Genomic DNA, 56,256 nt, shown 5'->3' on the forward strand with positions numbered 1-56,256 from the left:
CTGGCCGTCGACGACGTCGCGGGCCTGGTCGGCGAGGCCGTGACGCTTCTCGGCGGCAGCGCGCTTGCAGTCCTGCTCCTCTCCAACCTCATCCTGCTGATGGTGGGGCTGGTGCTCGATATCGGCGCGGCGATCCTGCTGCTCGGGCCCATCCTGCTGCCGGCCGCCACGACTGCCGGGATCGATCCGATCCTCTTCGGCGTCATCCTTGTCGTCAATCTGATGATCCACGGCCTGACGCCGCCGCTCGGCATGCTGGTCTATGTGGTAAGCGGCGTCACCCGCGTCCCCGCGGCGGCGTTGTTTCGCGCCGTGCTTCCCTATCTTCTCGCCCTTCTGGTCTCGCTCGGGCTGCTCTGCACCTGGGCTCTTCTCATCTGACCCGCCGATCACAGGAGATCGACATGACCCTTCTCACCCGCCGTTTGCTTCTTGCCGGTGCCACGGCCGCCGGCACAACCCTTGCCGCCCCCGGCCTCATCCGTCCCGCGGCCGCCCGTGTCACGACGCTCACCGTCGCCTCGCTGCTGGGCGACGACAAGCCCGAAACCAAGGTCTGGCTGAAGATTCGTGATCTGGTCGAGGCAAAGCTTCCGGGCGAGTTCCGGTTCAACATCGTCAAGAACGGTGCGCTTGGCGGCGAGAAGCAGGTGGCTGAAGGCGCGCGGCTCGGGTCCATCCAGGCGGGGCTCTCCACCGTCTCCTCGCTGTCCGGCTGGGTGCCGGAGCTGCAGATCCTCGATCTGCCCTTCCTGTTCCGCGATGCAGACCATGTCCGCCGGACGGTGGAGGGCGATATCGGCGCCGATCTGGCGGCGAAGCTCGCAGCACAGAATTTCGCCGTCGGCGGTTTCATCAACTACGGCGCGCGCCACCTGCTCGCTAAGGAGCCGACCACCCGGCCGGAGCAACTGAAGGGCAAGACGATCCGCGTCATCCAGAGCCCGCTCCACACCAAGCTCTGGAGCGCCTTCGGCTGCACGCCGGTCGGCATCCCGATCACCGAGACCTACAATGCCCTGTCGACCGGCGTCGCTGATGCCATGGACCTGACGAAATCCGCCTATGCCGGCTTCAAGCTCTACGAGGTCGTGCCCTATCTCACCGAGACCGGCCATATCTGGGCCTCCGGCGTGATCTTCTACGCCCAGAGCTTCTGGTCAGGATTGAGCGACGCGCAGAAGATGGTTTTCACCGAGGCCACGCGCGAGGGAGCAGCAGCCTTCAACGCCCTGATCGTCGCCGATGAAGCGCGCTCGGTCGAGGAGGCGAAGGCCCACGGCGGCGCGGTGCTCAAGCCTGAAAATCTTGCCGCATGGCAGCAGGGTGCGCAGGGCGTCTGGCAGGATTTCGCCGGCATCGTCGGTGGTCCCGAGAAGATCAAGGCGGTACAGGCCGCCTGAATGCTTTTGCCTCCCATGTGCCCGGCCTCCAGACGCTCACGGCCAGCGACCTGCGCCAATGCCGGCCGGCTTACAGCGCTTTACGGACGAGCGGTCGAAACCGCCGCGTAAGCGCCGACAAAAATATTGCCCGCTTATGGAGAAACCTTTGAATCAGCGATGCGTTGAGTGCCGGTTTTCCTCTGTATGGTTTGGCGGTCAGTTTCTTTTCAAGGAATGGTTATGAGCACTGTGGCGGCGCAAGTTGCTCCGGTCCCGGCGGAGCGCCGTTCGCGCTCCGTCCGAGCCTTGAGCGCGGTCAATTTTTTCCTGGCGGATGTGCGGGATGGGCTCGGGCCCTTTCTCGGCATCTTCCTGATCGGCCAGGGCTGGAGCCCGGCCACCATCGGCGTGGTCATGACGGTCGGCGGTATTGCCGGCATGCTGGCGACCACGCCGCTCGGAGCGCTGGCCGATGCCTCGCGCGCCAAGCGCTTCATGGTCGCCTTCTGCGCCGCGCTCGTCATCATCGCGTCGCTGGCCATTCTCTTCGTGCCGACCGTCCCCTTCGTCACCGCCTCGCAAATCGCCACCGGCATTGCCGGAGCCGCCATCGGTCCGGCCATTGCCGGCCTGACGCTCGGTCTTGTCGGCCAGAAGGGGCTTGCCGGACAGCTTGGCCGCAACGAGGCCTGGAACCATGGCGGCAATGTCTTCGCCGCTGCCGGTGCCGGCTTCTTCGGTTATGAATTCGGCCTGACCGCCGTCTTCGCACTGATGACCGCCATGGCAGCCGGCTCCATCCTCGCCGTGCTGATGATCAAGCCGGAGGATATCGACCATGATGCCGCCCGTGGCATCGAGAAGCGCGAGGGCGGCGAGAGCGATCCGCCCTCGGGGTTCAGCGTGTTGTGGCGGTCGACGCCGCTGCTGATCCTCGCGGCCACGCTGATGCTCTTCCACTTCGGCAATGGCGCCATGCTGCCGCTGCTCGGCCAGCAGGTGGCGACACAGGCGGAAAGCGGCGGGAATGCCGAGGGTCAGGCAGCAAGCAGCCAGCCGGGGAACGGCGAAAATGGGGGCGGCCAGGCGGCAGGCAACCAGGCCGCCGGTGCGCCCGGCACCGCTTCCTCGGGCGCGACTGCTGTGCCGCCCGGCCAGGCGACGTCCGGTCGGCCGGCAGCGGAACCCGTTTCCCAGCCAACCAGCCTCCAGAACCTCCTCTCCGACCCCGTCTCCTACACAGCGGCCACCGTCATCATCGCGCAGCTGACCATGATCCCGGTCGCGCTCCTGGCAGCTGGTTTTGCCGGGCGGCGGGGCTATTTCCTGCTTCTGGTCGCGGCCCTCGTCGCCCTGCCGGTGCGCGGGCTGATCGCCGGCCTCTGGCCGAGCCCCTATGCGCTGATCCCGGTGCAGATGCTGGACGGTGTGGGGGCCGGTCTGCTCGGCGTGGCGGTGCCAGGCCTCGTCGCCCGCATGCTGCGCGGCAGCGGCCATATCAATGCCGGGCTTGGCGCTGTCATGACGGTGCAGGGCATCGGCGCCTCGCTCAGCCCCGCCATCGCCGGCATGATCGTCGCGCGCTACGGCTTCTCCGCCGCCTATCTCGTGCTCGCCGGTTTTGCGGTCTGCGGCCTCGTCATCTGGCTCGTCTCCAGCCCCAAGGTCGCCGCCGCCTGCTCCGGCGATTGAGCACTCGCTTACCGAAGCCCGGCCTGATTTTTTGTCAGACCGGGCTTGCGGAGGGCCCGGTCGACGGGCGGCGCGTTCTCGGGCATAGAGCGGCTTTGCCGCCTCCCGCTTTTTCCAAGGCCAGTCTATGTTGTTTAGCGCACATCTTGCGACATGGGTGCTCAGCGCCCTCACCGTTCTCGGCGTCATCTTCCGTCCCTTCCGCTGGCCGGAATGGATCTTCGCCGTCGCCGGCGCGGCGCTCCTGGTCCTGATCGGTCTGCTGCCGCTGGCCGAGGCGATGACCGGCGTGCTCTCCGGCCTCGACGTCTATCTCTTCCTGGCCGGCATGATGCTGCTCGCCGAGACGGCACGGCGCGAGGGGCTGTTCGATTATCTCGCCGCCCATGCGGCCCGCGCGGCGCGGGGATCGCCGCAGCGTCTCTTCGCCCTCGTCTATCTGATGGGCACGCTGGTCACGATCTTCCTGTCGAACGATGCGACAGCCGTGGTTCTGACCCCGGCGGTCATCGCCGTGGCGCGCGCCGCCAAGGTCTCGACGCCGATCCCCTATCTGCTGGTCTGCGCCTTCGTCGCCAATGCCGCCTCCTTCGTGCTGCCGATCTCGAACCCGGCCAATCTGGTGGTCTTCGGCGAGGATCTGCCGGCGCTTGGGCCCTGGCTTGCCCGCTTCGCGCTGCCATCGGTCGCCGCCATTCTCGGCACCTACCTGCTGCTGCGCTGGACGCAGCGCGCAGAGCTCAGCGGCACGGCGGACAGCGCGGTGCCGATCCCGGCGCTTTCCAGGGGCGGGCGGATTGCCGCGGTCGGTCTCGCCGCGGGCGCGGTGGTGCTGCTCACCGCCTCCTTCCTCGGCCTCGAACTCGGCCTGCCAACGCTCGCGGCCGGCCTGCTCACAGCTCTCGCCGTGACGATCGGCGAAGGCTCGAACCCGCTGCCGCTCGTCAAGGAGGTCTCCTGGGCGACGCTGGCGCTGGTCGCCGGCCTTTTTGTCATCGTTCGGGCGCTGGAGCTGAGCGGGCTCAGCGAACTCCTGGTCGCTGTGCTCCAGCCGCCGCTGAGCGCCCATCCCGAGCTCGGCGCCCTTGCCGCCGGCGCCGCGCTCGCCTTCGGCACCAATCTCACCAATAATCTGCCGCTGGGCCTCATGGCCGGCGCCTTCACGACCGCCGCCGCCCTGCCGGACAAGGTGGTGGATGCGATCCTCGTCGGGATCGATATCGGGCCGAACCTCTCGGTCACCGGCTCGCTCGCCACCATTCTCTGGCTGACGGCGCTGAGACGCGAGGGGCTCTCCTTCGGCGCCTGGGCCTTCCTGAAGCTCGGCTTCATCATCATGCCACCGACGCTGCTGCTAGCGCTCGCGGCCGTGCTGTTGCAGCCGTGGACCTGATCCCTTTCGGTCAGCGGCGGGTTGCGGCTGCCTGCTCCTGGCCGATGCCACGCCGCGCGAGATAGAACTCGATCGCCGCGCGGGTGAGGAAGGAGGCAAGGCCGACCAGGATCGCCACGATGCGGATGCGCGTCTCGTCATGGTCGACTTCCGCCTGGCGGGCCTCGAGCAGCGCCTTCTCCGCCTCGGTGATCGTCCCGATCACGACGCGGATCTGGTCCATGGTCGCCTTTTCCATATTCTCGATCTCGCGCCTTCGCGCCGCCTCGCTGCCGGCGCTGTCGTGAAGCGCGATGGAGTCCTTCAACTCCGTCAGCTTCTCGTCGATCAGCCCGTTCAACTGACGCACGCGCGCCAGCTGGTCCTCATTGTCGGAAAGGTGCGAGCGCAGACCAGCGCGCATCGCCGTCAGCCGCTCCAGTGCCTTGTCATATGGGTCCAGATAGCGGCGTTCGCCGCTGATCAGATAGCCGCGCTGCCCGGTCTCGGCATCGACGAGGCCGATCAGGACATCCTTGGTCGTGTCGATCGCCACATAGGTATGGACGACAAGATCCTGATGGTCGCTGAGGAGGATATGGGTCCAGCTCGTAGCGACGACGCCGGCGGCGATGACGATGCCGACCGGGATCGACCGCAGGAGCACCGCTTCCGTCAAATAAATTCGGCAGAGACCGCGCCAGTCCACCATCTTCCGTCTCCGCCGCTGCTTTGGGCAGGAGAAAACTGTGTCGCCAACGAAGAAGAACAAGATGCCGAACCACGTAGTCCAGCGCGAATATCAGTGAACGCTGAGGCGAGAGCGTTTCCAAAAGTCGAACAATGCGTGCTGCAAGCCCGGTCTATCGGTTGACGCCGCTCTGCCCCATCTTCACGCCATCGAGCCTGACAAGGCGGAAAGGACAAGACCATGCTGAACCAGATCAAGGGCCTGCATCACGTCACCTCCATGGCGGCGAATGCGCGGGTCAACAACCAGTTCTTCACCGACATTCTCGGCCTGCGCCGCGTCAAGAAGACGGTCAATTTCGACTCGCCGGATGTCTATCACCTCTACTATGGCGATGAGGTCGGCACGCCCGGCTCCGTCATGACCTACTTCCCGTTCCCGCACATCGCGCGCGGCCGTTTCGGCACCGGCGAGGTCGGCACCACCGTCTTCTCCGTGCCGAAGAGCTCTCTGCCCTTCTGGGCCGCTCGGCTGCAGGAAAAGGGCGTGCAGGGCATCGAACCCGGCACCAGCTTCGGTGCGCCGCGGCTGTCTTTCAAGGGGCCGGACGGCGAGAGCTTCGCACTGTTGGAGGTCGAGAACGATGCGCGGCCTGGCTGGAGCGGCAACGGCATCAGCGAGGACCACGCCATTCGCGGCTTCCACTCCGTCTCGCTGCGGCTGAAGGATTCCGGCGCCACGGCCGAGCTCCTGCGCTTCATGGGTTACGAGCAGCAGGACAAGGCGGGTGCCGTGTCGCGCCTCATCGTGCCGGGCGATGCCGCGACGGTCATTGATCTCGAAACCCTGCCGGGTGTCGACCACGGCCGCCAGGGTGCGGGTTCGGTCCACCATGTCGCCTTCGCGGTCGATAACCGCGAGACGCAGCTGGCCGTGCGCAAGGCGCTGATGGACACGGGCTATCACGTCACCCCGGTCATCGACCGCGATTACTTCTGGGCGATCTATTTCCGCACGCCGGGCGGCGTGCTGTTCGAGATCGCCACCAACGAGCCGGGCTTCGAACGCGACGAGCCGCGCGCCGAACTCGGCCAGGGGCTGAAGCTGCCGCAGCAGCACAAGCATCTGCGTCCGATCCTCGAGCAGCATCTCGAAAAGATCGACTGAACCGGGAAGCGCCGCATCCGGAAAAGCCGGGTGCGGCTCGACACATTCGAAGACGCGCGCCGGCGGGGCCGGCAGCGCGGGAGACCGACGATGAGCACGCACACCTATCATCATCTCTTCAAGCAGGGCGCGCCCGGCGCGCCGCTGATCGTGACGCTGCATGGCACGGGTGGCAATGAGAGCCAATTCCACGGCTTCGCAGCCGAACTCCTGCCGCAGGCGAGCATCCTCTCGCCGCGCGGCGATGTGTCCGAACATGGCGCAGCCCGTTTCTTTCGCCGCACCGGCGAGGGCGTCTACGACATGGCGGATCTCGCCCGTGCCACAACGGCGCTTGCCGCCTTCATCCGCGAGATGGCGGCGAAGGCCGGGGCCGGCGAGGTCTATGGCTTTGGATTCTCCAACGGCGCCAATATCCTTGCCAACATGCTGATCGAGGAACCGGATCTCTTCGCCCGCGCTGGCCTGCTGCATCCGCTGATCCCCTTCCGGCCGAAACCGCAGCCGGGTCTCGCCGGGCGCCGCGTGCTGATCACCGCCGGCCGGCGCGATCCGATCTGCCCGCCGCCGCTCTCCGAGGCGCTGGCGACCTATATGACAGGGCAGGGGGCCGAGACCGAGCTGCTCTGGCACGAAGGCGGGCACGAGATCCGCCAGCCGGAAGTGGACGCATTGGCGCGCTTGCTCGGCTGATTGCTGGCCGGGGCCGGGTCCATTGCGGATCCCGGCCTTGTTGATAGTGCGCGAGGCCGAGCGGGGTGCTTAATACCCTTTCGGTGCGCCGGAGGCGGCGCGGCTGTCCATGGCGCCGTAATAGCGCTGGCCGCCGCCGGCCTCGATTTCGGCAAGGCTCCGTCCGCCGACCAAAATGCCGGCCGCCTGGCCCCAGATCGGCCAGCCCTTGTCCGGGCCGATTTCATGGCCCATGTCGCGCAGGATCTTCAGCGTATCGGCCGAGAGCGCATAGGGTTCGATCGCCACCGTGTCCGGCAGCCATTGATGGTGGAGGCGCGGCGCGTCGATCGCCTCCTGCAGCGTCATGCCGTGATCGACCACGTTCAGGATCGCCTCCAGCGTGATGGTGATGATGCGCGCGCCGCCGGGGCTGCCGATCACCATGAAAGGCTTCCCATCGCGCAGCACCACGGTCGGGCTCATCGAGGAAAGCGGCGTCTTGCCGGGCGCGATCGCGTTCGCCTCGCCCTGCACCAGGCCATAGAGGTTCGGCGAACCCGGCTTGGCGGTGAAGTCGTCCATTTCATTGTTGAGCAGGATGCCGGTGCCGGGCGCCACGACGCCGGCGCCGAAGGAGCCGTTCAGCGTATAGGTGACCGAGACGGCATTGCCGGCCTGATCCATGATCGAATAATGGGTCGTCTCCTTGCTCTCGCCCGCGCCCTTCGGCGTGAGCTTCTCGGACACACCGGCCTTGGTAAGGTCGATCTTCTTGCGGATCTCGGCGGCATAGGCCTTGTCGGTCAGCCGCTCGACCGGGTTCTTGACGAAGTCCGGATCGCCGAGCGCGGAGTTCCGGTCGACATAGGCATAGCGCATGGCCTCGATCATGCGATGGGCTGTCGCGGCCGATCCATAGCCGAGCTCGGCTAGCGGATAGTCCTCCAGAATGTTGAGGATCTCGCAGAGGATCACCCCACCCGAACTCGGCGGCGGGGAGGAGATGATCTCATAGCCGCGATAGGTGCAGGTGACCGGTTTCAATTCGCGGACCTTGTAGGCCTCGAAATCGCTCTTCGCCAGAATTCCGCCCTTGTCGCTGCTGGCCTTGACGATCAGATCGGCGGTCTCGCCCTTGTAGAAAGCGGCCGGGCCCTCGCGCGAGATGGCCGCGAGGCTTTTGGCGAGGTCCGGCTGCGTCAGCCGATCGCCGATCCTCGGCACCTTGCCGTCCTTCAGGAAGATCGCGGCGGCGGCTGGGTCCTTGGCGAGCTTCTGAGATTCTTCGCCAAGCGAGGCAATGTCGCCGGCATCGAGCACGAAGCCCTTTTCGGCAAGCGCGACTGCCGGTGCCATCAGAGCTTCGCGGCTCATCGTGCCGTATTTCGTCCGAGCCTCCTCGAAACCCATGACCGAGCCCGGCACGCCGACGGCCAAATAGCCGTCGGTGCTGGCACCCTCGACGACCTCGCCCTTGGCATCGAGATACATGGTCTTGGTCGAGGCGGCCGGCGCGCGCTCGCGGAAATCGAGGAAGGTGGCGCGTCCATCGGCGAGGCGGATGGTCATAAAGCCGCCGCCGCCAATATTGCCGGCCGTCGGATAGACCACCGCCAGCGCATAGCCGACCGCCACCGCCGCATCCACCGCATTGCCGCCGGCTTTCAGGATCTCGACGCCAATGTCGGAGGCGAGATGCTGAGCGGTGACCACCATGCCGTGCTCTGCCCCGACGGGTTCCGGTGAGGCGGCCTGCGCCACCGGTATCATCAGCAAGGAAAGCCCGAAGGTCAGCGTCAGGCAGCGCAGAGGGACGCGCGGCGCGCGATGTGGGCTCGGCAAAGGTTGGGACATGGCTTCTCTCCTCCAGCACAGGTCTGCACGGCAAGATAGCGCAGCAACGCGGGGAGGATAGAGACTAGGCGTCGATGCGAATGAGCGCATAGGGTTGAAGATCGAGCGATGCGTCGTTGAGATCCTGCACGCCGAGCTCTCCATGAGCAGCCGCCTCGATCGACGTGCTGTCGAGCTGTCGGAGCCCAGCGTTTTGTGGCAGCTCGAGCGCGGCGACATCGATGTGCTTCACCTCCGGCGTCAGGTTGACGAGGAGGATCGTCACGCCGTCCTTGCGCGTTACCCGCAAGGAGAGGAGCGCGGAGGGGTCGGAGGAAAACAGCTCCTCGAAGGGCTGGCCTGCCAGTTCGGCGAGCCAGGCAAGCGGCGTTGCGAGCGGCCGCAACGTCCCCGCCGGCGCCGGCTCACCTTCACCCGCGATCAGGCCGAAGGGACCGGCGACGGCGGACAGGGTCAGCATCTCCAGCCCGGCGGCCACGGTGCGAAGGGCCATGCCCAGCGCGAAGGCGGCGCCGAAGAGACCGGAATGGCGCGGATCGCGGTTCGCCATCGGGATGCGGCTGCCACTAGGATTGTCCATCGTCCGGCTGCCATAAGGGTTCTGGCGCATGGGGATGGTGGATGGGCCGATGCGGTAGGGGAGGGTCGGATAGAGACTGCGGACAGACCGGGTGATGAAGGGCAGGGCCTCCAGCGTCTGCATGACGCTGCGGTCGTCGCTCGCATGGACGATCGGGTTGGTGCAGTGGCTGACGAGATCGAGCCGCGCGGCGGGGACCCGCTTGCGGTTGAGCTCGGTGAAATAGGAGAGCATGCCGCCGGCCAGGCGGAGCGTCGGAAAAGCCGTGCGGGCCGCGTCATAGACCTCTTCGAGCGGCGGACAGGCCGGCCAGGTGCTGCCGGGCGGCGTCGACTGGCGATCGACCGCCGGCGAGACCATCACCGCATCGAGCCTGAGCCCGGCTGCGGCCACGTCGCGCGCGATCGCCGCCAGCTCCAGCGCCGGTTCGTCCCGGCAGGGCAGGGCGATCTCGAGCGTGGTATCGCCGGCATGGACTGCGGCAATCCCGGCGAAGGCGGCGAGCGCATGGGCATCGTGTCCGGCCAGCGGATCATAGTGGAAGAGGAGCGACTGGGCGGCGGGCAGGCGGCGGCTGCGAAGAGCTTCAGCGCTCGCTTCGGCCGTGTCCGGCGTGACGATCAGCCCCAGCCGCGGCAAGGTTCCGCGTGCCTCGCCAGGTTCGAGCCTCAGGCTCCGGGCCTCAGCCAGGCGTGGCTCCGAATCGCCGGCGCGGCTGTCCGTGATGGTCAGCGTGATCAGCTGTTCCAGCACCTCGCCGGCGGCGATCGTGAAGGGCCAGGGCAAGGCAAGCGGGCGGACATAGGTCTTGTAGGAAGCATCCGACCAGTTGCGCTGGTCCTCCATCTCGAAGATATCGCCGTCCATGCGGCATTCGGCGGCAATGCCCGGGGCGACCGCGTGCGTGATGGCGCGCATGTCCTTGAAGGGCTGCCAGGGTGCGATCAGATCCGGCAAGACGGTGTCGACCTTGAGCCCGTCCGTATGCTCGACGGTCACGGGCGCACCGGCGAGCCCGATGATCGGATGCAGGATGCAGAAGCCGCAGCGGTTGGTCTCGAAACCCGTCTCGGTCTCCGCCCGGCCGGCAAAGCGCATCTGTCCCTCACGGCCCGAGATCTCTGCCGTTATCGTGAGACGCGTGCCTTGAGGGCCGTGGCATTCGGCCTTGTAGCTGACGTCGAAGCCGTCTGGCCCTTCCTCGATCTGAAGGTCGGCGAGCGCCGGGTCATAGGTACCCCAGTCGCGGTCGCGCACCAGGAAGGCGATGGAACGGAGAACTTCGATGCCGTCATAGCGGATGGCGCGCAGGGCGCCGGCGGCAAACTCGGCCGTCAGCCGCCCGGCCCGAAGCTGGCGAACCGGGGCCTCCTGCGCCTCGGTTCCGGTCAGCAGAAAGGCCTCGGTCCTCATGCGAGCAGCGGCCCGATCGAGACCGTCTGGCCGGACGCGGCGCTCGCATAGGCGGCTTCCACCAGCGCGAAAGTCTTCAGATTATCGGTGCCGGAGGTCGATGTCTCTTCGCCGGCGGCCAGCCGGTCCGCCCAGTGCTGCTGGATGGCGAAGACGCTTTCCTGGATATTGTGCCAGGGCCGCTCGGCCCAGGGAAGAAGGGCCGGCGACACATCGCGCCGCGTCGTGCCGCGCGGGTCCGTCACGATCAGCTGGTAGCCCTGCGTCAGCCGCAGCGATCCTTCCGTGCCGTCGATCTCGATCAGGGTTTCGGGGAAGCTCTCCACCTCCGCCCTGGTGGCATAGCTGACATCGACGATCGAGGTCGCGCTACTTTCATGGTCGAGCAGGATGGTCGCCACGTCTTCGCCCTTGATCGCCGGATTGACGCGCCGGGTGCGCGCGGAAAGGGCGGTGACATCGCCCAGGATAAAGCGGGCGATATCCAGCGTGTGGATGCCGAGATCCTCGATGATGAAGCGCGCGCCCTCTGCCAGATAAGGCTGGCCGGAGAAGACATCGAAGCCGGAGCGGAAGGAGAAGCGGCCCCAGAAGGGCGTGCCGATCCGGCCCTCGTCGAGCACCTGGCGCACCGCCTGGATCGGCGTCTGCCAACGGAAATTTTCGTGGATCATCAACGGCACGCCCGCCGCGCCGCAGGCCGCCACCATGGCTTTCGCATCGGCGAGCGTCGGCGCGAAGGGTTTCTGGCAGATGACCGGGACGCGATGCGCGGCGGCCAGTTCTGTCAGTGCGCGGTGACTGGTGACGGTTGTCGCGATGTCGACGAAGTCGAAGCCGCCGTCCGCCAGCATGGCGCTCGCATCCTGGTAGCGCCGGGCAATGCCGAACTGATCGCCGACGATGCGCAGCCGTTCGGGATCGCGGTCGCAGATCGCAACGATCTCGGCACCCTTCACATCGCGCCAGGCATGCATCTGGTTGACCGCGAAGAAGCCGCAGCCGATCAGCGCGCCTTTCAGTTCCGCCATAACTTATCCCTTCCTGGCAAGCTGCATGAGCGCCACCTGCTGCTGCAGGCGGCGCTGGGCCTGGTCGACGACCACGGCCACGATGATGACGATACCCTTGATGACCATCTGCCAGAAGGAGGAAACCCCCATCATCACCAGGCCATCGGAGAGGATGCCGATGACGAAGGCGCCGATGATCGTGCCGCCGATCGTGCCCCGCCCGCCTGACATGGAGGTGCCGCCGAGCACGGCCGCGGCGATGGCATTCAGCTCGAAGGAGTTGCCGGTGGCGGGATGCGAGGCCATCAGCTCGGAGGAGATGACGATGCCGACGATCGCCGCGCAGAATCCGGAGAACATGTAGACGAACATCTTCACCCGGTTGACGCGAATGCCGGACATGCGCGCCGCGCGCTCATTGCCGCCGACGGCGAAGATCTGTCGGCCGAGCGGCACGTAGCGGGCGAAATAGGCGGCGGCCAGCGCCACGACGATCAGGATCCAGATCGACACCGGCAGGCCGAGGATGCGGCCCGAGCCCAGAAAGCCGAAGCCGGTGGTGGCAAGCTCCGGCTTGCCGATCAGGTTCGGAAAGGTCTGGCCGTCGGAGGAGAGCAGCGCGAAGCCGCGCGCCACATAGAGCGTGCCGAGCGTGGCGATAAAGGGCGCGACATTCAGCCGAGTAATGAGCAACCCATTGACGGCGCCGATCAGGATGCCGATCGCCAGCGTGATCAGGCAGACCTCGACCACGTTGAAATAGATCGTATAGCCGATCTGCAGGTCGATGCCGTTCAGGATCAGCCCGCCGGCCACCATGCCGCAGAGACCGACGATGGAGCCGACCGAAAGATCGATGCCGCCGGTGATGATGACGAAGGTCATGCCCATGGCGAGAAACGCATTGAGCGCCACATGCTTGGACATGAGGATGATATTGGCCGCCGACAGGAAGTTCGGCGCGAAGGCCGAGAAGAAGGCGATGACGGCGAAGAGCGCGATGAAGGTGCGCAGCTTCATCAGCGTCAGGAGAAGGGAGCCGCTGTCGGCGCCGGCTGCCGGTGTGGTGGTCGTGGCCGTCGTCATGGCGTCCTGCCCTCGCTCGACTGTGTGGATTTGTGGCCAACCGAGGCAGCCTTGACGATCGCGTCTTCGCTCGCGTCCGCCCGGTCGAGAATGGTGGTGATGCGGCCATTGCTCATCACGGCGATCCGGTCGGAGAGCGCCATGACCTCCTCGAGATCGGAGGTAGAGAAGAGAATGGCGAGGCCCTCGCCGGCGAGGCGCCGCATGGTGCGGAACACGTCGGCCTTGGCGCCGACATCGATGCCGCGGCTCGGCTCGTCCATCAGCAGCACCTTCGGCTTGGTCATCAGCGCTTTGCCGATCACCACCTTCTGCTGGTTGCCGCCGGACATGGAGGTGATGTCGAAATCCGGGTTCGGCGCCTTGATGGCAAGATCGCGAATCGCGTGACCGATCGCCGCCTTCTCCCGCTCGCCGGTGATGTGGAAGCCAAAACGAACGAAACGGTCGAGGCTGGCCAGAGTGAGATTGGCGGCGATCGACAGCACCTGAACCAGCCCCTCGCGCTGGCGATCCTCGGGGATCAGCGCCAAGCCCCGCTTGATCCGCGAAGGCGTATCGCGCTCCACGACCTCGCTGCCCTCGATGAAGATGCGGCCAGTCGAATGGGCATGCTGGCCCATGACGCATTCGAAGAATTCGCTGCGGCCGGCCCCCATCAGCCCGTAAATGCCGAGCACTTCGCCAGCCCGCACCGAGATCGACAGGTGATCGACGGCCAGGCCGCCAGTGCGCCGCGCGAGCGAAATGTCCTCGGCGCGGAAAGCCTCCCCGCCCACCGCATGATCAAGAGACTTGGCGAAATCCTTGGCGTCCGAACCGATCATCGAGCGGACGATCCAGCGCGTGTCGATGTCCTTCACCAGCGCCTGGCCGGTGATCTGCCCGTCACGCAGCACGGTAATGGTGTCGCCGATCCGCATCAGCTCTTCGAGGCGGTGCGAGATGTAGACGATCGCCACCCCTTGCGCCTTGAGCTCGCCGATCACCTTAAAGAGAATATCGACCTCGGCGGCCGACAGGGCAGAGGTCGGCTCGTCGAGGATCAGAATCCGGGTATCGAGCGAGATGGCCTTGGCAATTTCGACCAGCTGCTGCTGGCCGATCGGCAGGTCCTCCACCATGGTCTCGGCATGAATGCCGGCATCGAGCCGGTTCAAGAACTGGTTGGCCTTCTCGATCTGCGCCTTGTGGTCGATGCCGGCGAGCCCCCGGATGATCTCCCGCGTGGCGAAGATGTTTTCCGCGACGGACAGATTGCCGAACAGGTTCAGCTCCTGGAACACCATCCCGATGCCATGTTTCTGCGCATCCGCCGGCGAATGGAACTCGACCTCTTCGCCGTCCAGCAGAATGCGGCCGAGCGAGGGCCGTTCCACACCGGCGATCATCCGCATCAGCGTCGACTTGCCGGCGCCATTCTCGCCGACCAGCACGTTCACCGCGCCGCGTCGCAGCGCCAGATTGGCATGCTTGACCGCAACGATGCCGGAATAGACCTTCGTCACGTCTTCAAGGCGGAGGATGATGTCGTCTCCAGCGCCGGGCGCCGGGGATATTGCGCTTTCCATCTCAGCCGCCGATCGTCATCGTGACAGGGGTCAGCAGCGGTAGCTGGCCGGAGGTCGGCAGCGGGTAAGCGCCGACAGCCTCAATCCGCTTGCCTTCCAGCCCCTCGCGCGGCAGGGCCTGGAGCAGGGTCTCATTGGCATAGGCGTTGAACGCCTTGCCGAATTCGGCCCACTGGATCTGGTTCTTGAACTGGTTGAAATTGACGAAGTCGAGACTATCGCGGATCGCCGTGCCCTTGATGACCGGGCCGATCTGGATGCGCACATCCGCCTTGCCGTCGCCATCGACATCCGTGTCGAGATAAGCGGCGCGGGATTTCGTCTCGGCCTTGACGACGGTGCCTGAAACCTTGGCGGCGAAGGTCCAGGGAGCGTTGCCCTCTTTTTCCTTGTGGCCGTATCTCGCTGCGGCGGCATCGAGATTGCTGCCGACGAGGCTCGCGACCTCGGCAAAGGGGCCGGCGCGATTGGTGAGGTACGGCACGACTTTTGGCCCCCAGAGCTCGGATGCCTGGCGATCGGGGTTGAAGCCGCCGCTCTTCTCTTCCGCGGCTTCCTCCGCCGTCGGCGTCTTGATAATCTTGCAGCCGGTGAGCGCGAGGCCAAGCGCCAGCAGCAGCGATGCGGCGGGAAAACGCGGCATTCCGTCAACTCCGAGGGAGGGGAAAAGGGAGACGGAGCCCCAGGCTCCGTCCCACCGTTCAAGCGAAAGATCAGTCCTTGAGCGCGAAGGTCTCGAGCTTGTCGGCATTGTCGGCCGTGATCAGCACGCAATCCATCAGCTGCTTTTCTTCCGCCGGGCCCTTGCCCGTCTTGATATAGGCATCGGCCTGTTCGACGGCGCGCTGGGCCTGGGCATAGGCCGGCTGCATGACGGTCGCCTTGATGCCGCCCGCCTTGATCGAGTCGCGCACATCGTTGGAGCCGTCGAAGCCGACGACGATGACGTCCTTGCGGCCGGCGGCCTGCAGCGCGGCGATCGCGCCCATGGCCATCGTGTCGTTGCCGGCGATCACGCCCTGAATGTCAGGATTGGCCTGAAGGATGGTCTCCATCTTCGAATACCCTTCGGTCTGGCTCCAATTGGCCGACTGCTGGGCGACCATTTTCAGGTCCGGATATTCGTCGATGATGTCGTGATAGCCCTTGGAGCGGATGCCGGCATTGAGGTCGGCTTCACGGCCAAGCAGCTCGACATAATTGCCCTTCTCGCCCATCAGCCGCACGAACTCTTCGGCGCCGAGCTGGGCGCCCTGGTAATTGTTCGAGACGATCTGCGAGACGGCGATGCCGGTGGCGTTGATTTCGCGGTCGATCAGGAAGGACGGGATCTTGGCATCCTTGGCCTTCTGCACGGCGGCGATCGAGGCTTCCGACCCGGCATTGTCGAGAATGATCGCCTTGGCGCCGCGGCCGATGGCGGTGTCGATCAGCTGCGACTGCTTGTTGGCGTCGTCGTCATGGACGAGCACCAGCGTCTCGTAGCCGAGCTCCTTCGCCTTCGCTTCCGCGCCGACGGCTTCGGCCTTGAAGAAGGGGTTGTCGTGGCTCGGCGTGATGATGGCGATCAGGTCCGCCGCATAGGACGGCATCGCCGTTCCAAGCGCCAGCGCGCCGGCGAGCGCCGCAAGCGTCAGTCTACGTGTCAGTTTCATGGTGTCCTCCCTTTGGATGGTTGTATCGGCCCCGCCTCCCTGCGGGGCCGCGTGGGTATCAGCGCATCAGGTGATGCGCCGGATGCTCTCGGCGATTTCCTCCGGCTCGAAGACGCGCTTCCAGTCGTCGCGCATCAGCGCGGGGATGCCGAATTCGATCGCCTTGTTGCAGGCATCGGAGAAGACGCCGTCGACCTCCTTGAAGATCACGGCGCCCAGCACGTTCATATGGCCGAGCAGAAAGTCGCGCGCCGCCTGTTCCGGCACGCCGCGCTTGACGCATTCGTCCAGTGCCTGGCTCATGACGACGAGCAGCGAGGCGCAGACCGTCTCGGACAGGCCGGGCTCGAGGATCGCCATCTGCTCGACGGTGACGCGATGCGAGCGCATGACCGGCGCCCAGATCGTCTTTGCCACCTCTTCACCCAGCGCATAATGCTCTTCCGGACCCTGCATCAGTGCCGAAACGATGTGCTGCTTGGCGGCGATCCCGCCGAAATGGTCCTTCTTCGCCGCCATGTCGGTCTCGTCGTTGAAGATTGGCGGATGGCAGGGATGGGTGACGAAATAGGTAATGTCGGCGCGCTCTGGCAGGTGGCCGGCAAAGGGTGCGGCGGCATCGAGGATGACGACGACGGTGCCCGGCGCCAGCTTGCTGACGATCCCGGAGGCCACCTTACCGATCGCTGTGTCCGGCACGGCCAGAACCACGACCTCGGCGCCATCAAGCGCCTGATCGACAGGCAGGCAGTCGAGCCCGAGCTCGGCCTTGAGCTTGGCCTGGCCGGCGTCGCTGACTTCGACATGGCGCACGTCGAACCGCGAGCCTTTCAGATTGCGGGCCAGTCGGGTGCCCATTTTGCCCCCGGCGCCGAAGAGTGCGATCGCAGTCATAAGTCCTCACCTGCTGTTCGTATGGCGTCACTATAGCCAACTGGTATGATGAGTCAATGAGGTAACGAGTTGTTTCCGTCAGATCCGTTATGGCAATATAACGTAAGTCGACAATTACCCTTGCGCTCGCCAACAACGAGCCGGATCAGCGGCTTAGCCTAGTCACGCCGCCCATCTCGGATCTGGGCGAAGTAGCCGTCCGTCCCGACCTGGCCGCCCTTGAGGGAAATTTGCAATCCATTGGTCGGTCCGTGAGACCCATGCGCGGTGCAGAGCGGAGAGCCCGGGGTCTGGGGCAGGGGGAGGAGCGTTGTCAGAGCCTCGACCTTCAAGGCGGTCAGGGCATGGCTCGACGTATCGCCGCCGGCAATTACCGCGCGGGTCAGTCCCGCCTGCTCCACAAGCTCAAGAAGAATTAGACCGAGGGCCTGGCCGATCTTGTGGCGGCTTCCAGGCACGCGGTCGATCGCGGTCCCCTGATCGGCACCCGGTCCAAGCGCCGTATGCAGGATGACACTGCGCCCCTGCTCAAGTGCGGCCATCCCGGCCTGAACGGCTGCCTGCCGGGCTGCGTCACCGCTCTCGCCGATCAGCGCCAGCGGATCGACCGGCACGGTCTCGAACCCGTCTGGTCCCGCCTGTCGGATCTGGCGCTCGGTGGTGGGCGACACGCTGCCGGAGACGACGGCGATCCGTTCGGCTGGTCCGGGCTCGGTAAAGCCCCGCGGCCCCGGCGTAATGCCTTCCGCCTGCCAGCGGGAAAGAAGCGCATATTCGACGCCGGAGGAGCCGGCCATGAAGCGCAAACCATGATGATTGAGCCGCGCCAGTTGGGTGCCGGCTGCGCGCTGGCTGTCCAGGCTGTCGACATCAAACAGCAGCATGCCGTCGAAATCGTCGGACAAGGCATCGATACGGCTATCGGCATCGCCAGAGGCCAGTGTAGCGAGATCGGCAAGGCGAACCGGTAATGCGGTCTGTTTTGCCAGATGCAGGCGCAGATCCGCCTCGCCCATCGGCGTCACCGGGTGTCGGCTCATCACCGGGTGTCGGTCGATCCGATAGGTCTCGCCCTGGTAGGCGGCAAAGAGCGTGCCGAAGGCCGTGTACCGCTTCAATTGCGGCGCACCGACGAGGAGCGGGACCAGGCGCTGATCGAAGATCCGCGCGCCGATCTCGACCGCCCGGCCGATATTGCCGGTCTCGGGGCTCGAATCGAAGGTGGAGCAGACCTTGTAGTGGCAGACGGCAGCCTTTAGGTTCTTCAGGAAGGAGAAGACCTCCGGCAGATGCGCGTCCATCCATTCCGGCGTCTCGCTGCGGCTGGTGCCGGCAAGGCCGATCGCGCGGCAGTTCGAAAAGCGCGACAGCAGCGCCGCGTCGGGTACGCGCAGGAACAGGACGGTGTCGACGCCATGGACGGACAGCGATTCCATGACGTCGGTCGAGCCGGTGAAGTCGTCGCCATAATAGCTGAGCAGCAGCGGAGTCATCGCCTCAGGCATCCTTGCCCCCGAACTTCTTGAGCGAAGCAGCCAGTTCCGGATGATCCGCTGCATAGGTTTCGAGCGGGATCTCCTTCACCGCCGCCTCCCAGGCCTGGGTGACGGCGCGGACCCCTGCCGCCGGTCCATCGGGATGGCTGACGATGCCGCCTCCGCAGAGATAAAGGAGATCGAGCGTCCGCCCGGTGCGCCGATAGGTTTCCGGCGCCTGCCCGCCCCACTGGCCGGAGCCCGCGACCGGCAGCGGGCAATCGGCTGGCGAGAAGAGCGGGGTCGAGACGGCCTTGAAGGATTCGACGAAGCTCTCGTCCGGCTCCCAATATTTCACGCCAATGCCGTTGATCTGGAACTGGTCGACACCGAGCAGCCGCCAGAATTGCTGCCAGACCTTGAAGTCGAAGCCGATGCCCGGATGACGCGTCAACACGTCCCAGCCATTGCGATGGGCGTGCAGCACCAGGCCGGAGCGCTTGCGCAGGAAGGCCATCCCGCCCATGCCGATCGAATTGATGTTGACGACGGCGCAGTTTCCGCCGGCTTCGAGCACCAGATCATGGTTGCGCATCATCTCGTCTGGATCGGTGTGGGAGATACCGAAGGCATACATGACCTTCTTGCCGGTCTTCTGCTCATGATCGAGGATCAGCGGCATGATGGCCGCCACCCGGTCCTTCAGCGGCGAATAGGCCGGGCTCATCAGCTTCTCGTCGTCCTTGATGAAGTCGACCCCGGACTCGATTAACTCGCCGACCAGCGCGGCTGTCTCGGCCGGGCGAAGCCCGAGTGCCGGCTTGACGATCGTGCCGATGATCGGCCTTCCGGAGACGCCGGTCAGGGCCTTGCTGCCGGCAATGCCGAATTGCGGGCCAGGGTGGGCCGCGCCATATTCCGGCGGCAGCTTCAGGTCGACGACCCTCAGGCCCGTCATGCCGCGAATGGAAAAGATTCCGCCAATGGCGATAGTCATCAGCGCCGAGAGATCGGTGCCGATCGCGTCGAGAGGGAAGGCGATATCGACATCCGCACGGCGGATCGGGCCGGTGCCCTCCGTAGCCTCCGGCCAACTTGGCCGCGCCGCATCGGCCAACGGCCGGATCTCTAGCACCCGGGCCGCGACGCGGGCTTTCAGCTCCTCCGTCTCGCCGGGAACGGGAACGAAAGTGCCGGTCGACTGATCGCTGGCGATCTTCTCCGCCATGGCTCCGACGCTGCCTGGCGTCTCGATCCGGTAGGTGACGGTAATCATGGTCTGCTCCTCAGGCTCGGTCGACCAACTGGTATAATGAGTATAGCATTGGCGCAAGTCCATGTGCCGGCCGAGAAGGCTCTTTGCAGCTGCGTGCCCGCCGTGCCAAATGAGAGGATCGCCACGCCCCATGAGTCCCATGACGAAGATCCAGGAACCGATCGTCCGCCGAAAGCTCTCCGACGAGGTCTTCGCCCGGCTGAAGGACATGATTACCGAGGGGGAGCTTCACCCGGGGGACGAGATGCCGTCCGAGCGGGAGCTTATGGAGCGTTTCCAGGTCGGCCGCCCGGCGATCCGCGAGGCCATGCAGGCGCTGGCCAATATGGGGCTGGTGGCAATCTCCCATGGTGAGCGGGCGCGGGTGCTGGAATTGACCGCGCAGTCGATCTTCCGGCAGGTGGATACCGCCGCCAAGATCATGCTCGCCAAATCTTCGGACTCGCTCGAACATCTGAAAAGTGCCCGCATCTTCTTCGAGCGCGGCATGGCGCGCGAAGCCGCCCTTCGCGCGACGCCGGAGGACATCGAGGCACTGGACGAGATTCTCGATCGTCAGCGGAGTTCGCTCGGATCGGCCGAGCCCTTCATCTCCGCCGATATGGACTTCCATACCCGGATCGCCCGGATTTCCGGCAACCCGATCTATGTGGCGCTGAGCGAGGCCATGCTCGCCTGGCTGCGCGAATACCACACGGATATGCTGATCTGGACAGGGAAGGAGAAATTTACCTTGGCCGAACACGAGGACATCATCTCCTGCCTGGCCAAGCGCGATGCCGAGGCTGCCGACGAAGCGATGCGCAAGCATCTGGAGCGGTCCCGCGCGCTCTATGCGCTACGTTGAGAGACTTTGTTTCCTCACGCGCTTTTTCGGTCTAGACCCTCCGCCTCCAGACAAAACGAGTCGGGCAGCCGGACGTCCTGCCCGCCACCATCGTGCGCGGGCCCGCTGCCGGAGGACCGAGATGATCAACAAAATCGACACTGCCCCCATCGCCGCCTGGCTGACCACCCAGGGCCTGAAGGGCACGGATGAAAGCGAGATCCTCCAAGGCTTCTGCGACCGCTGCGTCGCCGCCGGCCTACCGCTCTCCCGCGCACTCGCGCTGATCGACACGCTGCATCCGGTTTACGAAGGTCGCGCCTTTCAGTGGGACAGCCGCGAGCCGGTCGACAGCGTCTTCGACTACGAACCGACCGTGGAGGGCAATGCCGCGGAGAACTGGAAGCGTTCCGCCTTCCATCATCTGCGCGAGACCAATGGCGACGAGATCCGCCGGCGCATCGGCCTCGGCGAGCCGCTCGATTTCTACATGCTCGACACGCTGCTGGCCGCCGGCCACCGCGACTATGTCGCCATGATCCATCGCTTCGCCCAGGACAGCCATATCGGCGAAATGGATTGCTTCTATTCCAACTGGACGACGCTGGAGGAGGAGGGCTTTACCGAGGCGCATCTGGAAGCCCTGCGCAGCCTGGTCCCGGTTCTGGCGCTGGCCATTAAGGCCGGCTCGCTGAACCGCATCTCCCACACGATCGCCCGCGTCTATCTCGGGGAAGATGCGGCGACCCGCGTCCTGCAGGGGCGCATCTCGCGCGGGCGGGCCGAGCGGATCTCCGCCGTGCTCTGGTTTTCCGACCTGCAAAGCTTCACCCGCATCACCGAGAGCCTGGCGCCGGACGAGATCATTCCCTTCCTCAACGAGTATGCGGACGCAGTCATTTCCGCGATCCACGAGGCGGGCGGCAATGTGCTGAAGCTGATCGGCGACGGGACGCTTGCCATCTTCAAGGCCGAAGACCGCGAAGAGGCCTGCGGCCAGGCGCTGAGGGCCGAGCGGCTGCTGCGGGCCAAGCTCGACGCGCTCAATGCTCGCCGCGCCGCGGAGGGCCGGCCCACCACCATGGTCTATCTCGGCCTGCATATCGGCGATGTCTTCTATGGCAATATCGGCAGCGCCGACCGGCTGGACTTCACCGTCATCGGCCCGGCCGTGAACGAGGTGAGCCGCATCGCCTCGCTCTGCCGTTTCGTCGATCGCCCGGTGCTCATGTCCTCGCCCTTCGTCTCCGCCGCCCCGCCGCCGCGCGATCGCGAACTGGTCTCGGTCGGCCGCTATGCGCTGCGCGGCGTCAAACTGGCGCAGGAACTGTTCACGCTCATGCCGCTGCCCGACGAGGCAGCGACACCCCGACTGGCTGCACCCTCTCTTTGAAAGTCTTGACTTCCGGAATGAAGCGCGATCCTTAAGCCAAAACCTTCGCTCGCAGCAGTGCGACGCGAAGGCAGGCATAAGGAGCATTCGCCATGAAGACCAACCGGCTCGCCGAACATGTGCGCCAGACCGGCACGGTTCCTTTGTCCTGGGCCGGCTCCACCATGGCGATGGATTACCTCAATATCGGCGATGCCCTGAGCGCGGTGATGGTGGCGCTTCTCGCCGGGCGAGACATCGAGCGAGTGCCAAGCAAATCGACCTCGCTGCGGATGGCCTGTGTCGGCACGATCGGGCACGGATTTTCGGGCGGCGAGGTCTGGTTCTGGGGCACCGGCTGCTCGGCTTGGTCCAACCCTTCGGCCCCGGAACCCGAGCGGCTTCCCTTCTCCGTCGCGCATGAGAAAGGCTTCCACGTGACCGCCACGCGTGGGCCCTATTCGGAGGTGCTGCTGACCGGCAAGCCGGAGGGTTCGGTCGGGGTCTATGGCGATCCGGTCTGGCTGTTGCCGCGCTTCTACGCGCCACCGGTCGAAAAGAAGTGGAAGCTCGGCGTCATCGTCCATCTCTCCGAGCTTTCCGACCGTGCCTATGAGGCGCATCTCAAGCCGGAGCTTCTCAGGTACAAGATCCCGGCGCATCTTGCCGACGAGATCCACCTGATCAACACGGTGACCCCGATCAGCATGGCGGGGATGAAGGCGCGCATTGACGAGATTCGCGCCTGCGAGCGCATCGTCTCGACCAGCCTGCATGGTATGGTCTTTGCCGAAAGCTACGGCATTCCCTGCCTGCATTTCCCGCCGAGCGGCGGCGAACAGGGCCTGGCCACCCGCAGCCTGGAGGGCGCCTGCAACATGGATCCGCGCGTCTTCGATCTCTATCGCGGCCTCGGCCAGAAAGCGCTGCCCGTCTATACGCAGCCGCATGGGCTCGAGACGGATTGGCCGGCGCTCATCGCCGCCATCGATGCCAGCTGGACCGAAAAGCCCTTCGACGCCGACGCCCTGCTCGACGCCTTCCCGCTCGATCTCGATCCTCTGAGCGCTCCCGTGGGCAAGACGATCTGGGAGCATCCGCTGCTGGAGGCCTTGGCGCTCCAGCATGACGTGCGGGCGCTGAAGCTCGCCGACAAGGCGCGTCCGGCCGCCTGACGGCCAAGTTCGGATCCTGTTCTCCCCATAGGTACAGGTGGCGTCAGCGGCCCTTGCTGGCCTCGATCAGGGTCAGCACCAGCGCGGAGATCAGGGCCAGAGGCGTGGTTTCGGCCGTGTGCGGCTTCGAGCTCTGCTGGGCGTTGAGGCCGATCTTGCCCACCGGCTTCTCACCGGCATTGACGCCGCTGTTCCCGAGCGTCCACCAGCCGTCCCGCAGCATGCGCTCGATCATGAAGGTCGTGACATCAAGCGAGCGGGAGGGGGAACCCGGCGGAAGGATATCCGAGGCCGTGGGAGTGCGCTCGTTCATCACCGAATAATAGACGGTCTTCAAAATCTCGTCGATCTCGTCGGTGCCCTCTTTGGCATTGGTCACCTTGCCACGCAGCTTGCGCAGGAGATCCAGCGTGACCGGCTCCTTTGCCCCCGCCTTCTCCACTTCCAATGCAAAGGCCTCCGGGTCGGCATTGGCCGCCGACAGCATGTCGCCGAGCGCCGAGCCCGGCGAGGCCTGACGGTTGCGGATCACCTTGGCCGCGCCGCGAATGCCTTCGCGGAAGGCCTCGCGTCTGACGTCGTCCATCTGGACCTGCACCTCGTCGATCGCCGCCGCCAGCTCGAGCAGCAGCGCGGCCACCTCCGGGCTGGTCCCGGTCACCGCGGCCTCTCTGGCTCTCGCCGTCAGCTGCTCCAGCCGCGCCTTGGCCTCGGTCATGATCTCATCACCCGCTCAGGAGAATTTCGCATAAAGGGCCTGCAGCCGCTCGGCATAGCGCTCCGGCGAGAAGAGTTCGGCCCGCGCCCGACCCGCCTGTTCATAATGGGCGAGCATGTCGTCGTCATAGGTTAGGGTACGGATGCCGCTGGCGATCGATTGCACGTCATAGGGATCGACGAGCAGCGCAGCATCGCCCGCCACTTCCGGGTTCGCGCCCTCCGTGCCGGTAATCACCGCCGTGCCGAGCTGCATGGCTTCGAGGATCGGCAAGCCGAAGCCTTCGTAGAGGGAAGGAAAGACCACGGCGCGCGCACAGCGGATCATCGAGGTGAGCAGGCTGAAGGGCAGATAATCGACCCGCATGATCGAGCCGCCCTTCTTCCGGCCGGTGCTGCGCGGCGGTGCCAGCCGGCCAGTATCGCCTTCCGGGACCAGCGCATCGAGCAGCCTCAGCTCGCGATTGTCCTTCCAGACGAGCTGGCCGACGATGATGAGAGGATAGGGCGACTGGCTGGCCAGATAGGCCTCGATCAGTCGGCCAATGTTCTTCTTGGGCTCGATCGCGCCGAAGAACAGGAAGTATTTCTTGGCCTGCAGGCCGAAAAACATCTCGACCTCGTCGCGCACGGCATCCTCGTCGCGGTCGAGGATCTTCCTCGGCAGCCGCACGGCCTGATAGGTGTTGGTGACCCGGCTCTCATCGACATCGAGAAGATTGACGATATCGACCTTGGAGACGTCCGACACGGTGACGATGTGATCGGCCTTCTGGGCGATGCGGCGCGCCACCTTCATGAACTCCCGCTTGTTGTCGAGCGTCGCGTAAGGCAGCCGGAGCGGCACGAGGTCATGGATCGTGTAGAGATTGGCCGCCTTCGGCATCTTGACCGGCATCGGATAAGTCCAATGCGCAATCTGAGCGCGGTTTTCGTAGTCGACATCGAGGAACTGGCCGAAGGTTCGAAGATGCCAGCGGGAGAAGGAGAAGAGGTTGGCGCGGTTGACGATACGGTCATGCTCCGGCAGCGAACCCTGCAGATGCCGCGCGATGACCTTGCCGGTCAGCTTGATCTCGCGCGCCCTCGTCCCCAGCGGCGATGTCGTCAGCTGGCGGATCACCGAGGCCGGCGTCATCTTGTAGCCCGACGGATCGAAAAAGCCCACCTCCGAGAGAAGCTCCGACTTGCCGCCGGTCCGCACGCCATAGAGAAGATCGACGGGATGGCCGAGATCCTTCACCTCTTCGGCGAGGTTGCGGGCATAGGTGGCAATCCCTGTCCCCTTCTCGAGTGCGAGATTGTAGCCATCGATCATGATGCGAGGTTTGGCCATCGAAGACGTCGTTCCTAAAGAGTGTCCGGCGGTCGGCAGATCATGGCGTTCCCGCGTAAGGCATCCGCCGCGCGAAGGGGCAAAGGCGCGTGGCTATCTAAGCGAATGCCGGTGGCGAAGCAACTGCGCGGGGGGCCCCTTCATGGTCCGAGGCGCCCCGGCGGGAAGAGGAGGGCGCCAATTCTTCGCAGGGCTGCTTCCGGACGTTCCTGGAAAAAATCGGCCGGGAACGCCTCGAAATAGCGGGCATCCTCCTCCGTTCCCACGCGACCAACAAGGCTCGAGACCAGCGGCAGGAAGCTGCGGCGCCAGCCGAAGAGCCCCAAAGCCTTCCTGCGCGACACCCGGCTTTCCTCCGACTGGAACGCCGGAGCCAGCGGCCGGTAAAGTGTGCGGATTACGTCTTCGAAGCTGGTCCGCGCGCCGGTCTCCGGCTCGAAATAGAGCGGGTAGAGCAGGTAGGCGCCGGCAAAGACTTGGGTAAGCGTCAGCCGACGGGTGCGGCGCAGATTGTCGTGGCGGTCGTCCGTCAGCCCCCAGCCGGCATAGAAGGGCAGGCCGGTCACCGTCACGGGAATGCCGCGCAGCAATGCCTCGAAACCGCCGAGCGATGTCATGGAATAGACGTGGTCAATGGTTTCGAGTGCCTGGGCGAGGGGGCTGCGGACCCTGAGGATCGTCGCGATGCGCGCGAGCTCGTCCAACCGGGCGCGTGAGGAGCGCACGCCGGCCAGCACGTCAGGGTGCGGTTTGTAGATGATCTCGGCATCCGGGTTGTCGGCTGCAGCCAGGCGCACCAGAGCGTCGTTTGTGATCGGGCGAGCAGCGCCGTAGCGGATCGAGGCGTCGCCATCGACCTGGCCAAGCACGAGAACGCGCCGCCTGGTCTTTGCGGGATAGATCGGCCGACCCGCAAGCTCGCCGCTATTATACTTGCCGATGCCACCACGCCGCAGCATCTCGATCGCCGAGGCTGCACGGTCCATGAGCGCCGGATCGGCCTCGAAATCATAGGTGGAAAGAATGACCTCGAGATCCGAGGGCTGCCGGCTGTCGAAATAGGGCGTGCGGCTGTCGACGATCAGCGAGAGCGGCGGCGTGCGGCCGGCCTGGAGCACAGCCGAACGGATAAAGCCATCCTCGACATGATAGACGGGAATGCGATGCGCTGCGGCGAAGCGTCGCGCGGCCTCCGGCAGGTTCAGGCTCCAGACGAAAAAATCCGGCCCGTCTTCAAGGCTCACGGACCGGAGGACGGTCCGCTCCAGCTCGCTTTCCGAACGATGAAAGGGGACGAAAACGAAACGTCGTTCGGGAAAGTAGCGGCGTAGAAAGTCGCGTTTCCAGGCTTGGAAATGAAAGGCGTAGGTGAGGCGGCGCCCTTCGGCGGCGGTTCTTGCGGGAGACACCATGATGAGGGATCAGTCCGCGCTGACGAAGTTGACTTCCTCGCCCGTCTCGTCGATCCCGTCGACCTCGCCGCTGCTGTCGCGAACATGATCATTGCCCAGCCGGGCGACAGCTTCGTCTATCGTCTCGGCCGGAAAGATCTTGTGCTGGTCGATGACGAAGAAGTCCGTGCAATAGCGCTTCAAAAGGCTTGGCGACGAGGTGTAGATGATGAAGCCTGCCGTCTGCATGCGCTCCGCCACCAGCTCGACGCAGCGCTCGCGAAACTCGCCGCGCCCGCCAAGAATGTTTTCGTCGACGATATAGGTCTCAAAAGGAATGGCGTAGCCGGCGGTGAAAATCAGCCGGGTGCGCGTATCGCGGTCGACCTCGCGCATCGGCTTGTCCATCCACTTGCCGGCCTCGGTAAACTCGTTGACGAAGCGGATGATCGGCACAGGATCGAAGCCGAAGACGCGGCAGAGGAAGGCGAGGTTTTCGCGGGGGGTGAGCGAGCCGTTGAAGACGACGCCGCTCGCCATGGGAAAGGAGACCAGCGAGCCGCGGCGCACGGAGCCGCGATCGGGGCGGACCTTACCGATCGTCAGATTGGCCATCGTCGATTTGCCGCTGCGCGGCGCGCCGAGCACGCCGGTGATGCGGTCGCCGGGGATCTCGGCCGAAGCGCCCTCGAAGACGAGCGTCTTCTTGGCCTTGCGCCCAAGCGTCTTGTGGACATTCTTGAAGGTGACGGTCACGCCTGCAGTTCCTGTCTTGCCGCTGCCTCGCCCTTGGCTCTGGTTTCGATTTCGCGCATCCATCCGAGCCCGTCAACCGGACTGAGGAACACGGTGCCCTCCGGCGCGATCTCGTGAAAGACCGGGAGGTCGGAGACGATGGCCGGAACGCCGAGCGCGGCTGCTTCCAGGAGCGGGATGCCGAGGCCTTCCGCAAAGGATGGAAAGAGGAGCGCCCGGCTGTGCCGCAGCAGGGCCTGCACCTCTTCATCCGACAGACTGCCGAATTCGAGCACATGGCCGCTGACTGCGGAACAGCGCTCGAGAATATCAACGACGTTCTCGTTCTCCCAACCCCGCTTGCCGATGATGCAGAGCCGGGGTGGCTCGCCCTGCTCTGCGAGCACGCGCCAGATATGCAGCAGAAGAAGATGGTTCTTTCGCGGCTCGATCGTGCCGAGCGTGACGAAGAGCGGCCGCGGATCATCCATGACCGCGCGCACCCGCGCGCCGATCTGGGAGGAGGGCGGCGAGCGGAAGGTCAGATGCGGAATGACGACATCGGTGCCGGTGATCGGATAACGCCGCTGCGCGCTATAGGCCGCGACCCGCCTGGCCGTGTCGGCGGAGTTTGTGACGATCCGGGCCGGCGCATCCAAGAGCTGATCGAGATAGGCGGAGAACTGCGGCAGCGTTTCCGGCCGCTGATATTCCGGATAGTCGATCGGAATGAGGTCGTGGATATAGACGAGCCGCCGCATCCGCGCCTGAGGATCGATGCGACGCAAGGCGCCCTTCACCTTGCCGAGCCCGGAATGGGAGGCGACGACATAGGTCGTGTCCGCCACGGCCAGATCGGAAAAATTGTCTAGACGGCGGCCCAACCAGCTGCGCAACGATAGTGCGGTCGCCTGCTTTGCGGCAAGAGCCCGGCCGGTGCCGCCGTTCCAGGCTTGGTCCAGATGAGAGAGCACGCTGCGACCTTCCGCCGCGCGCAGCCGACGAACGCCATGCAAACCGGCATGGATGAAGTGGCAGCGATCGCCGAAGCGATCGACGAGATCCAGCCCGATGGCAAGGTCGATCCGGTCGACGCCAGTGCCGAACGGCTTGTTGATGCTGCGCACCAGGCGAGAGAGATCATAGAGAACCTGCGGCGTTTCGATCGCCAGCGGGGTCATGGACAGTCGATACATAAGAACCTGCAAAGATTGACGTGGCCGTTCGGTGCGACGCCGCCTGCCATGGCGCCGTCCATTCTGTTGCGAGGCACGGCGCTCTGCCTCTACTTTCGCACAGTTCAACCCTATGGTATACGCCCGGCGCTTCTCAAGGGGGCGGACCCGACGGCCGGTCCCCCATTTCCGTCGTCTGGCCGTTAGGGTGTGATTTGTCCAAAGACCTTCTCGATCTCGTCGCCTCCAAGGGCTCCATTCCGCTTTCCTGGGTGACGACCACCGGCAAAGAGCCCTATCTCAATCTCGGCGATGCGCTGTCCGCCGTCATTGTCGGCATGATGTCAGGACTCCCGGTGCATCATGTCGCAGCAAAATCCAACAGCGTCCGCCTGGCCGCCGTGGGGACGATTGGCCATATGTTCGCCGGAGGAGATGTCTCGTTCTGGGGGACTGGGACGTCGCCGCATCTCAATCCGCACCAGTCGGCAGAAAACAAGATACCCTATGCACGACCGGCCAATACCCGCGTCTCGACCTATGCGACCCGCGGCCCCTTCAGCCGCCGCGTGCTGGCGCCCGATGCGACAGGCCCCGCCGTCTACGGGGATCCGCTTTGGCTCCTGCCGCGCTTCCACGAGGCGCCGCGTGAGAAACGTCACGAACTGGGTGTGATCCTGCATCTCTCCGAACTCGCGGACCGCGATTTCGATGCGCATCCGAAGGAAGGCGCGCTGCGCCATCTCGTCTCTGAGTCGGATCGCAACACGGTCAAGCTGATCAATACGGTAACGCCGATTTCCGTCGATGCGCTGCGCGAGCGGCTCGACGACATTCTCTCCTGCAAACGCATCATTTCGACCAGTCTGCACGGCATGGTCTTCGCGGAAAGCTACGGCATTCCCTGCCTCTATTTCTCCCCGCGCGCCTCCGAGGCGGGCCCCGGGACCATCGATCTGACGCTGGAGGAAGGGCTCGATCTGCGGTTCGTCGATCTCTATCGTGGGCTCGGACTTGATGCTCTCGACGTCTGGTATCAGCCGCGCCGGCAGGAAACGGACTGGCAGGCGGTCATCGATGCCGTCGATCGCAGCTGGACGCCCAAGCAATTCGACGACACGCCCTTGATCGAAGCCTTTCCGCTGCCGCTCGCCATGCTGGACAAGGGGCCCACGGGCAGTGCTTTCGACCATCCGTTGATCCGGTCTCTGCCGATGGCGAGAAGCGCGAATACCCGCGTGGCGGGGCCCGAGAAGGAGCGTCCCGGCTGGCTGACGCGCTTGATCCGTCGCAGCACGGGGAACTGAACCATGCCGCTTGATGTCGCGCGACGACTGTTTGCCCGCAGGCCGGCGCCTGCCGATGCCGCGCTTGTCCGTGACGAGGATGGGACGCCGGCGGCCGTGCGCCTCTCCTGGGTCTGGACGACCAAACAGCATCCGGACGCCAATCTCGGCGACGCCCTGAGCGCCGTCGTCGTCTCCGTCATGTCGGGGCTCGCGATCAAACCCGCCTCCTTCGACCAGCCGGTCGAGCGGATGGCCGCCGTCGGAACGATCGGTCACGCACAGCGGAACGGTCGGGTCCATCTCTGGGGTACCGGCTTCGATCTGAGCCGCAACTCCGCCGGCGCCCTGGCCGGCTACAGCGTGCCGGACAAGACCGATCTTGTGGTTCACGCCGTACGGGGACGGCAGACCGCCAAGGGTCTGCGCGCCCTTGGCGTCGAGGTGCCCGACGTGTTCGGGGATCCCGTCTGGTTCCTGCCGCGCATCTTTCCGCTCGAAGGCTTGAAGAAGCGCAAGGAGCTGGGGGTCATCGTTCATATCTCCGAGCTGGAGGAGGCGACGGCCGTCGCCAAGGTCAAGGCCGCGCTGGTGCGCTATGGCATTCCGGCCGAGTTGGCCGACGATATTGCCATCATCAACACCTATACGGATGCGACGGTCGAAGCCTTCGAAAGCAAGGTCCGCGAGATCGCGGAATGCAAGCGCATCCTCTCGACCAGTCTTCATGGTTTGGTCATTGCTGAGACCTACAACATCCCTTGCGCCTGGTTTTCGACCAACCGGGGTGCGTCCGATTTCCTGAAGCTCGACGGCGCCCAACCGATCGATCACCGCATGATCGATTTCTATGGTGGCGTTGGCCGGGATGCGGTGCTCACTTATTTCCAGCCGCTGCATGAGGCGACGCGCTGGGAGGAGGCGATGACCTTCATCGATCGCAATTGGGAGGGGTTGACCTACACGGGTAAGGACTTGTTCGACGCTTTTCCGCTCCGGCGTGCGGTCCGGTTCAAGGACAAGGTCTGGCGCCGCCGACCGGAAATCCTCGCCGCCAACCGCTACTGAGCGAGCGTTTCGGCCATCCTGCCACACCGCGGAAATTCTCCGAGGCTGCGGCATGGAGGTCATTGTTTAACAATTGCTGTTGTTATATCGACAACGACATCAGACTTTCGAGGGCGGGGGCGTCCTGACCGAGAGCCTCGCGCGCAAGGATGCACATGCCGCTTCTTTCAAGACTTGCCCTGCTGTCGCTGACGGCTGCCATTGGCCTCTCCACAACATCCTGTACCGTCATGCCAAGCTCGGGTCCGAGCGCCGGGACGATCGAGCAGGAGTCCAAGGAGGCCTATGCGCCATACACGCTCATCAATGTGACGCCTGATATCATCACCGTGCTCTCGAGTAATGTTGAGAACCAGCTGGCGAACACGCTCGGTAACGGGCGCAAGCGCAGCTCTTCCATCATTGGCGTCGGCGATTACGTGGCCGTCTCGATCTGGGAAGCCTCGCCGGAGGGTCTCTTCAATACCGGCAACGGGCATGGTGCGACCGTCATCCCCGAGCAGCCGGTGTCCGAAACGGGCATGATTACCGTGCCCTATGCTGGGAGCATCCAGGCTGCGGGCCGCACGCCGGAGCAGGTGAAGCAGGCGGTGGAAAAAGCGCTGGCCCGAATGGCTGTGGAACCGCAGGTGCTCGTCAGCGTCGTGAAGAACGTGTCCAACACCGTGACGGTAACGGGCGAAGTGAACCGGAGCGGGCGAATGCCATTGTCGGCCCGCGGCGAGAAACTGCTCGACGTGATCGCCGATGCCGGCGGACCGCGGATCGAATCGCATCAGCTGTCGGTTCAGATCACCCGCGGGCAGCGCACCGAGACGATCCCGATGGAGCGGCTGATCTCCGACCCTTCGGAGAACATCTTCGTCCAGTCCGATGACGTGATCGCACTCATTCGCCAGCCGCGCAGCTTCACCGTCTTCGGCGCAACCACGGCCAATGCCTCCGTGCAATTCGACGAATCGCAGCTCTATCTGAACCAGGCCCTTGCCAAGGTCGGCGGCCTCAATGACGAACGTGCCAACGCCAAGGGTATCTTCATCTACCGCACCGAGTCCTCCGAGTTGGTCCGGCGCCTCACCCATGGTCGGGTCTCGCCTTACGGCGCGACGACGAATGTTATCTACCAGGTCGATCTGAAGGACCCGAGCGGCTTCTTCCTGCTCAAGGGCTTCGCCATGCGCAACCGAGATCTGGTCTATATCGCCAACGCTTCACTGGCAGAGGTCCGCAAGTTCGCCACGCTTGTCTCCTCGACGGCGGCACCGGTCGCTCAGGCTGCTTCGGTCGGCAACTCACTGCAGAACCTGCAGAAGTAATTGGACTGGCGGCGCCTCAAAGGCGCCGCTTTCCTCAGGCATCGCAGGTGATCTGTAGCCCGATAGAGGGCACGTTAGCCGTCTTCCGAATATGCGTGCTTCATGGTATGACGCGTCATATCTGCGTATTTTGTGACCAGGGGATGCCATTGTCGGAGTCGAGCGCGAAGCCCGAGAAGCTGAAGACCCGTGAACGCGAAAGCGCTTTGGTGCTCAGGCTCGACGAAGTCCGTCCGATGACACCGGTGCCAGCGGCGCGCAAGCTGCCGCAAGTGCCGGCCCGCCCGGTCCGCAAAACTCGCGTTACCTACAAATCCGAGAAGATGGCCAACCTGGCCGCCAAGACCAAGGGCGGCTTTTCCGGAACCTGGCTTGCCTTCTTCTTGATGGTGATTGTGCCGACAGCGATCGGCTTCTGCTACTTCGCCTTCTTCGCCACGCCGCAATACGTCTCCGAATTCCGCTTCTCCGTGCGCCCTGCAGAAGGTGCGCCGATTGCTCAGTCCGGTGCGGCGGCGCTCGCCTTGTCGAACAGCTTCATCGTCTCAGATTACATCGAGAGTCGTGATGTGGTCGATGCATTGCAGAACACCGTCGACCTCAGGGCCATGTACACCCGCGATACGATCGATCCCATTTCGCGGCTTGGCGAGGATGTATCCGTTGAAAAGCTCGTCAAATACTGGCGCAAGCGGATCACGACCAGCTTCGACATCACGACGGGCATCAACACCGTTGAAGTCGCTGCTTTCAATCCTGACGATGCCCTAAAGATCGCGTCGGCGCTCAGGCAGCTCTGCGAGAACCTGGTCAATAGCATCTCGGAAAAGGCGCGGCACACGCAGCTTGACTACGCCAGACAGGAACTCGAAGTCGCTGAAAAGCGGATGAAGGATGTCCGCGCCCAGGAGACAGAACTGCGCACGGGCCAGCGGAGCTTGGATGCCCGCAAGGAGGCAGAGGGAAAGATCGAGTTGCAGGGTAAGCTCCGTGCGTCGCTTGCCGAACTTGAATCGCGCTACGCGTCCCTTGGCAGCTACATGGATGCCAAATCTCCGCGCTTGGCCGTGATCAAGTCGCAGATCGACGCAACGCGGGCTCAGATCAGCGACATGCAGAACCGCGTGTCATCGACTCAGGGTGCCGAGGGTGATGATGACGAACTGGCCGATGCAGCTCTCGTCTCGCGCTACGACGAAATCAAGACCGACCTTGATATCGCAACCAAGCTCTATCAGTCGGCTCTCACGAGCTTCGAGGCGGCGCGCATGCTCGCCAACAACAACCACATCTATTTGGCGACCTATGTCCAGCCGAGCCTCGCGCAGATTGCGTCTTATCCGCTTGTGTTCGGCGATACTGTCCTGCTCTTTCTCTCCGCCTGTGGCGTTTGGATCGTCCTGACGCTTGTCTATTACAGCATTCGAGATCATGCCTAAAAGGCAAGCAGGCGAAAGGCGAGGGTGAGATGAGCAATCTCGTCATGACGGGCATTTCGCGGCAAATGCGGATCGTCAGTGCGTTGACGATTCGTGAGGTGCGTCTGCGCAACAGCAAGCATGCGTTCAAGCAACTCTTTGATCTCGGCGAAATGCTGTTTGCGATCGTCATCCATTGGGGCATCTTTGAATTCACGCATCATAAGCTCTTGATCGGCGACAGCCTGCTGTTGTTCATCATGACGGGCCTGTTTCCGGTGCTGTACTTCCGCATCATTTCCATGCGGGCGGCAACGGCGATTGATGCGTCGCGCGCCGTGACTATCATTCCCTACATCGAGGCAATCGACTATGCGATCGCACGGTGCTTCGTCGAGTTCCTAGCCTTCACCATGATCTTCATCATGATGCTCGCAATGATCGGTCTTTTTGGAACTTCGAGATTCATCTTCCCTTACCGCCCCTTCGCATTCATTGAGTTCCTGATCCTCATTTCCCTCTTTGCTTTCGGGATTGGTCTCATCAACGCCTTTCTAATATATCTTGTGCCGATCTGGCGAATTGCCTGGAGCCTGATCGCGCGGGTACAGATCTTTTTCGCAGCCGTCTTCTACATCCCCGAATATATGAACGAGCATATGCGCTATTACCTCTCGTTCAGCCCGATCATGCATTTCGTTGCCCTTTGTCGGTCGGCCTTCTATCCGACCTACCCGATGCATCTGCTCTCGGTGAACTATATCCTCGGCTGGACGGCGGCGGTCATGATGCTGGGGCTGGCGATCGAGCGGGCGCTGCGCAATTACCGCGCCGCGAACTGAAAACGCGCGAGAGTCTTCAATTCGCCGGCTGATCGCACTAGGTTCTGCGCTCCCGCCAGCAGCGCCAGAGGTACGCGATGACATCCCTTCCTTCTTCCCCGATCGATGCTGTCAAACTCGACAAGCTTGCGGAGGTCGCGGTCAAAATCGGGCTGGGGCTGGAGCGCGGGCAGGATCTGGTGATGACGGCGCCGATCGCCGCGGCGCCCTTCGTCCGGCTGATCACCAAACATGCCTATCAATCCGGCGCCGGCCTGGTGACCACCATCTTTTCCGACGAGGAATCGACGCTCGCGCGTTACGCCCATGCGCCCGACGAAAGCTTCGATCGCGCGGCCGACTGGCTCTATGAGGGCATGGCCAAGGCCTATGCCGGCAATGCCGCGCGCCTGGCCGTGGTTGGCGACAATCCGCTGATGCTGGCGGCTCAGGATCCGGCCAAGGTCGCGCGCGCCAACAAGGCCCAATCGCTCGCCTATCGGCCGGCTTTGGAGAAGATCGCCAATTTCGAGATCAACTGGAACCTCGTGCCCTATCCGAGCCTGGCCTGGGCCAAGGTCATGTTCCCGGAGGATGGCGATGATGCGGCGGTCGAAAAGCTCGCCAAGGCCATCTTCGCTGCCTCGCGCGTCGATCGCGACGATCCGGTCGAAGCCTGGAAGGCGCATAATGCCGAGCTGCATCGCCGCTCCGCCTGGCTGAATGGCGAACGTTTCGCCGCGCTCCATTTCACTGGCCCTGGCACGGATCTGACGGTCGGGCTTGCCGACGAGCATGAATGGCATGGCGGCGCCTCGCAGGCGCGCAACGGCATCACCTGCAACCCCAATATCCCGACCGAGGAAGTCTTCACCACGCCGCATGCGCTGAAGGTCGAAGGCCATGTCTGCTCGACCAAACCGCTCTCGCATCAGGGCACGCTGATCGACGACATTCAGGTTCGCTTCGAAGGCGGGCGGATCGTCGAGGCGAAGGCATCGAAGGGCGAGGAGGTGCTGCTCAAGGTGCTGGATACCGACGAAGGCGCGCGGCGGCTCGGCGAAGTGGCGCTGGTCCCGCATTCCTCGCCGATCTCCGCCAGCGGCATTCTTTTCTACAACACCCTCTTCGACGAGAACGCCTCCTGCCACATCGCGCTCGGCCAGTGCTACTCCAAGTGCTTCCTGAACGGCGCGACGCTGTCGGAAGACGAGATCAAGGCGCGCGGCGGCAATGCGAGCCTCATCCACATCGACTGGATGATCGGCTCCGACAAGATCGACATCGACGGCCTGCGCGACGACGGCAGCCGCGTGCCCGTCATGCGCGAGGGCGAGTGGGCCTGAACCGCCGAGTCGGGACGGGCCTGGCGCTTCCGCGATAGGCGGGCGCCAGCGCAGTCTGTTCCTTCGTCGTCTCCGCGACCATTCTCACGCAGGCATGGCGATGTCTCGTTTCATCGCCATGCCCGTTCTTTCTGCTTGAGCCGGACCTTGGGTCATAGCCTAGAAGGGACGTGATAGAGCGGAGGATCGACGCAGACCAGGATCGACAGCGAGACATGGTTGACGGCGGCGCAATGCGCGAAGCGCATGGGCCTGACCGTCCGCGCCCTTCGTGTCTACGAGCAAATCGGCCTCATCCGACCGCTTAGAACCGGCAAGAACTGGCGGCTCTACGGTCCAGCCGAAATCGCGCGCCTCAACGAGGTCCTCACGCTGAAGCGGCTCGGCCTGAGCCTACCGGCAATCGCCAATCTCCTGAGAGGAAAGGTGACGGATTTCGAGCGGATGCTCGCCATGCAGAAGCACGTTCTCGAAGAGCGGCAGGACCGCGTCCAGGCCAGCCTTGCCCTTGTGGCGGCCTTGGCGGCGAAGGTGGCTGCCGGCGACGACCTGACCATCACCGATCTCCTCACTCTTGCAAAGGATGGACACATGACGGATAGCGCTATGGATGCTCATGCCTGGCGGCGATACGAACAGGCAAGGCCGCGCACGGAGCGGGCCATCGATCCCGCCCTCTTTCACGACTATGCCGGCTTCTATCAGCTCGATCCGCTCATCCTGACGGTCTTCGAGAGGGACGGCAGGCTCTTCGCGCGCATCACCGGGCAGCCGGAGATCGAAATCTTCGCCGAGGGTGTCGATCACTTCTTCTACCGAGTCGTGCCGGCGCAGCTGAGTTTCGAGCGCGATGCGGCTAGCGCTGTTTCGGCGCTTATTCTTCATCAGGACGGTTTTGAGCAGACTGCGCCACGGGTCGAAGCGCACGTGGCGGCGGCGATTGAGGCCGCCCTGGAGCAGCGCGTTGCGGCTTCCGTTCCGGTCAAGGACGGCGAGGGCCTGCTGCAGAGGCTGATCGAGGAGCATCAGCAGGGCGAGTTGAATTTCTCACGCATGACGCCGCCTCTCGCCGCCCTTGCGCGCACCCAGCATGCTGTCATTCAGGACGATCTGCAGAAACTCGGGTCGCTCGAAGCGCTCACCTTTCGCGGCGTGACCCCAGGCGGCTGGGACGTCTATGAGGCACGCTTCGAGAATGGACGGCGGGAGTGCGGTTTCGCCCTCGCTTCCAATGGGAAGATCAGCGGGCTTTTCTTCCACGCCGGTCTATAGGGCGCTCTCCGCCATCATCGCACCGCTCAACACGCCAGATCGGCGACCACCGCGTCGAGGATCAGCATGCCGGCTGGGGTGCAGCGCAGGCGGGAATTGCCGAGGCGTTCGATGAAGCCGTGTTCGATCAGCGTTGCCTCGCGGTCCGGGTCGGGCATGCGGCCGGAGAGTGCTTGCCAGCGGGCAAGGTCAATGCCTTCTTTGAGCCGCAGGCCCATCAGAAGCAGTTCGTCGGCCTGTTCCTCGCGGTCCAGAATGTCTCGATCAACCATGCCGTGGCCGTGGCGCTCGACATGGTCGAGCCAGGCTTCCGGCTGGCGTTCGGTCGCGGTGGCGAGCTTGTTATGGCCGACGGTCAGGCGGCCATGGGCGCCGGGGCCGATGCCGGCATAGTCGCCATAGCGCCAGTAGGTGAGGTTATGGCGGCTCTCGGCGCCAGGCGCAGCGTGGTTGGAGACCTCATAGGCCGGCATGCCGATCGCGGCGGTGATGCTCTGCGTCGCCTCGTAGAGAAGCGCCGACTGGTCACCGTCCGGCACGATCAGCTTGCCCGCCTTGTGCAGCCCGTAGAACGGCGTGCCCTCTTCGATGGTCAGCTGATAGAGCGAGAGATGGTCGACCGCATAGGAGACCGCCTGTTTCAGCTCCGCCTCCCATGCTTCCACTGTCTGGTTCGGCCGGGCATAGATCAGGTCGAAGGACATGCGCGGGAAGATTTCGCGCGCGAGCTGAATGGCTTTGAGTGCATCCGCCACATCGTGCAGCCGGCCCAGGAATTTGAGGTCGCGATCGTTCAGCGCCTGGACGCCGAGCGAAACGCGGTTGACACCAGCGGCGCGATAGCCGCGGAAGCGCGTCGCCTCGACGCTGGAGGGATTGGCCTCCATGGTGATCTCGATGCCATCCGGCACATGCCAGAGATTGGCGATGCCGTCGAGAATGGCTTCCACCGTCGCCGGGTTCATCAGCGAGGGCGTGCCACCGCCCATGAAGATGCTGGTGACGCTGCGTGGGCCGGAAAGCTGGCGCATGGCCGCCATTTCGGTCAGGAAAGCCGCGACGAAGCGCGGCTGGTCGATGCCCTGATGGCGCACATGGCTGTTGAAGTCGCAATAGGGGCATTTGGCCGCGCAGAAGGGCCAATGCACATAGACGCCGAAGCCCGGGTCCATGCTATCGGTCAGGTGCAGCAGCCGTGCCGTCGTGTCAGGCCCCAAGGCAGCTCTCCGCGAAGATCTTGAAGGCGCGGGCGCGGTGGGAGAGTGCGGTCGCATCGCCCGGCTTCCAGCCGTGCTTCTCCTCCGCGCTCATCTCGCCAAAAGTCGTCTCATAGCCTTCCGGCTGGAAGATCGGGTCGTAACCGAATCCCTGCGTGCCGCGGGGCGGCCAGACGACGGTGCCTTCGACCTCGCCGCGGAAGAGCTCGACATGGCCGTCCGGCCAGGCAAGGCACAAGACCGACACGAAGCGGGCGCGCCGGGCCTCCGGCGTCGTGGCGCCGGCCTGGGCAAGGGCGTCTTCCACCTTCTGCATCGCCATGGCGAAGTCGCGCGTGCCATCGGCCGTTTCGGCCCAGTTGGCGGTATAGACGCCTGGATCGCCATTCAGCGCATCGACCACCAGGCCGGAATCGTCCGACAGCGCCGGGAGGCCGGCCGCGCGGGCCGAGGCGAGTGCCTTGATCGTGGCATTTTCCTCGAAGGTCGTGCCGGTCTCGTCCGGCTCGATGAAGTTGAGGTCGGCGGCCGATTGGGCGGAGAAGCCGAGCGGTCCGATCAGGTCGCGGATCTCGCGGATCTTGCCGGCATTGTGGCTGGCAACGACCAGGGTCTTGTCTTGCAATCTGCGTGTCATGCGGGGCCTCAGTTCAGATCCCAGAGTTTCGGTTCGCCGCATTCCAGACTGTTGCCAGCCGGATCGCGGAAATAGAAGGAGCGGGCACCCGTCGGCCAGGTGATCTCCGCTTCGATGGTGATGCCGGCCGCTTCGAGCCCTGCCCTGACCGTATCGAGCGCATCGCCCGAAACGGGGAAACAGAGATGGCCGGCGCCCTCGGCACCATGCGGCGGCACGGGCAGCGCATCTCCTGCCGCTGGCTGCCGTGTCTCCTCCGGATTGAAGATCAGCAGGACACCGGGGCCGCAGCGGTAGAAGACGTGGCGGGTGCCGACGCGGCTGATGCGCTCGAGCCCGAGAATGCCGCCATAGAAAGCCTCCGCCGCATCGAGGTCGCGGGCATAGAGGGCCGTTTCCAGAACCCCTTCCAGTCGACCCGCAACCGACGGACCTTGGCGAACGGCAGCCATGCGTCTGGCCTCAGACGATCGTCTGCTTCTGCAGAGAGACGAGATCACTGATGCCGGTCTTGGCAAGGCCCATCAGGGTGGCGAACTCGGCCTCGGAGAAGGGCTTGCCTTCCGCGGTGCCCTGGATCTCGACGATGCCGCCCGCGCCGGTCATGACGAAGTTGGCGTCGGTCTCGGCAGCCGAATCCTCCAGATAATCGAGATCGATCACCGGCTGATCGGCGAAGATGCCGCAGGAGATCGCCGCCACATGGTCTTTGAGCACGCGCTCGACCTTGATCATGTTGCGCGCTTCCATCCACTTCAGGCAGTCATGCAGCGCGATCCAGGCGCCGGTGATCGAGGCCGTGCGGGTGCCGCCATCGGCCTGGATCACGTCGCAGTCGAGCGAGATCTGCCGTTCGCCCAGCGCCTGCAGATCGACCACGGAGCGCAGCGAGCGGCCGATCAGCCGCTGGATTTCCTGGGTGCGGCCGCTCTGCTTGCCGCTTGCCGCTTCACGCTTCATGCGCTCGCCAGTGGCGCGGGGCAGCATGCCATATTCCGCCGTTACCCAGCCCTTGCCGCTGTTGCGCAGCCATGGCGGCGTCTTTTCTTCCAGGCTCGCGGTGCACAGCACATGCGTATCGCCGAACTTTACGAGGCAGGAGCCCTCGGCATGCTTCGAGACATTGCGCTCGAAGGAAACCTGGCGCATCTGATCTGTTTTCCGGCCCGAGGGACGCATGGGTTCACTCCTTATCGTTCTTGTGCGTGCCTTCTAGCCTATGTCGCCAGCGAGGGAAATGCAGGCCGCCAAAGATAAGCCATAGCCGCTTAGGCCTTTTGTCCGGCGCTCATCCGTCCTATATTTAAGGGGCATATGGCAATGAGGAACAGCAGACGCTGATGGCGGTGAACACGACGGCGATGCGCGACCGGCTAGCCCTGCTCGACGAAAGGTCGGGCGAGATCTTTCGGCGCATCGTCGAAAGCTATCTCGAAAGCGGGGAGCCGCTCGGTTCGCGCAGCCTCTCGCGGCTCTTGCCCATGTCGCTCTCGCCCGCCTCAGTGCGCAATGTGATGAGCGATCTGGAAGATCTCGGCCTCATCTATTCCCCCCATGTCAGCGCCGGCCGGCTGCCGACCCAGGTGGGTCTGCGTTTCTTCGTCGATGCCTTCATGCAGGTGGGCGATCTCTCCGAGGAGGATCGCGCCTCGATCGACCGGCAGATCCGCCGCGGCAATCGCGAACAGCCGGTGGAGGCGCTGCTCAACGAGGCGAGCCAGCTGCTTTCCGGCATGTCGCGCGGTGCCGGCCTGGTGATGACGACAAAGGCCGATCCGGTTCTCAAACATGTCGAATTCCTGCGCGTCGCGCCGACCAAGGCGCTGGCCGTTCTGGTCGGCGCCGGCGACCAGGTGGAAAACCGCATCATCGAGCTGCCGGCCGGCGTCACCTCGGCGCAGCTGACGGAAGCCGCGAATTTTTTGAACGCCCATCTTGCCGGCCAGACGCTGGGCGAGGTCCGCGCGCAGCTGCAGAAGGTGAAGGAGCAGGTGCGCAGCGAACTCGATGCGCTTTCGCGCGATCTCGTCGAACGCGGGCTTGCCATCTGGTCGGGCGAGGAGAACGAGGATCGCCATCCGATGCAGCTCATCGTGCGCGGCCGGGCCAATCTTCTCGAGGGGTTGACCGGCGCGGAGGATATCGACCGCCTGCGCATGCTCTTCGACGATCTTGAAAAGAAGGACAGCCTGATCGAACTCCTCAATCTCGCAGAGGCGGGCCCCGGCGTGCGGATCTTCATCGGCTCGGAAAACAAGCTGTTCTCGCTCTCCGGCTCCTCGCTGATCGTCGCGCCTTACCGCAATGGCGAGGACCGAGTGGTCGGCGCCGTCGGCGTCATCGGCCCGACACGGCTCAACTATGCACGGATCGTTCCCATGGTGGATTATACGGCCCAGCTGATGTCGCGCCTGTCGCGCCAGACCTCCTGAGACGGAGCGCCGGCGTACCAGAAAGGCCGGCCGCTCTTGATTTTCACGCCCCGAAGTTCGATATCGGCGGCACATCCAGCACTCACAGTTCATTCCGGAGACGTCATGACCGACGAGACGAAAAGACACGCAGATCAGGTGAACGACACGGTCGAAACCGACGCCGTCAAGACGCCTGAGGCCGGCGCTGCAGCGGCCGAGGGCGTGGCTGAGACTTTTGCCGATCCGAACCCCGCCGTTTCCGAGCCGGATCCGCTCGAGCTTGCGCGGGCGGAAGCCGCGGATTTCCGTGACCGCTATCTGCGGCTGGCCGCCGAGATGGACAATCTGCGCCGGCGCACGGAGCGCGACGTCAAGGACGCGAAGTCCTATTCCGTCGCCGGCTTCGCCCGCGACATGCTGGCCGTGTCGGACAATCTGCGCCGGGCACTGGAGGCGGTTTCGACTGAAGCGCGCGAGGGCGCCGATACCGGCCTCAAGACGCTGATCGAGGGCGTCGAGCTGACCGAGCGCTCGATGCTCTCGGCGCTCGAGCGTCATGGCGTGAAGAAGATCGAGCCGGAGGGGCAGAAGTTCGATCCGAACTTCCACCAGGCCATGTTCGAGATCCCTAATCCGGATGTCCCGAACAACACGGTCGTCCAGGTCGTCCAGGCCGGCTTTACCATCGGCGAACGCGTGTTGCGCCCCGCCATGGTTGGTGTCGCCAAGGGCGGCCCCAAGACTGCCGCGGCCGACAGCGAAACGCCGGCTGCGTAAACCAAGGGTCGCCGACGCCAAGGTTGACGTCTCTGATGCAGGGGAAGTGTCGTTCTCCCCTGTGCTGACACCCGCCTAGGCCATATCCCACCAACCGTCATCCTCGGGTTTGTCCCGAGGATCTGACCACGTCGAGACGCTCTCAACGGTGCGGAACGAGCGGGACAGTGGAACTCTGGCCGAGTGCCTGGAACAGCGGCAGTAGATCCTCGGGACGAGCCCGAGGATCTGACCACGTCGACATATTTCCTAGCGTTCGAATCGAGTGGGACAGTGGAACGTTGGCCGTGTGTCTGGAGCAGCGGGAGTAGATCCTTGGGACGGGCCCGAGGATGACGGATGTGGCAGGCAGGCCGTGTCGGTCGCTGGCCGCGGCTTCTCCGGCAAACCAGCGCAGTGGTTTAGCCGGCGAAGGAAGGGGCAGAGCGTCTGTCTCGATCAGATCAGAGCGCGAAACGGGTGGCGTCGGCGCCGTAATAGTTGAGGTAGCGGCCGGAAATGTTGGTGATCGGCAGGACGATCAGCACGTCGGTGGTCCGGAAGTCGGCATCGACCACCGCGCCTTCGCCGACCATGGCGCCAAGCCGCAAATAGCCTTTGATGAGCGGCGGAAGGGCCATCAGCGCCTGCTTGGGCGCGATCGCCTCGGCCGGCATCAGATCCATGCTGCGATAGCGATCAGCCCGCGCCTTCACTGCCCAGTCGCCCTTGGCCGGCACGCTGTGGTGCAGGAAGGAGAGGGCGAGGGCATGTTCCTCCGGCACGATGCCGGGGAAGGAGGCGCAACCGAACATGGCGTCGACGCCATGCTTCAGCGAATAGGCCCAATTGCCCTGCCAGAGCAGCTCGACCGTCCGCTTGGTGCGATAGGCGGGGAGGACGCAGGAGCGACCTAGTTCCATGAACCGCTTGCTGGGATGGCGGGCGAGCAGCGGCGCCACGTCGAACTCCGAGGCCGAATAGAAGCCGCCGGCCTTCATCGCGATGTCCTGCCGCAGCAATCGATAGGTGCCGACGATCTGGTCTTCCGGGCTGCCGTCGAGGGTCGTGTCGAGAACGAGGAGATGATCGCAGACGGAGTCATAGGCGTCGATGTCGCGACGCAGCCGCTCGGCCTCGGGCGGAATTGACGCGCCCATTTCCTCGACGAAAACCTTGTAGCGCACATGCTGGGCGGCATCGATCTCGCGGGCATTGCGGGCAAGGCGCGTCTCGAGCGCGCCGATGCGCCCGAGAACTTCATTGCCGGCCGAAGCCGGTGCGGCGCCGCGTGCGCGGACTGCCGGTGCATCCTGCACCAGGGTCTTGTCTAGAACATCCAGGTTCATTGCCGCCCTTCCCGAATCGCGAAACCGCGCTTGGCATATTAGGACTTTGTCGCGCGGCATGCGAGGGCGAAGCGGCCGCCCCCGGCCAGGCTTGTCCTGCCGCGGGCCGACCAGCCCCGCTCGGATCTCTATAGGCCGCTTGTGCAACATTATGGTGACGAGAAGGGGCAAACGCCCGGGTTCAGCCGGCGGTGGCGAGCTGGGAGATCAGGGCCAGGAGGTTAGCCGGATCAGCGGGCTTCACCAGCACCTCATCGGCGCCGGCCTCGATCAGATCTCGTCGCGTCTCGGGTCTCGCATCCGAGGTCTGGATAATGACGGGAAGCCGCGGCAAGTCGGAGCAGATCTCCACCATGCGCAGCTGGCGCAGCATCGTCAGGCCGTCGCCGCCCGGCATGTTGAGATCGGTCAGGACAAGCGAGGGCCGCGGCAGATTGGCGGCGCTGGCCGGCATCAGATGCTGGCGAAGCGTGGCGAAGTCCTCGGCGAGCGTAACGGCATGCCCGGCGCGGCCGAGAACGGTCATGAGCATGCGGCCGTTCACCGGATCATCCTCGCCGAGCAGGATGCCGTGCCGCGTTTCCGGCGTGCCGTCCTCCTCCTCGGCCGGGACGGCGCGCAGGACGGGACGGTTGTCATTGGTCGCATCGCGCAGCTCGATGCCGCGCATGCGCCCTTTCAGGACCTCGACCAGCGAGCGCTCGCGCAAGGGGCGGATCAGCCAGGCATTGAAGCCGTCCGTCTGGTGCAGCGGCCGCTGGCCGCGCTCCTCGGGATTGACAAGGTAGGTGCGCCGCAGCCGAAGCGCCTCCACCGCCGGCATGGAGGCGAGAAGCGCCCGCGCCTGTACCGCGTGGCGGTGGTCGATGATGATATCGGTGAAGGGTGGCCCAGCATACCCGCTCAGCGCATCGGCAAGGGCCTGCCGGGCCGCGGTGGGGTCATGGGCAAGCCGGCAGCGCCCGCCAAGCGCAGTGATGGTGGACTGAAGCGCGGTGGCCGCCGGGCCCTTCGGCGCGATCAGCAGCACCGCACTCTCGGCAAGCAGGCCGCGCCGTTCGGGAGAGGCCCGCGTACCGGCCGCTATCGGCAGCCTGATGGTGAAGATGCTGCCCTGGCCCAGCGTGCTTGCAACCGTCAGGCTGCCGCCAAAGGCCACCATGATGCGGCGGGAGATGGCCAGGCCGAGCCCCGTGCCGCCGGATCGGCGCGCCGCATCGCCAGCCTGTTCGAAGGCCTCGAAGATGCGGGCCTGCTCGTCAGGAGTCATGCCGGGGCCCGTATCCGCGACGGTGACGACGAGATCGGCTTCGCCAAACGTCACCGAGACCAGGACACCGCCCGTCTGCGTGAATTTGACCGCATTGCCGATGACGTTGAACAGGACCTGCTTCAGGCGAGGGGCATCGATCTCAAGCACGTCCGGCACGTCGGCCGCCACGGTGGAGGCGATCTCGATCCCTTTCTCATGGGCGCGGTGGGAGAGCATTTCCACCACGCTCTCGATCGCCGGGCGCACCGGCTGGCGCGTCGGCTTGAGGGTGAAGCGCCCGGCTTCGAGCGAGGAGAAATCGAGCAGGTCATCAACCAGCTGCACCAGCGTATGACCCGCCTGCCGCATGCCGGCCAGATAATTGGCCTGCTCGGCCGAAAGCCGCGTCTGGTTGAACAGGTTGCACATGCCAAGGATACCGGACAGCGGCGTGCGGATCTCATGGCTCACGGTGGCAAGCAGCTGCGACTTGTCGCGGCTCTCCGCCTGTGCCCGCTCGATCGCCCGGGAAAAGAGATCGAGATCGCCGGCCGTTGGAAGAATGCGCCGCCCGATGCCGAGATGCGCGAGGCTGTCGTCGGCAGGGTTGCGGACGAGCGTTTCCTGCCATTGGTAGCGCGCGCCGTTCTGGCCAGTGAGAGTGTCTTCGGCTAGCTGGAGCCCCAGCGCCTCGAAATCTCGGCCCTCTGGCTCGATGGCGCAGAGATCGTGCAGGCTGCGATTGGCGGCGACAATCCGACCGCTGCCGTCGCGCAGCACGGCGATGTCACCCAGGCGATCATGGACGGCCAGCATGGCGTCCAGGCTCTCGCGGCGTTCCATCGCCGCGTCGCTGGCATCTTCAAGCCTGCCCGCGCTCGACCGGCGCATTGCCTGCCAGCCATCGAGGAAGAGAAGCGCGGTGCCCGTCAGCCCGGCCAGAGCAAGGCCAGCCGGCAAGGTCCAGCTGCCGGCCGGGATGCCAAGCCCGAGCACGGCTGCAGAGGAAAGGATGCCGGCGGCAAGCAGCGCCGGACGCCAGGCGGCGAGCGCGGTTTTCGAGGGTTCAGCGCTGCGCGGAACGGGCGGATGGAGCGGCCGACGGCCCGAGCCGCGGGTCGCCTCGCTCACCCACTCTTCGAGTTTGGACAGCGCGCTCATGCCCACACACCTAGCATGCGGGGCGTCAAAAACTGCTTGATTGATTCGACCGTCTTTTAGCGATCAGCTGCCGTCTTGCGGCGGGCCTGCAGCAGTTCATCCAGCACAATCGCGCCGGCACCGACGCTGATCAGCGCATCGGCAAGATTGAAGACGGCGAAGGACCAGGTCTCGGTGTAGAAGAGGATGTAGTCGATCACATAGCCGTAGAGGAACCGGTCGATGAGGTTGCCGAGCGCGCCGGCGATGATCATTGCATAGCCGAGATGGGCGAAGAACCGGTCCTTCGGCGTGCGGCGCCAGAGCCACAGCACGAAGGCAACAACGACGAGCCGCATGCCGACGATGAACCAGCCTTCCATGCCGGACAGCATGGAGAAGGCGACGCCGTAATTATAGGTGCGGTAGAGCGCGAGCATGGGAATGACATGCACCGCCTGCTCCATGGGCAGGGTCGCCTCCACCAGCTGCTTGATTGCCTGGTCGGCAATCAGCGCCAGGAGGATGAAGAGGGCGATCGGCAGCGGCCGGGAAAAGAGGGCGGGGCGTGCGCTCACGGGGCCGGCTCCAGCGAGAGAAGATGACGGCGGGCTTCGAAGAGCATGATGCCGGTGGCGATCGCCAGGTTGAGTGAATCGGCCCGGCCCGCTTGCGGAATGCGCGCCAGTCGGTCGGCGCCCTTTGCCAGGTCCTCCGGCAGGCCGGCCTGCTCATTGCCCATCAGCAGCACGGTCGGCCGGGCGCGATAATCGATGGTGCGATAGTCGACGGCGCCGGCGAGATGTGTGGCCACCACCTGCGCGCCGGAGCCGCGGCTCCAGGCAAGGAATTCCGCCGCGCTTGCCCGGGTAACCGGCATGGCGAAGACGGAGCCCATCGTGGCTCGCACGGTTTCCAGCGAGAAGGGATCGGTGGTCTCGCCGACGAGGATGACGCCGGCGGCACCCGCCGCATCCGCCGTGCGGATGATCGTGCCGAGATTGCCGGGGTCACGGACCCGGTCGAGCGCCACATAGGTTTCGCCCTTTTGCGGCGTCACATCCTTGAGCGAGCGATAGCGCTGGTCGAAGATCCCGACCACCATCTGCGGATTGTCGCGCCGGGTGACGGTGGCGATCACCTTCTCGCTCACCTCCAGCACAAGGCCGCCGCGGGCAACGGTCTTCGCCGCCACCTCGTCGACCACGGCCTTGCCCTTGGCGGCCTTGGCGTAAACGAGTGTGCGGATCGTCCAGCCGAGATCGAGCGCGTCGATGACGAGCTTCAGCCCCTCGGCCAGAAACGTCCCGCTCTCGTCGCGCGCCTTCTTCTGGGTCAGCGCGCGGATGTCCTTGATGATCGGATTGGCGAGGCTGGTCACCTCCTTCACCTGGCCGACTCGGCCGGTGGGCGACGTACGATCGTCCGGCTTCATGCGGGCACCCATCGGCTGAAAAGGGAGGTGGAGAGGGCGCGCCCGGAGCCTTCTTCGTCGGGTCCGGTCTCGCGCAGGATCAGTTCGCCGGACTCGACCCGTCCGCCGCGGCCGCGCATCGTTTCGCGCATCAGCTCGTGGATGGCATAGAAGCTGGCGCGGATCGAATAGGCTGTCAGCACCAGTCCTTCCGCTTGCGGCGAGAGGATTTCCCGGCAGGTATCGAGCATGGCAGGCAGATGGTCGAAGAGCTGCCAGACCTCGCCATTCGGCCCGCGGCCGAACTTGGGCGGATCGGTGAGGATGATGTCGTAAAGGCTGCCGCGGCGCGCCTCGCGCTGGATGAACTTCATCGCATCGTCGCAGATCCAGCGGATGGGCAGATGATCGGCCCGACCGAGCGCCTGGTTCTCGCGCGCCCAGCCGATCGCCTTCTTCGAGGCATCGACATGGGTCACCTCCGCCCCGGCCGTTGCGGCGATCAGCGAGGCAACGCCGGTATAGCCGAAGAGATTGAGCACCTTGAGCGGCCGACGCGCCTCTTCGATGCGCTCTTTCATCCAGGCCCAATGCGCCATCTGCTCCGGAAAGACGCCAACATGGCGGAAGGCGGTGAAGCGCCCGAGGAATTCTGCATCGAGAAGCCGCATCGGCCAGGTCTCGCCAAGCAGCATCTTGGGAAAGCGCCAGCGGCCCATGCCGTCTTCATCCGTGTCACCGGTGAAGACGGCGTCCGCCTTGTCCCACAGCGCAGGGGCGGCCTTGGGCCAGAGGGCCTGGGCCTCAGGGCGAACGATGAGATAGGGGCCATAGCGCTCGAGCTTCAGCCCGTCGCCGCTGTCGATCAGCGCATAATCCTCTGCTGCCGCCGTTTCGAGGATCAGCGGCACGTGCTCATCCGGCGCGGCGCCGGCTCGGCGTTCGAGCGACAGCCGCGGCGCCGCTGTTGCCCTGACGTCCGATGCGGCAGTCGTGGCATGGGCGGCGCGCCCACCGGCTACGGGTCTGGCGGTCTTGGCCGCGGCGAGAGACGGCTTGGGCGAGGGTCCGCGCGGCGCATCGGGGCGCCGGCGTTTCGTCTCGTCGGGCCGGCCTCCCGGGCGTCTGGTCTTGTCCTTCAAGGAGCCGTGCCTTCTCGTCGTTTCGGGCCACATGTCATGATCCGGCTGCAAATAGCATCGCCGCCGCTCTTGGCAAAGTCCTATCCCAACTTACATTCGAGCGCCCGGGCGCATGCACGGACTGGATCTTGAAGGGGACGCTGCATGGAGATGGTCGGGGAGGAACGCATCGCGCTGCCGCGGGCGGATGTCTGGGCGGCGCTGAACGATCCGGCGGTTCTCAAGGCCTGTATTCCCGGCTGCTCGATGCTCGACTGGACCTCGCCCACCACGCTTGATGCGGTGGTGACGGTGAAGTTCGGCTTCGTCTCCATGTCCTTTTCGGGCGTGATCACCCTCTCGGAACTCAACCCGCCGCGGAGCTACCGGATCGAGGGGGAAGGCAAGGGCGGTTTGGCCGGCTTTGCCAAGGGCGGCGCCAATGTCCGGCTTGAGGAGCTGGGCGAAAGGGACACGCGGCTCATCTACGCGATCACCGCCGATGTCTCCGGCAAGCTGGCGCAGCTCGGCTCGAAGCTCGTCTCGTCGGGCGCGAACCGGATCGCCCAACGCTTCTTCGCGGATTTCACCGCCGCAGCGACGGCGAAGGCGCAGTCCGCCTGATCAGCGCGGCTTGGCGGCCAGCAGCCCGGCAGAAGGTGCGGCGGACAATGTCGGGGTAGCCGCAGGAGCAGGGGCGGGCTGGGCGGCCGCAGCCTCCGCGCGCCGCTTCTCGGCCTCCTGATGCCACTTCAGGGCCTCGCTCGCCTCGGTCCGGGCGCGGCGGCGGTACTTGCCCTGGCTGAACCAGGTGGCGGCCGCGCCGATCAGCAGGCCGAGAATCAGCGCAAGAAACAGGAAGACATAGAAGGGCGCGTTGAATGCCAGAACCGTATCGGCGGGATCGAACGGGTTGAAGGCGAGCTTGACCGACTGTCGATTGGCGACGCAGAGCACGATGAGAATGATGCCGAGCGGCACGAACACCACGACATTGATCACTTTTCCCAGCATAGAAATCTCCGCGAAACAGGTGCCGCACCACGCCTTGTGAACCGGCTCTCACACGTTTGCCGCATCCGCTCAGTCGCGGCTTAAGGGTCGAGCATGAGACCGAGGCGTGGTCGAGCGGGAAGATAGGGCAGCACTCGGCATCGTGAACAGGGGCATGCGATCAACATCCGCTTTTCGCGCGGAAGGGGTCGGACGCCGCTCTCAATCTTCGTCGACGTCGATGTCCAGATCGGGATCCGAGCCCGGATTCAGCCGCTCCCGCAGCTCCTTGCCGGTCTTGAAGAACGGTACCCACTTTTCCTCGACGAAGACACTGTCGCCGGTGCGCGGGTTGCGGCCGGAGCGGGATGGGCGGTTCTTGACCGAGAAGGCCCCGAAGCCGCGCAGCTCGACGCGATTGCCCGCCGAGAGCGCATCAGTGATCTCGTCGAGAACGGCGTTGACGATGTTTTCGACATCGCGGTGATAGAGATGGGGATTGCGCGCCGCAACGATCTGAACCAGTTCCGACTTGATCACCCGCCACCCCTTTGTGGATTGTCTGTCTTGAACCGAGCGCTGCAGCCCTGCCGCGCCCTTCTCCAGTCCTGCATGCTCATGTCCGTCATGCAGGCATCGGCCAGGGCAAGAGATCCGGCCGATCGATGATCGTTGTCCCTTGCCCGCCCCAAGCCTTGGCCGCCGGCAGTCTCAGCGGCCTTCAACCTGCCAAACGGAAACAAGACCGTCAAGAAACAACTTGTTTGCGCCGAGCGCCGGTAGCGTACCAGCAAGACGCGCCGGGTCGAGGCCGAGGGCCTGGGCGATCACCGCGCTCAAGGACCCGAGCCCGAAGGGCAGGCTGTTGCTCGGCGGCTCCCAATCGACGATCGGCAGGTCCTTCGCGACATTCCGGCTTTCGAGGAAGCGGCGGAGCGCCGGCTCGCCGCCCAGCTCATCGACGAGCTTCAGCCCGACGGCCTGGCGGCCGGTGAAGATACGGCCATCGGCAAGAGCCTGCGCTTCGGGCCGTGGCAGGCGGCGCCGCTCGGCGACGAGATCGACGAACCAGGCGTAACTGTCGTCGATCATCGCCTGGATGACGGCCTTGGCCTCGTCGCTCGGCGGATGGAAGGGGTTGGGCTCGGCCTTCAGCGGCGAGGATTTGATCTCCTCGAGCGACACGCCGATCTTGTCCATCAGCGTCTTGACCTGCGGGTATTGGAAGAGGACGCCGATCGAGCCTGTGATCGAGGTGTCGCCAGCGATGATCCGGTCGCCCGCAAGCGCGATCATATAGCCCGCCGAGGCGGCAAGCGTGCGGACGTCGGAAACGACCGGCTTTTTCTCCGCCACCTTGCGGATCGCGTCATAGAGCACTTCGCCGCCGAAGGTGGAGCCGCCCGGCGAGTTGACGCTGACGATCAGGCCCTTGACCGCATTGGTCTCGGCAATGCGCGTCAACCGCTCCACCAGCTCACGGTCGTCGAGGATCACGCCGGAAATGGTGACGCGGGCGATATGATCCCGCCCGACGCCCGCATCCCCTCGCGAAAAGACAAGCCAGGCGACGACGGCCGCCAGCACGATCAGCAGAATGGTTGCAAGACGCCAGAAGCCGAGCTTGCGGCGCAGCTGCCGCCGATCGGCAAAACCCAATTGGTCCATGAAAGAGCCCTCGTTCGGCCACCAGCCCGGACGACGTCCGAGGCGGCAGGCGGACATCGCTCTTACGCGAGAAATACGCAAAGAGGAATGGGAGCTACGTGAAGCGACGGGCAGAGGGGTCCGTTCGCGCGGCTTTCCGAAAGATTCGGACGCTCCATTGTCTCTCTTTCAAACAATCTCCATATTCGTTGCACTATTCAGCAGGCGCGCGCCGACGACGGCTGCTGACATCGAGCAACAAGACGGTTCCCATGGCGAATGATGTGCATTTCCCCGGCGCCCTGCCGCATTCAGGGCCGACCGTCACCGATGCCTATGCGCGCGCCGCGCGTCATTCGCGCCGGGTGCGACGGCTGAAGATTGCCTTGCCGCTGGTGGCCGTCGCGATTGCGGCGGTCTTCGTCGCGGTTTCCGTCGTGCGCGCCTTTCTGCCCGAGGAGCTCCAGATCGAGACCGCGACCATCGAGAACGGCAAGATCGTCATGCAGAACCCGGCGATCTCCGGGCGCAACAAGCAGGACATCAGCTATTCGATGCGCGCCGAGCGGGCCCTGCAGGATATCGCCAACCCCAACATGATCACGCTTGAAAAGATCCGCGCCGAGATGCCGGTCAATGACAAGACGACCGCGACGGTCGATGCGGCGAGCGGCATCTATGACCGCGGCGCCAACACGCTCAATATGAACGCGCCCTTTACAATTGCCCTCAACAGCGGCGTAACCGCTGACTTCCGTTCTGCCTATCTCGACATCAATGCCGGCGAGATGCGCAGCGAGGCGCCGATCGCCATCAGCATGCAGGGCGGTTCGATTGTTGCGCAGTCCTTGAAGATGACGGATAAGGGAAAAGTCATAACCTTTGAGGGTATGGTGAAGGTCGTCGTGGATCCCAAGACGATCCGCAAGACTGCTCAGAACTAACGCGTCACTCGAACCCGGTGCACCTGATGTCGGCCTATCGCTCGTCCCGAAAAGTTTTTCTGAAAGCAATTCCTTTCGCAGCCGTGGTTCTCGCGGCGGCTTTCCCGGCTCTCGCGCAGCAGGCGACCAGCCGCATGAGTGGCCTCAAGCTTTCCAATGATCAGCCGATTCAGATCGAGAGCGACAAGCTGGAGATCAAGGATCCCGAAAGCAAGGCGATCTTCACCGGCAATGTGAAGGTGGTGCAGGGTGCCACCACGTTGCAGGCGGGCAACATGGTCGTCTATTACAAGTCCGGCGGCGGCTCGATCTCCGGCGGCAATGCGCAGATCGACCGGATCGAGGTGGACAAGAAGGTCTTCCTGCAATCCGGCACCCAGCAGGCAACGGCCGATACCGGCCAGTTCAACATGGCCCAGCAGACGCTGGTGCTGAAGGGCAAGCAGGTGGTGCTGTCGGAAGGCAAGAATGTCTTCACGGGCTGCCAGCTCAATGTCAGCATGGCGACCGGCGAGGCCCAGCTCGAGGCCTGCGGCGGGCGGGTCCAGATCCAGCTCGATCCGAAGTCGCAAAAGACCAACTGATCCACCGCACCATCCAGGACAGCCGGACAGACCGTGGCCCTTCCCTCCCTCCGAAAGCGCAAGGCGCCCGACGCGCCTGCGAGCGCTCCCGATCCTTTGTCAGCGGCCGAAAAGGCGCGCTATGAGGGCACGCTCATTGCGCGCGGCCTGACGAAGGCCTATCGCGACCGGCGCGTCGTCAACGGCGTCTCGCTCGTTGTCCGGCGGGGCGAGGCGGTCGGCCTGCTCGGTCCGAACGGCGCGGGCAAGACGACGTGCTTCTACATGATCACCGGTCTCGTGCCGGTCGACGAAGGCTCGATCGAGATCAACGGCAACGACGTGACGACGATGCCGATGTATCGTCGCGCCCGGCTCGGCGTCGGCTATCTGCCACAGGAAGCCTCGATCTTTCGCGGGCTGACGGTGGAGGAGAACATCCGCGCCGTGCTGGAGCTGCATGAGAAGGACCGCAGCCGCCAGGACATCAAGCTGCGCGGCCTGCTCGAAGAATTCTCGATCTCGCATCTGCGCAAGGCCGCTGCCGTTTCTCTGTCGGGCGGTGAGCGGCGCCGGCTCGAGATCGCCCGGGCGCTCTCGACCGATCCCACCTTCATGCTGCTCGACGAGCCTTTTGCCGGCGTCGACCCCATTTCGGTTGCCGACATCCAGGCGCTGGTGCGGCATCTGACCTCGCGCGGCATCGGCGTTCTGATTACCGATCACAATGTCCGTGAAACGCTGGGGCTGATCGACCGAGCCTATATCATCCATGCCGGCGAAGTGCTGACCCATGGCCGGGCGGACGACATCGTCAACAATCCGGATGTCCGACGGCTCTATCTCGGCGACAATTTCAGCCTTTGAAGACGGAGTTGCCTGTCGCGGATCGTCAGGAAAATTGTCGACCCGCGCCATCCGGCTCTTGACGGATCGCCCCTTTCGCGCGACCTTCCGCATCAATCAAGGCCTGCTTAACAAGCTGATCTCAATCAAAGATCGGGATCCGGCGACGTGCCGGGTCTCGGCGAATCCTCATGCCCTGCTCGGGTGTGGTTTGCGCGCTGGATCACTGACCGTTTCGTGCTTCTCGGCGCCTGATAAACGAAGCCCGTACACTGACGCTTGACCAAACCGATTTTATAAGCAATTTTTGGGCCAGTTCCGCGGCCGGATGAAAAGCTTTCAGAAAAAGACCGGCGACGAACGGACAGTTCGGGGAGTTTCGCGTTCCTATGGCATTGTCGGCCAGCCTCTTCCTGCGCCAGAACCAGACCCTGGCCATGACTCCGCAGCTGATGCAGTCCATCCAGTTGCTGCAGATGACCCATCTCGAACTGACCCAGTTCATTGAGCAGGAGGTGGAGAAGAACCCGCTCCTCGAATTCGTATCAGACAACGAGGCGCCCGCGGAACTCGGCCGGCACGAGCGGGACGAGAGCGATGCCGAAGGCCGGGAGGTGAGCGGCTTCGATGGCGCCGATCTCTACGAGGGCACCACGACCGGCAGCGCCGAGCGCCTGAGCGAGGCGCTGGACGAGAGTTTCGAGAATGTCTTCCCGGATGACAGGGCCCCACAGCGCGCCGACGCGCCGGAACTCCTCAGCCAGTGGAAGTCGATGCCGGGCGGCGGCGATGCCGATGTCGGCGACGGGTTCGACCTCGAAGACTTTGTCGCCAGCCGCCAGACGCTGCGCGAGGCGCTGACCGAACAGGTCCCCTTCAGCCTGACGAGCGTGCGCGACCGGCTGATCGCCCAGCATCTGATCGACCAGCTCGACGAGGCCGGCTATCTTCATGCGGATCTCGCCGATATTGCGCTTCGGCTCGGATGCCGGATCGGCGAGGTCGAAGCCGTGCTTTCCACCGTTCAGCGCTTTGATCCGCCGGGCGTCTTCGCCCGCTCGCTCGGCGAGTGCCTGGCGATCCAGCTCCGCCTGCGCGATAGGCTCGATCCGGCCATGGCGGCGCTGATCGATCATCTCGATCTCCTGGCGCGGCGCGACTTCCAGAGCTTGAAAAAGCTCTGCGGCGTCGACGAGGAGGATCTGATCGACATGCTGGCCGAGATCCGCACGCTCGATCCCAAGCCCGGCACCTGCTTTGAAACGTCGCCCTGCGAGGCGATCGTGCCCGACATCATCGTCCGCGCGGCGCCGGACGGGACCTGGGCGGTGGAGCTCAACCCGGAAACCCTGCCGCGTGTCCTCGTCAACCAGGTCTATTACACGACCGTCGCCCGCCACGCGCCGAAGAACAGCAGCGACCAGAGCTTCCTCTCCGAATGCCTACAGAACGCCAACTGGCTGGTCCGCAGCCTCGACCAGCGTGCCAGGACCATCATGAAGGTCGCGACGGAGATCGTGCGCCAGCAGGATGCCTTCCTGCTCTATGGCGTCGATCATCTGCGGCCGCTCAATCTCAAGACCATTGCCGACGCGATCAAGATGCATGAATCGACCGTCAGCCGCGTCACCTCCAACAAATATATCCTGACGCCCCGCGGCGTCTTCGAGCTCAAATATTTCTTCACCGTGTCGATCGGCTCGGCGGAGGGCGGGGACGCGCATTCGGCCGAGGCGGTGCGTCACCGGATCCGCAACATGATCGTGCTGGAAAGCCCGGAAGCCGTGCTCTCGGACGACGATATCGTCGACAGTCTGAAGAAGAGCGGCATCGAGCTCGCGCGCCGCACGGTCGCCAAGTATCGTGAAGCCATGAACATCCCATCCTCGGTTCAGCGCCGGCGCGAAAAGCGGGCGCTTGCCAAGGCCATGGCCTGACACGTCAGGATTACAGGGTTCTGGCCGGCGGCGCCGGTCGGTTGACTCCCTGTGCCGCCTGTCGTAATGGCCCGCCCCAGATTGGTGCGATCAGCAAGGCAGACTTTGCCAAACCTTGCCGATCACGCCACAGTCAGCGCCGTCCCGTCTGAATCGCTTGGAGGTCGGGGGCGCTTGGAATAAACTGACACCCGCAAATCACGAAAGAGAGGAAACTCCATGAGTGTGCGTGTGTCCGGTAAACATATGGAAATCGGCGAAAGCTTCCGCCTTCGTATCGAGGACCAGATCTCCCAGGCGGTAACGAAATATTTCGACGGAGGTTATTCGAGCCAGGTCACAGTGGAAAAATCCGGGGCGCGGTTCAGCGCGGACTGCAAGGTCCATCTGGATTCCGGCGCGACATTGCAGGCAAACGGTCAGGCCAACGACCCGCAGGCTGCCTTTGACGCCGCATCCGACCGCATTGCCAAGCGCATCCGGCGCTACAAGCGCAGGCTCAAGGATCACCACAGTGGCAACGGCCACGGCAGCTACGAGATTGCCTACACCGTGATGGACTCGATCCCCGACGAGGACGAGGAACTGCCGGAGGATTTCGCACCCACCATCGTGGCAGAAAGCTCCAAGCAGATCCGCACCATGTCGGTGGCCAATGCCGTGATGGCGCTCGATATGACCGACGACCCGGTGTTGATGTTCAAGAGCCCCGGCAAGGAAGACCTCAACATCGTCTATCGCCGGACGGACGGGAATATCGGCTGGATCGACGCAGCCAACATGAAGGGCTGAACAGGCGCGCAGCGAGAAGCCCTTTCAAAGGCTGGCTGCGCAGAACCCGATCGGGACGGGCGAGCGGAACAGCCGCCCGGCCGGATCGGTTGAAGAGGATCGCGCCGGCGGCAGGGCTGCCGGCGTCAGCCTCATAAACGAGGGACTACGACATGGCATTGGCAGGTCTCCTGCAACAGGA

General features: G+C 64.5%; 53 protein-coding genes (2 of these 53 running past the window's edge). 25 read left to right on the forward strand and 28 right to left on the reverse strand.

Annotated elements, in window-relative coordinates; all coding sequences use genetic code 11:
* From ACLE20_RS09905 to ACLE20_RS09920, 4 genes are all read left to right on the forward strand, one after another.
* On the forward strand, positions 1–381 hold the 3' end of the coding sequence (locus ACLE20_RS09905) for a TRAP transporter large permease subunit (RefSeq protein WP_410940230.1). The gene continues 1,449 nt to the left of window position 1, outside the view; only the last 381 of its 1,830 coding nucleotides appear in the window; its start codon lies off the left edge, out of view; its stop codon occupies positions 379–381.
* Positions 382–404: 23 nt separating this feature from the next.
* Positions 405–1,403: a TRAP transporter substrate-binding protein gene (locus tag ACLE20_RS09910; protein WP_410940106.1), complete on the forward strand. Its 999-nt coding sequence runs from the start codon at positions 405–407 to the stop codon at positions 1,401–1,403.
* 222 nt (positions 1,404–1,625) lie between these two features.
* Positions 1,626–3,077 carry an MFS transporter gene (locus ACLE20_RS09915; protein ID WP_410940107.1) on the forward strand — a complete coding sequence of 484 codons (1,452 nt, stop codon included), beginning with the start codon at positions 1,626–1,628 and terminating at the stop codon, positions 3,075–3,077.
* A 127-nt stretch (positions 3,078–3,204) separates the two neighbouring features.
* Entirely contained in the window at positions 3,205–4,470 is a 1,266-nt protein-coding gene (locus ACLE20_RS09920; RefSeq protein ID WP_410940108.1) for an SLC13 family permease, read from the forward strand.
* A 10-nt stretch (positions 4,471–4,480) separates the two neighbouring features.
* Here ACLE20_RS09920 and ACLE20_RS09925 read toward each other — a convergent pair whose 3' ends face one another.
* Positions 4,481–5,161 (reverse strand): CHASE3 domain-containing protein, encoded by a 681-nt coding sequence (locus ACLE20_RS09925; RefSeq protein ID WP_410940109.1) that lies wholly within the window; start codon positions 5,159–5,161, stop codon positions 4,481–4,483.
* 219 nt (positions 5,162–5,380) lie between these two features.
* Here ACLE20_RS09925 and ACLE20_RS09930 point away from each other — a divergent pair, with 219 nt between their 5' ends.
* Complete coding sequence (locus ACLE20_RS09930) at positions 5,381–6,307, forward strand: VOC family protein (protein ID WP_410940110.1); 927 nt, start codon at positions 5,381–5,383, stop codon at positions 6,305–6,307.
* 90 nt (positions 6,308–6,397) lie between these two features.
* On the forward strand, positions 6,398–7,000 hold the full coding sequence (locus ACLE20_RS09935; protein ID WP_410940111.1) for an alpha/beta hydrolase: 603 nt from the start codon (positions 6,398–6,400) through the stop codon (positions 6,998–7,000).
* Between the two features lie 69 nt (positions 7,001–7,069).
* On the opposite strand, the gene ggt is transcribed toward ACLE20_RS09935, so the two are convergent.
* The 10 genes from ggt to oiaX all read right to left on the reverse strand — a co-directional run bounded on the left by ggt (position 7,070) and on the right by oiaX (position 20,009).
* The gene (gene ggt / locus ACLE20_RS09940; protein WP_410940112.1) at positions 7,070–8,836 is read right to left on the reverse strand and encodes a gamma-glutamyltransferase; all 1,767 of its coding nucleotides are present in this window, start codon (positions 8,834–8,836) and stop codon (positions 7,070–7,072) included.
* Positions 8,837–8,900: 64 nt separating this feature from the next.
* Complete coding sequence (locus ACLE20_RS09945) at positions 8,901–10,829, reverse strand: hypothetical protein (protein ID WP_410940113.1); 1,929 nt, start codon at positions 10,827–10,829, stop codon at positions 8,901–8,903.
* Positions 10,826–11,860 (reverse strand): Gfo/Idh/MocA family protein, encoded by a 1,035-nt coding sequence (locus tag ACLE20_RS09950; RefSeq protein WP_410940114.1) that lies wholly within the window; start codon positions 11,858–11,860, stop codon positions 10,826–10,828. The genes ACLE20_RS09945 and ACLE20_RS09950 overlap by 4 nt, the downstream gene beginning before the upstream one ends.
* A 3-nt stretch (positions 11,861–11,863) precedes the next feature.
* The gene (locus ACLE20_RS09955) at positions 11,864–12,928 is read right to left on the reverse strand and encodes an ABC transporter permease (RefSeq protein ID WP_410940115.1); all 1,065 of its coding nucleotides are present in this window, start codon (positions 12,926–12,928) and stop codon (positions 11,864–11,866) included.
* The gene (locus ACLE20_RS09960; RefSeq protein WP_410940116.1) at positions 12,925–14,499 is read right to left on the reverse strand and encodes a sugar ABC transporter ATP-binding protein; all 1,575 of its coding nucleotides are present in this window, start codon (positions 14,497–14,499) and stop codon (positions 12,925–12,927) included. Before ACLE20_RS09960 ends, ACLE20_RS09955 begins: the two co-directional genes overlap by 4 nt.
* A 1-nt stretch (position 14,500) precedes the next feature.
* On the reverse strand, positions 14,501–15,142 hold the full coding sequence (locus tag ACLE20_RS09965; RefSeq protein WP_410940117.1) for a DUF2291 family protein: 642 nt from the start codon (positions 15,140–15,142) through the stop codon (positions 14,501–14,503).
* A gap of 70 nt (positions 15,143–15,212) precedes the next feature.
* Positions 15,213–16,154 carry a D-ribose ABC transporter substrate-binding protein gene (locus ACLE20_RS09970; protein ID WP_410940118.1) on the reverse strand — a complete coding sequence of 314 codons (942 nt, stop codon included), beginning with the start codon at positions 16,152–16,154 and terminating at the stop codon, positions 15,213–15,215.
* Positions 16,155–16,220: 66 nt separating this feature from the next.
* Positions 16,221–17,048 carry a phosphogluconate dehydrogenase C-terminal domain-containing protein gene (locus tag ACLE20_RS09975; RefSeq protein WP_410940119.1) on the reverse strand — a complete coding sequence of 276 codons (828 nt, stop codon included), beginning with the start codon at positions 17,046–17,048 and terminating at the stop codon, positions 16,221–16,223.
* Between the two features lie 158 nt (positions 17,049–17,206).
* Positions 17,207–18,541, reverse strand: coding sequence for a four-carbon acid sugar kinase family protein (locus tag ACLE20_RS09980; protein WP_410940120.1), 1,335 nt, complete (start codon positions 18,539–18,541; stop codon positions 17,207–17,209).
* A 4-nt stretch (positions 18,542–18,545) separates the two neighbouring features.
* Complete coding sequence (gene oiaX, locus ACLE20_RS09985) at positions 18,546–20,009, reverse strand: 3-oxo-isoapionate-4-phosphate decarboxylase OiaX (protein ID WP_410940121.1); 1,464 nt, start codon at positions 20,007–20,009, stop codon at positions 18,546–18,548.
* Between oiaX and ACLE20_RS09990 the strand changes: the two genes are divergently transcribed.
* The 3 genes from ACLE20_RS09990 to ACLE20_RS10000 all read left to right on the forward strand — a co-directional run bounded on the left by ACLE20_RS09990 (position 19,939) and on the right by ACLE20_RS10000 (position 23,172).
* Positions 19,939–20,646, forward strand: coding sequence for a transcriptional regulator NanR (locus ACLE20_RS09990; protein WP_410940122.1), 708 nt, complete (start codon positions 19,939–19,941; stop codon positions 20,644–20,646). The genes oiaX and ACLE20_RS09990 overlap by 71 nt on opposite strands.
* Before the next feature lie 124 nt (positions 20,647–20,770).
* Positions 20,771–22,018, forward strand: coding sequence for an adenylate/guanylate cyclase domain-containing protein (locus tag ACLE20_RS09995; RefSeq protein ID WP_410940231.1), 1,248 nt, complete (start codon positions 20,771–20,773; stop codon positions 22,016–22,018).
* Between the two features lie 92 nt (positions 22,019–22,110).
* Positions 22,111–23,172, forward strand: coding sequence for a polysaccharide pyruvyl transferase family protein (locus ACLE20_RS10000; RefSeq protein WP_410940123.1), 1,062 nt, complete (start codon positions 22,111–22,113; stop codon positions 23,170–23,172).
* Positions 23,173–23,215: 43 nt separating this feature from the next.
* On the opposite strand, the gene ACLE20_RS10005 is transcribed toward ACLE20_RS10000, so the two are convergent.
* The 5 genes from ACLE20_RS10005 to ACLE20_RS10025 all read right to left on the reverse strand — a co-directional run bounded on the left by ACLE20_RS10005 (position 23,216) and on the right by ACLE20_RS10025 (position 28,532).
* Entirely contained in the window at positions 23,216–23,890 is a 675-nt protein-coding gene (locus ACLE20_RS10005) for a hypothetical protein (protein ID WP_410940124.1), read from the reverse strand.
* A 15-nt stretch (positions 23,891–23,905) separates the two neighbouring features.
* Positions 23,906–25,225 carry a glycosyltransferase family 4 protein gene (locus tag ACLE20_RS10010; RefSeq protein ID WP_410940125.1) on the reverse strand — a complete coding sequence of 440 codons (1,320 nt, stop codon included), beginning with the start codon at positions 25,223–25,225 and terminating at the stop codon, positions 23,906–23,908.
* Positions 25,226–25,365: 140 nt separating this feature from the next.
* A complete protein-coding gene (locus ACLE20_RS10015; RefSeq protein WP_410940126.1) occupies positions 25,366–26,469 on the reverse strand; it encodes a capsular polysaccharide biosynthesis protein in 1,104 nt (367 codons plus the stop codon).
* A gap of 177 nt (positions 26,470–26,646) precedes the next feature.
* The gene (locus ACLE20_RS10020) at positions 26,647–27,372 is read right to left on the reverse strand and encodes a hypothetical protein (protein ID WP_410940127.1); all 726 of its coding nucleotides are present in this window, start codon (positions 27,370–27,372) and stop codon (positions 26,647–26,649) included.
* Positions 27,369–28,532 (reverse strand): glycosyltransferase family 4 protein, encoded by a 1,164-nt coding sequence (locus tag ACLE20_RS10025; protein ID WP_410940128.1) that lies wholly within the window; start codon positions 28,530–28,532, stop codon positions 27,369–27,371. The genes ACLE20_RS10020 and ACLE20_RS10025 overlap by 4 nt, the downstream gene beginning before the upstream one ends.
* Before the next feature lie 209 nt (positions 28,533–28,741).
* Here ACLE20_RS10025 and ACLE20_RS10030 point away from each other — a divergent pair, with 209 nt between their 5' ends.
* From ACLE20_RS10030 to ACLE20_RS10060, 7 genes are all read left to right on the forward strand, one after another.
* The gene (locus ACLE20_RS10030; RefSeq protein ID WP_410940129.1) at positions 28,742–29,833 is read left to right on the forward strand and encodes a polysaccharide pyruvyl transferase family protein; all 1,092 of its coding nucleotides are present in this window, start codon (positions 28,742–28,744) and stop codon (positions 29,831–29,833) included.
* 3 nt (positions 29,834–29,836) lie between these two features.
* A complete protein-coding gene (locus ACLE20_RS10035; RefSeq protein WP_410940130.1) occupies positions 29,837–30,880 on the forward strand; it encodes a polysaccharide pyruvyl transferase family protein in 1,044 nt (347 codons plus the stop codon).
* 155 nt (positions 30,881–31,035) lie between these two features.
* The gene (locus ACLE20_RS10040) at positions 31,036–32,196 is read left to right on the forward strand and encodes a polysaccharide biosynthesis/export family protein (RefSeq protein ID WP_410940131.1); all 1,161 of its coding nucleotides are present in this window, start codon (positions 31,036–31,038) and stop codon (positions 32,194–32,196) included.
* A gap of 149 nt (positions 32,197–32,345) precedes the next feature.
* Positions 32,346–33,635, forward strand: a complete 1,290-nt coding sequence (locus ACLE20_RS10045) for a hypothetical protein (protein ID WP_410940132.1) — start codon at positions 32,346–32,348, stop codon at positions 33,633–33,635.
* A 29-nt stretch (positions 33,636–33,664) separates the two neighbouring features.
* Positions 33,665–34,456: an ABC transporter permease gene (locus ACLE20_RS10050; protein ID WP_410940133.1), complete on the forward strand. Its 792-nt coding sequence runs from the start codon at positions 33,665–33,667 to the stop codon at positions 34,454–34,456.
* Between the two features lie 77 nt (positions 34,457–34,533).
* Entirely contained in the window at positions 34,534–35,781 is a 1,248-nt protein-coding gene (locus ACLE20_RS10055) for an aminopeptidase (RefSeq protein WP_410940134.1), read from the forward strand.
* Between the two features lie 219 nt (positions 35,782–36,000).
* The gene (locus ACLE20_RS10060; protein WP_410940135.1) at positions 36,001–37,053 is read left to right on the forward strand and encodes a MerR family transcriptional regulator; all 1,053 of its coding nucleotides are present in this window, start codon (positions 36,001–36,003) and stop codon (positions 37,051–37,053) included.
* A gap of 26 nt (positions 37,054–37,079) precedes the next feature.
* Here the strand turns inward: ACLE20_RS10060 and hemW are convergent, their stop codons facing one another.
* The 4 genes from hemW to rph are packed head-to-tail and all read right to left on the reverse strand — an operon-like array spanning position 37,080 to position 40,086.
* On the reverse strand, positions 37,080–38,225 hold the full coding sequence (hemW, locus tag ACLE20_RS10065; protein ID WP_410940232.1) for a radical SAM family heme chaperone HemW: 1,146 nt from the start codon (positions 38,223–38,225) through the stop codon (positions 37,080–37,082).
* Between the two features lie 34 nt (positions 38,226–38,259).
* Entirely contained in the window at positions 38,260–38,907 is a 648-nt protein-coding gene (gene rdgB, locus ACLE20_RS10070; protein WP_410940136.1) for an RdgB/HAM1 family non-canonical purine NTP pyrophosphatase, read from the reverse strand.
* A gap of 8 nt (positions 38,908–38,915) precedes the next feature.
* Positions 38,916–39,359 carry a VOC family protein gene (locus ACLE20_RS10075; protein WP_410940137.1) on the reverse strand — a complete coding sequence of 148 codons (444 nt, stop codon included), beginning with the start codon at positions 39,357–39,359 and terminating at the stop codon, positions 38,916–38,918.
* 10 nt (positions 39,360–39,369) lie between these two features.
* On the reverse strand, positions 39,370–40,086 hold the full coding sequence (rph, locus tag ACLE20_RS10080) for a ribonuclease PH (protein WP_410940138.1): 717 nt from the start codon (positions 40,084–40,086) through the stop codon (positions 39,370–39,372).
* 161 nt (positions 40,087–40,247) lie between these two features.
* Between rph and hrcA the strand changes: the two genes are divergently transcribed.
* Both hrcA and grpE read left to right on the forward strand, forming a co-directional pair.
* Positions 40,248–41,339, forward strand: coding sequence for a heat-inducible transcriptional repressor HrcA (hrcA, locus tag ACLE20_RS10085; RefSeq protein WP_410940139.1), 1,092 nt, complete (start codon positions 40,248–40,250; stop codon positions 41,337–41,339).
* A 105-nt stretch (positions 41,340–41,444) separates the two neighbouring features.
* Complete coding sequence (grpE, locus tag ACLE20_RS10090; RefSeq protein ID WP_410940140.1) at positions 41,445–42,098, forward strand: nucleotide exchange factor GrpE; 654 nt, start codon at positions 41,445–41,447, stop codon at positions 42,096–42,098.
* A gap of 443 nt (positions 42,099–42,541) precedes the next feature.
* Here grpE and ACLE20_RS10095 read toward each other — a convergent pair whose 3' ends face one another.
* The 5 genes from ACLE20_RS10095 to ACLE20_RS10115 form a co-directional block, all read right to left on the reverse strand.
* Positions 42,542–43,426, reverse strand: a complete 885-nt coding sequence (locus ACLE20_RS10095) for a GNAT family N-acetyltransferase (RefSeq protein WP_410940141.1) — start codon at positions 43,424–43,426, stop codon at positions 42,542–42,544.
* A gap of 181 nt (positions 43,427–43,607) precedes the next feature.
* On the reverse strand, positions 43,608–45,839 hold the full coding sequence (locus ACLE20_RS10100; RefSeq protein WP_410940142.1) for a hybrid sensor histidine kinase/response regulator: 2,232 nt from the start codon (positions 45,837–45,839) through the stop codon (positions 43,608–43,610).
* A gap of 56 nt (positions 45,840–45,895) precedes the next feature.
* Entirely contained in the window at positions 45,896–46,396 is a 501-nt protein-coding gene (lspA, locus tag ACLE20_RS10105; protein ID WP_410940143.1) for a signal peptidase II, read from the reverse strand.
* Positions 46,393–47,253: a TrmH family RNA methyltransferase gene (locus ACLE20_RS10110; protein WP_410940144.1), complete on the reverse strand. Its 861-nt coding sequence runs from the start codon at positions 47,251–47,253 to the stop codon at positions 46,393–46,395. The genes lspA and ACLE20_RS10110 overlap by 4 nt, the downstream gene beginning before the upstream one ends.
* A complete protein-coding gene (locus tag ACLE20_RS10115) occupies positions 47,250–48,374 on the reverse strand; it encodes a class I SAM-dependent methyltransferase (protein ID WP_410940145.1) in 1,125 nt (374 codons plus the stop codon). Before ACLE20_RS10115 ends, ACLE20_RS10110 begins: the two co-directional genes overlap by 4 nt.
* A gap of 144 nt (positions 48,375–48,518) precedes the next feature.
* On the opposite strand from ACLE20_RS10115, the gene ACLE20_RS10120 reads away from it, so the two are divergent.
* On the forward strand, positions 48,519–48,977 hold the full coding sequence (locus ACLE20_RS10120; RefSeq protein ID WP_410940146.1) for a CoxG family protein: 459 nt from the start codon (positions 48,519–48,521) through the stop codon (positions 48,975–48,977).
* Here the strand turns inward: ACLE20_RS10120 and ACLE20_RS10125 are convergent, their stop codons facing one another.
* From ACLE20_RS10125 to sppA, 3 genes are all read right to left on the reverse strand, one after another.
* A complete protein-coding gene (locus ACLE20_RS10125; RefSeq protein ID WP_410940147.1) occupies positions 48,978–49,367 on the reverse strand; it encodes a DUF1049 domain-containing protein in 390 nt (129 codons plus the stop codon).
* A 201-nt stretch (positions 49,368–49,568) separates the two neighbouring features.
* Positions 49,569–49,886 (reverse strand): integration host factor subunit beta, encoded by a 318-nt coding sequence (locus ACLE20_RS10130; RefSeq protein ID WP_410940148.1) that lies wholly within the window; start codon positions 49,884–49,886, stop codon positions 49,569–49,571.
* Between the two features lie 171 nt (positions 49,887–50,057).
* On the reverse strand, positions 50,058–51,014 hold the full coding sequence (gene sppA, locus ACLE20_RS10135; RefSeq protein WP_410940149.1) for a signal peptide peptidase SppA: 957 nt from the start codon (positions 51,012–51,014) through the stop codon (positions 50,058–50,060).
* Positions 51,015–51,265: 251 nt separating this feature from the next.
* Between sppA and lptC the strand changes: the two genes are divergently transcribed.
* The 6 genes from lptC to ptsN all read left to right on the forward strand — a co-directional run.
* Positions 51,266–51,937 (forward strand): LPS export ABC transporter periplasmic protein LptC, encoded by a 672-nt coding sequence (gene lptC, locus ACLE20_RS10140; protein ID WP_410940150.1) that lies wholly within the window; start codon positions 51,266–51,268, stop codon positions 51,935–51,937.
* 26 nt (positions 51,938–51,963) lie between these two features.
* Complete coding sequence (locus ACLE20_RS10145) at positions 51,964–52,521, forward strand: LptA/OstA family protein (RefSeq protein WP_410940151.1); 558 nt, start codon at positions 51,964–51,966, stop codon at positions 52,519–52,521.
* Positions 52,522–52,617: 96 nt separating this feature from the next.
* Positions 52,618–53,367 (forward strand): LPS export ABC transporter ATP-binding protein, encoded by a 750-nt coding sequence (lptB, locus tag ACLE20_RS10150; RefSeq protein WP_410940233.1) that lies wholly within the window; start codon positions 52,618–52,620, stop codon positions 53,365–53,367.
* A gap of 368 nt (positions 53,368–53,735) precedes the next feature.
* Positions 53,736–55,283 (forward strand): RNA polymerase factor sigma-54, encoded by a 1,548-nt coding sequence (rpoN, locus tag ACLE20_RS10155; RefSeq protein WP_410940152.1) that lies wholly within the window; start codon positions 53,736–53,738, stop codon positions 55,281–55,283.
* A gap of 219 nt (positions 55,284–55,502) precedes the next feature.
* Positions 55,503–56,075, forward strand: coding sequence for a ribosome hibernation-promoting factor, HPF/YfiA family (gene hpf / locus ACLE20_RS10160; protein ID WP_410940153.1), 573 nt, complete (start codon positions 55,503–55,505; stop codon positions 56,073–56,075).
* Positions 56,076–56,227: 152 nt separating this feature from the next.
* Positions 56,228–56,256 carry the beginning of a PTS IIA-like nitrogen regulatory protein PtsN gene (gene ptsN, locus ACLE20_RS10165; RefSeq protein WP_410940154.1) on the forward strand. It continues 436 nt past the right edge of the window, so only the first 29 of its 465 coding nucleotides appear in the window; it begins with the start codon at positions 56,228–56,230; its stop codon lies off the right edge, out of view.

It is taken from the genome of Rhizobium sp. YIM 134829 (assembly GCF_046546455.1).

What these genes read in the sequence shown, in the direction of transcription:
- ACLE20_RS09910 (WP_410940106.1), top strand. Translation starts at nt 405, where the DNA reads ATGACCCTTCTCACCCGCCGTTTGCTTCTTGCCGGTGCCACGGCCGCC.
- ACLE20_RS09915 (WP_410940107.1), top strand. Translation starts at nt 1,626, where the DNA reads ATGAGCACTGTGGCGGCGCAAGTTGCTCCGGTCCCGGCGGAGCGCCGT.
- ACLE20_RS09920 (WP_410940108.1), top strand. Translation starts at nt 3,205, where the DNA reads ATGTTGTTTAGCGCACATCTTGCGACATGGGTGCTCAGCGCCCTCACC.
- ACLE20_RS09925 (WP_410940109.1), bottom strand. Translation starts at nt 5,161, where the DNA reads ATGGTGGACTGGCGCGGTCTCTGCCGAATTTATTTGACGGAAGCGGTG.
- ACLE20_RS09930 (WP_410940110.1), top strand. Translation starts at nt 5,381, where the DNA reads ATGCTGAACCAGATCAAGGGCCTGCATCACGTCACCTCCATGGCGGCG.
- ACLE20_RS09935 (WP_410940111.1), top strand. Translation starts at nt 6,398, where the DNA reads ATGAGCACGCACACCTATCATCATCTCTTCAAGCAGGGCGCGCCCGGC.
- ggt (WP_410940112.1), bottom strand. Translation starts at nt 8,836, where the DNA reads ATGTCCCAACCTTTGCCGAGCCCACATCGCGCGCCGCGCGTCCCTCTG.
- ACLE20_RS09945 (WP_410940113.1), bottom strand. Translation starts at nt 10,829, where the DNA reads ATGAGGACCGAGGCCTTTCTGCTGACCGGAACCGAGGCGCAGGAGGCC.
- ACLE20_RS09950 (WP_410940114.1), bottom strand. Translation starts at nt 11,860, where the DNA reads ATGGCGGAACTGAAAGGCGCGCTGATCGGCTGCGGCTTCTTCGCGGTC.
- ACLE20_RS09955 (WP_410940115.1), bottom strand. Translation starts at nt 12,928, where the DNA reads ATGACGACGGCCACGACCACCACACCGGCAGCCGGCGCCGACAGCGGC.
- ACLE20_RS09960 (WP_410940116.1), bottom strand. Translation starts at nt 14,499, where the DNA reads ATGGAAAGCGCAATATCCCCGGCGCCCGGCGCTGGAGACGACATCATC.
- ACLE20_RS09965 (WP_410940117.1), bottom strand. Translation starts at nt 15,142, where the DNA reads ATGCCGCGTTTTCCCGCCGCATCGCTGCTGCTGGCGCTTGGCCTCGCG.
- ACLE20_RS09970 (WP_410940118.1), bottom strand. Translation starts at nt 16,154, where the DNA reads ATGAAACTGACACGTAGACTGACGCTTGCGGCGCTCGCCGGCGCGCTG.
- ACLE20_RS09975 (WP_410940119.1), bottom strand. Translation starts at nt 17,048, where the DNA reads ATGACTGCGATCGCACTCTTCGGCGCCGGGGGCAAAATGGGCACCCGA.
- ACLE20_RS09980 (WP_410940120.1), bottom strand. Translation starts at nt 18,541, where the DNA reads ATGACTCCGCTGCTGCTCAGCTATTATGGCGACGACTTCACCGGCTCG.
- ACLE20_RS09990 (WP_410940122.1), top strand. Translation starts at nt 19,939, where the DNA reads ATGACGAAGATCCAGGAACCGATCGTCCGCCGAAAGCTCTCCGACGAG.
- oiaX (WP_410940121.1), bottom strand. Translation starts at nt 20,009, where the DNA reads ATGTCCTTCAGCCGGGCGAAGACCTCGTCGGAGAGCTTTCGGCGGACG.
- ACLE20_RS10000 (WP_410940123.1), top strand. Translation starts at nt 22,111, where the DNA reads ATGAAGACCAACCGGCTCGCCGAACATGTGCGCCAGACCGGCACGGTT.
- ACLE20_RS10005 (WP_410940124.1), bottom strand. Translation starts at nt 23,890, where the DNA reads ATGACCGAGGCCAAGGCGCGGCTGGAGCAGCTGACGGCGAGAGCCAGA.
- ACLE20_RS10010 (WP_410940125.1), bottom strand. Translation starts at nt 25,225, where the DNA reads ATGGCCAAACCTCGCATCATGATCGATGGCTACAATCTCGCACTCGAG.
- ACLE20_RS10025 (WP_410940128.1), bottom strand. Translation starts at nt 28,532, where the DNA reads ATGACCCCGCTGGCGATCGAAACGCCGCAGGTTCTCTATGATCTCTCT.
- ACLE20_RS10035 (WP_410940130.1), top strand. Translation starts at nt 29,837, where the DNA reads ATGCCGCTTGATGTCGCGCGACGACTGTTTGCCCGCAGGCCGGCGCCT.
- ACLE20_RS10040 (WP_410940131.1), top strand. Translation starts at nt 31,036, where the DNA reads ATGCCGCTTCTTTCAAGACTTGCCCTGCTGTCGCTGACGGCTGCCATT.
- ACLE20_RS10050 (WP_410940133.1), top strand. Translation starts at nt 33,665, where the DNA reads ATGAGCAATCTCGTCATGACGGGCATTTCGCGGCAAATGCGGATCGTC.
- ACLE20_RS10055 (WP_410940134.1), top strand. Translation starts at nt 34,534, where the DNA reads ATGACATCCCTTCCTTCTTCCCCGATCGATGCTGTCAAACTCGACAAG.
- hemW (WP_410940232.1), bottom strand. Translation starts at nt 38,225, where the DNA reads ATGGACCCGGGCTTCGGCGTCTATGTGCATTGGCCCTTCTGCGCGGCC.
- rdgB (WP_410940136.1), bottom strand. Translation starts at nt 38,907, where the DNA reads ATGACACGCAGATTGCAAGACAAGACCCTGGTCGTTGCCAGCCACAAT.
- ACLE20_RS10075 (WP_410940137.1), bottom strand. Translation starts at nt 39,359, where the DNA reads ATGGCTGCCGTTCGCCAAGGTCCGTCGGTTGCGGGTCGACTGGAAGGG.
- rph (WP_410940138.1), bottom strand. Translation starts at nt 40,086, where the DNA reads ATGCGTCCCTCGGGCCGGAAAACAGATCAGATGCGCCAGGTTTCCTTC.
- hrcA (WP_410940139.1), top strand. Translation starts at nt 40,248, where the DNA reads ATGGCGGTGAACACGACGGCGATGCGCGACCGGCTAGCCCTGCTCGAC.
- grpE (WP_410940140.1), top strand. Translation starts at nt 41,445, where the DNA reads ATGACCGACGAGACGAAAAGACACGCAGATCAGGTGAACGACACGGTC.
- ACLE20_RS10095 (WP_410940141.1), bottom strand. Translation starts at nt 43,426, where the DNA reads ATGAACCTGGATGTTCTAGACAAGACCCTGGTGCAGGATGCACCGGCA.
- ACLE20_RS10100 (WP_410940142.1), bottom strand. Translation starts at nt 45,839, where the DNA reads ATGAGCGCGCTGTCCAAACTCGAAGAGTGGGTGAGCGAGGCGACCCGC.
- ACLE20_RS10110 (WP_410940144.1), bottom strand. Translation starts at nt 47,253, where the DNA reads ATGAAGCCGGACGATCGTACGTCGCCCACCGGCCGAGTCGGCCAGGTG.
- ACLE20_RS10120 (WP_410940146.1), top strand. Translation starts at nt 48,519, where the DNA reads ATGGAGATGGTCGGGGAGGAACGCATCGCGCTGCCGCGGGCGGATGTC.
- ACLE20_RS10125 (WP_410940147.1), bottom strand. Translation starts at nt 49,367, where the DNA reads ATGCTGGGAAAAGTGATCAATGTCGTGGTGTTCGTGCCGCTCGGCATC.
- sppA (WP_410940149.1), bottom strand. Translation starts at nt 51,014, where the DNA reads ATGGACCAATTGGGTTTTGCCGATCGGCGGCAGCTGCGCCGCAAGCTC.
- lptC (WP_410940150.1), top strand. Translation starts at nt 51,266, where the DNA reads ATGGCGAATGATGTGCATTTCCCCGGCGCCCTGCCGCATTCAGGGCCG.
- ACLE20_RS10145 (WP_410940151.1), top strand. Translation starts at nt 51,964, where the DNA reads ATGTCGGCCTATCGCTCGTCCCGAAAAGTTTTTCTGAAAGCAATTCCT.
- rpoN (WP_410940152.1), top strand. Translation starts at nt 53,736, where the DNA reads ATGGCATTGTCGGCCAGCCTCTTCCTGCGCCAGAACCAGACCCTGGCC.
- hpf (WP_410940153.1), top strand. Translation starts at nt 55,503, where the DNA reads ATGAGTGTGCGTGTGTCCGGTAAACATATGGAAATCGGCGAAAGCTTC.